The sequence below is a fragment of the Clostridium sp. ATCC 25772 genome (genome assembly GCF_001573875.1).
GTDB lineage: Bacteria > Bacillota > Clostridia > Clostridiales > Clostridiaceae > Clostridium_J > Clostridium_J senegalense.
In genome coordinates this window covers 1-52505 of sequence record NZ_LFRG01000026.1, presented here as the reverse complement: position 1 = coordinate 52505, position 52505 = coordinate 1, and the positions used below count along the sequence as shown (strand labels likewise).

The 52505-nt window shown below is 27.2% G+C and carries 36 protein-coding genes, 1 riboswitch and 1 other annotated feature; of the genes, 2 read left to right on the top strand and 34 right to left on the bottom strand.

All coding sequences use genetic code 11. The features are described 5' to 3' along the window. Nucleotides 1–558, bottom strand: a 558-nt coding sequence (locus AZI32_RS10820) for a transposase (protein WP_206406636.1), incomplete at its 3' end; no start/stop codon positions are given. Between the two features lie 536 nt (nucleotides 559–1094). On the opposite strand from AZI32_RS10820, the gene AZI32_RS10815 reads away from it, so the two are divergent. Then, entirely contained in the window at nucleotides 1095–1784 is a 690-nt protein-coding gene (locus AZI32_RS10815) for a hypothetical protein (protein ID WP_061995854.1), read from the top strand. Between the two features lie 59 nt (nucleotides 1785–1843). Here the strand turns inward: AZI32_RS10815 and AZI32_RS10810 are convergent, their stop codons facing one another. From AZI32_RS10810 to AZI32_RS10685, 26 genes are all read right to left on the bottom strand, one after another. Then, the gene (locus tag AZI32_RS10810) at nucleotides 1844–2563 is read right to left on the bottom strand and encodes a hypothetical protein (RefSeq protein ID WP_061995853.1); all 720 of its coding nucleotides are present in this window, start codon (nucleotides 2561–2563) and stop codon (nucleotides 1844–1846) included. A 360-nt stretch (nucleotides 2564–2923) separates the two neighbouring features. Further along, nucleotides 2924–3892 carry a TIM barrel protein gene (locus AZI32_RS10805; protein ID WP_061995852.1) on the bottom strand — a complete coding sequence of 323 codons (969 nt, stop codon included), beginning with the start codon at nucleotides 3890–3892 and terminating at the stop codon, nucleotides 2924–2926. A gap of 164 nt (nucleotides 3893–4056) precedes the next feature. Then, entirely contained in the window at nucleotides 4057–5208 is a 1152-nt protein-coding gene (locus AZI32_RS10800) for an adenosylcobinamide amidohydrolase (RefSeq protein ID WP_061995851.1), read from the bottom strand. Nucleotides 5209–5239: 31 nt separating this feature from the next. Further along, nucleotides 5240–8992 (bottom strand): cobaltochelatase subunit CobN, encoded by a 3753-nt coding sequence (locus AZI32_RS10795; RefSeq protein WP_061995850.1) that lies wholly within the window; start codon nucleotides 8990–8992, stop codon nucleotides 5240–5242. Nucleotides 8993–9036: 44 nt separating this feature from the next. Beyond that, nucleotides 9037–12786, bottom strand: coding sequence for a magnesium chelatase subunit H (gene bchH, locus AZI32_RS10790; protein ID WP_061995849.1), 3750 nt, complete (start codon nucleotides 12784–12786; stop codon nucleotides 9037–9039). Between the two features lie 26 nt (nucleotides 12787–12812). After that, nucleotides 12813–13610, bottom strand: a complete 798-nt coding sequence (locus AZI32_RS10785; RefSeq protein ID WP_061995848.1) for an ABC transporter ATP-binding protein — start codon at nucleotides 13608–13610, stop codon at nucleotides 12813–12815. Between the two features lie 29 nt (nucleotides 13611–13639). Continuing rightward, a complete protein-coding gene (locus tag AZI32_RS10780) occupies nucleotides 13640–14653 on the bottom strand; it encodes an iron ABC transporter permease (protein ID WP_061995847.1) in 1014 nt (337 codons plus the stop codon). After that, nucleotides 14643–15692, bottom strand: coding sequence for an ABC transporter substrate-binding protein (locus tag AZI32_RS10775; RefSeq protein ID WP_061995846.1), 1050 nt, complete (start codon nucleotides 15690–15692; stop codon nucleotides 14643–14645). The genes AZI32_RS10780 and AZI32_RS10775 overlap by 11 nt, the downstream gene beginning before the upstream one ends. Nucleotides 15693–15730: 38 nt before the next feature. Further along, nucleotides 15731–17686, bottom strand: a complete 1956-nt coding sequence (locus AZI32_RS10770; RefSeq protein WP_061995845.1) for a magnesium chelatase subunit D family protein — start codon at nucleotides 17684–17686, stop codon at nucleotides 15731–15733. Between the two features lie 17 nt (nucleotides 17687–17703). Continuing rightward, nucleotides 17704–18744 carry an ATP-binding protein gene (locus AZI32_RS10765; RefSeq protein WP_061995844.1) on the bottom strand — a complete coding sequence of 347 codons (1041 nt, stop codon included), beginning with the start codon at nucleotides 18742–18744 and terminating at the stop codon, nucleotides 17704–17706. A gap of 31 nt (nucleotides 18745–18775) precedes the next feature. Beyond that, a complete protein-coding gene (locus AZI32_RS10760; protein WP_061995843.1) occupies nucleotides 18776–19510 on the bottom strand; it encodes an ABC transporter permease in 735 nt (244 codons plus the stop codon). After that, nucleotides 19510–20349 (bottom strand): ABC transporter ATP-binding protein, encoded by an 840-nt coding sequence (locus AZI32_RS10755; RefSeq protein WP_061995842.1) that lies wholly within the window; start codon nucleotides 20347–20349, stop codon nucleotides 19510–19512. The genes AZI32_RS10760 and AZI32_RS10755 overlap by 1 nt, the downstream gene beginning before the upstream one ends. Beyond that, nucleotides 20336–21382, bottom strand: coding sequence for a radical SAM protein (locus AZI32_RS10750; RefSeq protein ID WP_061995841.1), 1047 nt, complete (start codon nucleotides 21380–21382; stop codon nucleotides 20336–20338). Before AZI32_RS10750 ends, AZI32_RS10755 begins: the two co-directional genes overlap by 14 nt. Further along, nucleotides 21375–25127, bottom strand: a complete 3753-nt coding sequence (gene cobN / locus AZI32_RS10745; protein ID WP_061995840.1) for a cobaltochelatase subunit CobN — start codon at nucleotides 25125–25127, stop codon at nucleotides 21375–21377. Before cobN ends, AZI32_RS10750 begins: the two co-directional genes overlap by 8 nt. 46 nt (nucleotides 25128–25173) lie before the next feature. After that, complete coding sequence (locus AZI32_RS10740) at nucleotides 25174–26373, bottom strand: ABC transporter ATP-binding protein (RefSeq protein ID WP_242865296.1); 1200 nt, start codon at nucleotides 26371–26373, stop codon at nucleotides 25174–25176. Next, nucleotides 26370–27398, bottom strand: coding sequence for an iron ABC transporter permease (locus AZI32_RS10735; protein WP_061995839.1), 1029 nt, complete (start codon nucleotides 27396–27398; stop codon nucleotides 26370–26372). The genes AZI32_RS10740 and AZI32_RS10735 overlap by 4 nt, the downstream gene beginning before the upstream one ends. Before the next feature lie 29 nt (nucleotides 27399–27427). After that, nucleotides 27428–28876, bottom strand: coding sequence for an ABC transporter substrate-binding protein (locus AZI32_RS10730; protein WP_061995838.1), 1449 nt, complete (start codon nucleotides 28874–28876; stop codon nucleotides 27428–27430). A 134-nt stretch (nucleotides 28877–29010) separates the two neighbouring features. Then, a riboswitch (cobalamin riboswitch) is annotated at nucleotides 29011–29184 on the bottom strand. Nucleotides 29185–29426: 242 nt separating this feature from the next. Then, nucleotides 29427–29684 (bottom strand): hypothetical protein, encoded by a 258-nt coding sequence (locus tag AZI32_RS10725; RefSeq protein WP_061995837.1) that lies wholly within the window; start codon nucleotides 29682–29684, stop codon nucleotides 29427–29429. A 154-nt stretch (nucleotides 29685–29838) separates the two neighbouring features. Further along, on the bottom strand, nucleotides 29839–31032 hold the full coding sequence (locus tag AZI32_RS10720) for a pyridoxal phosphate-dependent aminotransferase (protein ID WP_061995836.1): 1194 nt from the start codon (nucleotides 31030–31032) through the stop codon (nucleotides 29839–29841). 342 nt (nucleotides 31033–31374) lie between these two features. Beyond that, on the bottom strand, nucleotides 31375–32667 hold the full coding sequence (locus tag AZI32_RS10715; RefSeq protein ID WP_061995835.1) for an NCS2 family permease: 1293 nt from the start codon (nucleotides 32665–32667) through the stop codon (nucleotides 31375–31377). 231 nt (nucleotides 32668–32898) lie between these two features. After that, nucleotides 32899–35766, bottom strand: a complete 2868-nt coding sequence (locus AZI32_RS10710; RefSeq protein ID WP_061995834.1) for an SNF2-related protein — start codon at nucleotides 35764–35766, stop codon at nucleotides 32899–32901. A gap of 1114 nt (nucleotides 35767–36880) precedes the next feature. Next, nucleotides 36881–39484 (bottom strand): ATP-dependent chaperone ClpB, encoded by a 2604-nt coding sequence (clpB, locus tag AZI32_RS10705; protein ID WP_061995833.1) that lies wholly within the window; start codon nucleotides 39482–39484, stop codon nucleotides 36881–36883. Nucleotides 39485–39949: 465 nt separating this feature from the next. Next, entirely contained in the window at nucleotides 39950–40255 is a 306-nt protein-coding gene (locus AZI32_RS10700) for a rhodanese-like domain-containing protein (protein ID WP_010295603.1), read from the bottom strand. Nucleotides 40256–40386: 131 nt separating this feature from the next. Continuing rightward, nucleotides 40387–41271 carry an NAD(P)/FAD-dependent oxidoreductase gene (locus AZI32_RS10695; protein WP_082761215.1) on the bottom strand — a complete coding sequence of 295 codons (885 nt, stop codon included), beginning with the start codon at nucleotides 41269–41271 and terminating at the stop codon, nucleotides 40387–40389. Between the two features lie 21 nt (nucleotides 41272–41292). After that, nucleotides 41293–41610 (bottom strand): thioredoxin, encoded by a 318-nt coding sequence (gene trxA, locus AZI32_RS10690; protein ID WP_061995831.1) that lies wholly within the window; start codon nucleotides 41608–41610, stop codon nucleotides 41293–41295. Between the two features lie 466 nt (nucleotides 41611–42076). Continuing rightward, nucleotides 42077–43414: an MATE family efflux transporter gene (locus AZI32_RS10685; protein ID WP_061995830.1), complete on the bottom strand. Its 1338-nt coding sequence runs from the start codon at nucleotides 43412–43414 to the stop codon at nucleotides 42077–42079. Between the two features lie 182 nt (nucleotides 43415–43596). Here AZI32_RS10685 and AZI32_RS18745 point away from each other — a divergent pair, with 182 nt between their 5' ends. Next, entirely contained in the window at nucleotides 43597–43752 is a 156-nt protein-coding gene (locus AZI32_RS18745; RefSeq protein ID WP_164474743.1) for a hypothetical protein, read from the top strand. Between the two features lie 57 nt (nucleotides 43753–43809). Here AZI32_RS18745 and AZI32_RS10680 read toward each other — a convergent pair whose 3' ends face one another. From AZI32_RS10680 to AZI32_RS10655, 7 genes are all read right to left on the bottom strand, one after another. Beyond that, entirely contained in the window at nucleotides 43810–45600 is a 1791-nt protein-coding gene (locus tag AZI32_RS10680) for a DNA mismatch repair protein MutS (protein WP_061995829.1), read from the bottom strand. 418 nt (nucleotides 45601–46018) lie between these two features. Then, nucleotides 46019–46168 (bottom strand): hypothetical protein, encoded by a 150-nt coding sequence (locus AZI32_RS18425; protein ID WP_157450891.1) that lies wholly within the window; start codon nucleotides 46166–46168, stop codon nucleotides 46019–46021. A gap of 51 nt (nucleotides 46169–46219) precedes the next feature. Then, the gene (locus tag AZI32_RS10675; protein WP_061995828.1) at nucleotides 46220–46447 is read right to left on the bottom strand and encodes a DUF1292 domain-containing protein; all 228 of its coding nucleotides are present in this window, start codon (nucleotides 46445–46447) and stop codon (nucleotides 46220–46222) included. Nucleotides 46448–46625: 178 nt separating this feature from the next. Continuing rightward, on the bottom strand, nucleotides 46626–47798 hold the full coding sequence (locus tag AZI32_RS10670; RefSeq protein ID WP_061995827.1) for an alanine--tRNA ligase-related protein: 1173 nt from the start codon (nucleotides 47796–47798) through the stop codon (nucleotides 46626–46628). Between the two features lie 174 nt (nucleotides 47799–47972). Continuing rightward, nucleotides 47973–49322 carry a replication-associated recombination protein A gene (locus tag AZI32_RS10665; protein ID WP_242865295.1) on the bottom strand — a complete coding sequence of 450 codons (1350 nt, stop codon included), beginning with the start codon at nucleotides 49320–49322 and terminating at the stop codon, nucleotides 47973–47975. A gap of 83 nt (nucleotides 49323–49405) precedes the next feature. After that, nucleotides 49406–50431, bottom strand: a complete 1026-nt coding sequence (locus AZI32_RS10660) for a GIY-YIG nuclease family protein (protein ID WP_082761214.1) — start codon at nucleotides 50429–50431, stop codon at nucleotides 49406–49408. Between the two features lie 157 nt (nucleotides 50432–50588). Then, entirely contained in the window at nucleotides 50589–51842 is a 1254-nt protein-coding gene (locus AZI32_RS10655) for a dicarboxylate/amino acid:cation symporter (RefSeq protein WP_061995825.1), read from the bottom strand. 267 nt (nucleotides 51843–52109) lie between these two features. Continuing rightward, nucleotides 52110–52353, bottom strand: a binding site (T-box leader). Between the last annotated feature and the right edge of the window lie 152 nt (nucleotides 52354–52505).

Genomic DNA, 52505 nt, shown 5'->3' with positions numbered 1-52505 from the left:
TTCAATATTCATAGTATCATTAAATAATTTTACATAGTCTTTTACAGCAAAATATTTAAATTTGTTTAGTATGCTTAATATAAATTCGCTATCCACTACTTTAAATTCATCCATACCTCCTGTATAGGATTTTATACTTGAAAATCTATAAGTTTCTGGAGTATTTCTATAACCTATAATGTCTTTTGGATTTCTATGAATATATAGTGATGCTGCTATTAGATATCCATCACCTTCTATTATGGTACTTTCAAATCTTTCTTTGTATAATGTTCCATTTGATCTTTTTTTCTTATTATAATAAAATGTATATCTCTCTTTTATACTTTTCATAATAACTGAGATATCACCACCATATGAATCCACTATAAGATGAACATGCGTATCCATTAAACAGTAAGCATATATCTTAAATTTATATTTTTCCATGCTTTTTGATACTTTGTCCATAAACATTTCTTTATCATAATTATCTTCAAACAAAGGTTTTGCTTTGCATCCTCTTATTCTTACATGATATATTGCATTTTCTGCTTTGACTCTTGCCTGTCTAGCCAAAATAAAATCCCTCCTAAAATGATTGTCTTTATATAAAGCTTTGACAGTATATAAATAATTAATCATTTCATCCTATGTGTTCCTATAATAAAACATTGCCATTATTAATTTAAAATTAAACTTTTTTCAAAAACCTATTAAGTTTATGCTTTTACCACTCGTAAAAGTAAAGGTAACCCTTTTTATATTCATGAATTAAAATTATCTATTTAAAAACTTTAATACCCAAAGAGTGATATAAACTTGTACGTGTCTAAATTAAATACTACATTATGAATAAAAATATTTTTAAGTTGTTAAATAAATTTAATTTGAATTTTACATCCCCATAGTACTACAGTTAAATATTGATTTTGTTTCATTTCTTTTGTTTTCAACATTTTTCATCAATGAACTTTTCTAAAATTTATACTTTTTCATATTTTCAATATAAGCATTAAAAATATTTCAAATATTTCTTTACTTTTTATGTTTTATATGTTAATATTTACACGTTGTTACATTTTACAACATTATTCTTAAGGGGGATTTATTTAATGAAAAAATTTAAAAGCTTAATTTTAGCTAGTGCTGCAATTGCACTATTTACTTTTACTGGATGTTCTTCTAATGGAGAAGCTACAAAAAATGAGGACGCTGTTAAAACTGTAGCACCTATGGAAGCCAGCTTCGATGTTCAAGATTATGATGGAACAAAATTTACTGCATCAATACCAGCTAATTGGAAAGTAGATGAAACTATAGCGGCTCCTCTTGTTGCATTTTTAAATGTTGATGAGGCATCTGACGCTTTTACGCCTAATTGTAACATTAACATCTTAGATGTTCCTAAAGGCGCTCTTGATAATACTGATATGGATGAATACATCAAAACTATAAAAGAGGGATTTGAATCTCAACCAAAATCTGGCTTTACTGTAACTAATTCAGAAGTTATAGACCTTCCAACTGGAAAAGGTGCTTTAATAGAGTTAGATTGCAATGTTTCAGCAGAATCATTTGAAGCTCTAGAAGCTAGTGGCATGGTAGATAAAAGCTTATTAGAAAAATTTAAAACTAATGGCAGCTTAGATGAGTTAAACGAAGCACTTAGTAGCAAACAAATTCAAATTCATATACCACAAGGTGACAAAATAGCTATAATGGCATATTCTTTCAATACAGACAGTACTGCAAATAATAAAGAGTTAAGTACATACATAGCTCATCATATAAAAGTAAAATAATACAGAAAAACAAAAGAGTTTATTGATTTTATTCAATAGACTCTTTTATTATCATGAACTCATATTTTTTTCTTTTTAATTAAATATATTATTATCATGAAAATAACTAACACCCCTATAGATAATGAAACATACACATTAGGAGTCTCTTTTATAAGTAACTCTATGTTTTCCTTTTCTATACCATCTTCACTACTATTTGCATTTATAAATGTTACATCTCGTGAAGAATCATATACTAATCTTCCATTACAATATAATTTATTTTTATCTATTTTGAATTCTGTTTGATTTCCATTGCTATTTACAAAAATTTTTATGGCAATAGCATCTTGTTTTAAACTATAATCTCCTTTTATTGAAAGTACATTTAAATTTTTATAATTATCTGAATCAACATGATATAAACCATTTACAACTTCAAAGTTTTCATTTTGTTTTTTATTAACAGATGCTAAAACATAATCTCCATTTCTTATTTTACTCTCTTCTAATTTATTTTCGCAAAATAAATTATAAACTTTTACATTCTCGATTTTTACTTCTCCTCTTAATGGTATTTGTTGTACTTTTGCTGAACTCATATCTTTAGAACTACTTATTTGATTCTTTACCTTAACAGTTATAGTATCATCTTCCATTTTAGTTACTTGTCCAATAATAATTCCTTGCTGATTATTATGCATTAAATTATATATTTCATCAGAAGCAAAAACTTTTGAATTATAAAAAAATACTATAATAATACTACAAAGAATTAAATTAATTTTTTTTATCATAATACACCTCACACTCACCGTAATTCTTATAAATTTTAAATTTAAATTTAAAATTACGCTTATTATTACCCAGGAAATTCCATATGTTATATTAAAAATTTTACTTTGATTTTTTTCTTATTAATAAATAATTCAATTATAAATAAAAAATTCCTTTTTATTACATAATTTAATTTTGCATAACAAATAAACTATATAACTAGTTATAATCCTAGGTATATAGTTTTATAAATTTAACCTATTAATTTATGCATAAAGTTTTTGTAAATAACTAACTGAATAACTATTTAAAGTTATAATTATCATTTTTCGTAACAGTAAATTCCTTAAATAATTTCAAATACCAACTATGAGCATATATTATTCTAAAACTTTATTTTGAATTTTTATATAATTATCTAATTCATCTAAAGATCTAGTTATAAACTCATATGTTAGATATTTTAAATTCAACTTATCTATTACATCTTTTATATCTTTGCAATTAAAAGGTTTATGTTGATCTATTTTTATTATATGATTATGTATTTCTTTAAACATTTCATCTATAGTAAACTCCACATTATTAGAAGCCTTTTTTATTTTTTCCTTTACATAACTACCACTTTCTGAATAATTAAGGTGCATTCCTTTTATAAACTCTCTGGATTTTTTAAGATTATTTAATACTTCCTTTATGTAACTTATAGACTGATCCATATTCTTTATATTTTTATTAGTATTTAATAAATGACCCGTATCTAACAATATTCCTTTTTTATTATATTTTATACTTTCAATAAAATTATAAGTTAATTCATCGTCTAAAAGTGTAAGGCCTGGCCACCATAAATTTTCAAACAAAACTTCTATATTAGTATTTAACCCTTTAAAAATTTCATTTACAAGTTCAGCAGTAGCATCTAAAACCTCTTTATCATTATATTTAAATTTATAATTATAGCTTGATTTTAGCTCTACATGTGATACATGAAACACAACATATTTAGCTCCTATTTCATCTGCTATCTCTATTTCTTTTTTATATTTTTCAACTAGTATATCTTTATTTAGTCCACCATAGTACATCTTAATTGTATCTTCATCTTTAAATTGCTCTTTTAAGCTATCCATATTCCCTTTCCAAAAATCAATCCATATAGGATAATAAGATAAATGTACTCCATTTATTAATCTTTTAGGTATAACGTTATCATCCCACTTATTAACGCCCAAAAGTTCAATTCCTTCTAGCTTATTATTTTCCAAGAATTTTTCTATTTTTTTAAAGTCCCCATCATGTCTTGCTAAATCATATTTATAAGTGGACATACTCATTGATTTTATCATTTTTCACCCCCAAATTTAATCTTATTTAATATTTGTTATTTTATAAAATTTTTCACACTAATAATTTTAAACTACATTTATGTAAATGTGTATTAATATTTAAATAAAAATGGCTTACATATTAATAAAAGCCATTCTTATTTACTTTTTAACTTTTATGATATTTATATAAATATATTTTTATTATCTTCTCCACAAATAATGGCTATAATAAGTACAAATTTATCTATAAGATTTAATATTATTGTCTCTTTACAGTCATTATCATTTATTTTTATATCACCGTGACCAATTAACGGATTATCTATATTATAAAGTCCACATATTCTTTCTAATATAAATCTACATTCTTTCACAACTTCATTTTCTGATAAGAGTTCCCAATCTAACTGATCTATAAGATGTGCATATACAGAAGTTAATGTCACCAAATCATTTTCTCTTTCTATTGTATGAATGTTATGAATGAACCCATGTTTTAAAAGTGGATTTTCTATTTTTTTATGTAAAGAAATTTTCTCATACTTTTCCCAAATGACCTCTTCATTTATATTAAATCTTTTCATACGTTGTAAAAAACTATGTTGGCTCTCACCACTTAATCCAGTTTGTTTATATAAAGCTTCTTTTACTGCATTTTTAACTGACTTGCCTATTAACTCACCAAGTTTAAAATGTTTTCCTGCATTAGTAAGTTTATTTTCTAAATTAGAATTACAAATAATAATTGTACCATCAGTTCCCGAACCAGTTGCAAGTCCTCTTGAATAATTGCTACCTGCCATTAATTCTTGTATTGCTGCAGTTTTAGCCTCTGTACAAGTTACCATAGCTCTTGTAAGTGCTCCTTCAGTTAATTCTTTATTTATAACTAAAATTATATTTATAGTTCCAAGTTTTATCATTTCTGATTTATTATTTTTTTCGTGATAATAGGCAGGATCCCCAACCCTTCCACCATTTACTTCAATACCTCCAGTTACTATAGCAGTAACAATTAAATCCTCAAAATTCTCAGTTTTTATAGATACATTTTCCATTGATGCTGCTGTAGAAATTCCTGTTGTGTATTGTGAATCCAAACCTAGTTCCTGTGCAATAACTCCCATATGCTCCTCATATGTTGGAGCCTTCATTTTACAAGCTATTCCTGCACCTGGATTTCCATCATTATTAAATACATATTTTAAATTTTCTTTATATCCACCATTTAATGGTCCTGTGCTTAATACCTTTCTTTCATCTTTTAAAACAACAACTATACTTTTTTTATATTTATGTACTTCATCACCTGTTGCTAATTTAAATATCATCATAAAAATTCCTCCACTTATCTATTGTTTCTAATTATATAAAAATTTTATTAATATCTTTTAAATTATTACTCCAGCTTTCAATATCATCACTATTTAAAATTTCGATTTCTCCACCTTGAATTTCCCCTTTAGAGTTTTCTGATAGTTCTTCCATATCACCTTCTATTTTAATATAGCTTTTTCTTAGTTTATCTAAAGTTTCTTTATCTGCATTCCATTTTTTTCTCTCATAAAGTTCTAAAAATCGTCGTCCTATTTCTTCTAATGCAAATTTATTATTTTCATTAAACCATTTAATCATCTTTTCATCATTAATATATAAATCCACCAATTTATCAATATCTTTATCATCAATATTTTGCGAAAGACACTGCCAATCAAACACACTTTGAATTCTTCTCATAAATTCTGCTGCGCCTATATACCCATCCTTCTTTACATTTTCTTTCCATAAAGGATTAAAGAACGTTTCATTCATAGTTTTTTTAATCTCTTCACTTAACGTAGATATTTTAATATTATCCTTATTTTCTGATTTTCCATAATACTGTCTCACTTCTTTTTTATTAAGAAGTTTTTTAACTACATTAAATCCTCCTTGTACAGAAGCTGCAAATCCACACGATAAGAGATCATATCTCTTTGAAATAGTAGTATCATAAGAAATATCTGATTCTTTAATATTTTCAACAAATTCATTTTGTGCCATGCACCCATTCAACTTTTCACCATAAGCATGAGAAGAAAAATATACAAATATATTTCCTATATCTTTTTCATTTTTCCATGCACTAGCCTTTAAGGCAAGATCAACTCTAGCACCATAAGTTCCAGGTTTATCTCCAAATACTCTTATAGTTGATCGTCTTTTTATATCGCAATTTTCATTTAATGCTTTAAGTGCATTTGCAATCTGAAAAGTATTTTTTTTAACAAAATTATTCTCAAAACTTTCATTAAGTGATGATGCAATAATTACACCTTTATCTATAAGATTTACTGCATCAGGATAAGAATCTCTAAGTACTCCAGAAATTCTTACCGTTACATCAATTCTTGGTCGCTTAAGGCTTTCTAATGATATAGGTTTTAAATCAACTACTTTTCCATTTTCATTCCATACTGGAGTTATACCCATCAAATATAAAATCTGTGATAATTGTTCTCCTTTTGTCATAGATATATCTGTAGATATCATATTCATAGCTACTTTTTCAGGCAGTTTACCTTCATCCTCAATATATTTTTCTATAAGCTTGTCCGCTAATTGGCATCCTATTTTATATGATTCCCTTGTAGGAACTTTCTCGCAATCCATCAAATAAAAATTTCTTCCTGTAGGAAGTATATTTTTCAAATCTTCCCAAGGCATTCCAGAAAGTCCAGGCTCTACAAACTTTCCATCTAAAGCTAAAACTAAATTTCCAATCTCATGTTCTATTAATTGTAATTTGTCATAAACCTCAATAATTTCATGTCTTAAATCATTTAATATATTTTTTTCAATATAATTATACTTTGAGGCTAAATCATTATTATTAGTAATACATTTAAATATCAATTCCATCATTGTTACATTATAAATGTATTCATTTTTACATAAGTCCTTAATTGCTTTAGCATTCTTACTATTATTACTAATATATTCATTAATAAAAGATACACTTTCTTTTAAATTTGCTACTTTCCCTAAAACATGAAGTTTTTGTAATTTACTATTACTTATTGACTGCATTAAATAATCTTTTAATTTATTTAATCCATGAATAAATATATATTCTGAAGTTAAAATTTCCTTCGCACCTTCTATTTTATCTATTTCTATTAATAATTTTTCTTCTAACAATTCCTTCTGATTATTATTAACAAATTCCGCTTCTATATACTCTCCTATTAAGTTTATTATTTTAAAACTTTCAATATCTCCACCAATACAAGAAGGAAGATAATCAATTATAACTGCATTATTTCTTCTTTTTGCTATGGTACCTTCTGTTCCTAAGCCTGCATTATATACATATATATTAGGACTTGTACCAAGAACAACATCTGGATAGCATTTATTAGATAATGCATTAGTTTTCCCAGGTAAATATTCAAGACTTCCACCAGTCCCTACATGAATTATGGCATTTGCTTTCATTATTTTTTCAACATACTTATAAGTTGCTATATATTGATGTGGTGGTGGACATTTAGGATCATGAAGTATTTTGCAGACTTCTCCTGTGCACTTAGCACCATAACATCCTCTTTTAGGTTGTACCATAACCGTTACATTCTTAAATTTAATTCCAGTTATAATTAGCTTTTCTTTAAAAACCATACCTTGACCTGGAGGTTTTCCCCATGTATCTTCAATTTCTTTTATAACATTTCCATCTAAATCATTGTAAAATTCAAAATATCCACAACTATTTTTTAAAGGCATTTCATATATTACTCCACCAGCTTCTATAATATCTTCTACAGAAGTCCACCTAAAATCTTGATAGGCCTTTCTCTCCATTATCATTTTATGAAGCATTTCTCCGTTTTCAGGTATGTCTTCAATATAATATCCATTTTTCTTAAGTTCTTTTAATATATTTACAACAGTTTGAAAAACATCTAAACCTGCACCTAATCCAATAGTTGCTTCAACACCAGAGCATGGAGCATTATGAATAAATAATGCAATTTTTTTTTGCTTATTTTCAGTATGTCTTAATTCAATCCATTTTAAAACTCTACTTGTAAATCTATCTATTCTTTCCTTAATAGGCTCATTTACTCCTTTTTTATTTCTACATCCTATAATAATCGGCTCTGTCATTCCCATCATTTCAGGACTAGTAAAAGCCCAAGGAATCTCCATTGAAACACCGCCTATATTTTCTCTCCAAGTTTCTTCATCTTGAAAATTACTTATGATAGGCCTAAAAGTAGGTATATTCATATGTTTAAAATTTTCAACAGCATTATTAAATATGTTTTTATTTTCGCCATTTCCTAAAGTAGCAACCATTTGAAGATTTACTAGCCCATCTATTATTAAATTACCATCAATAGAAAAATAATTTTTAATAATACTACTAAAATTCTTCATTTCACTTTTATTTTCTGTAGAAGCATAACTAAATACCGTTATAACTTTAAACCCTAATTCCTCAAAAGATTTTATTAATGCATTTTCTACTTTAGTATTATTATTATTCCAATTATGCCTATGAGTTAAAATCCCTATCCACTTGTAATCAGCTATATTTCCTTTTTTTACATACCATTTTGCATAATCTTTAAATGATTTAAATATTTTTTCTGTATCCTTATGAAAAATACCATCAAAAGGTACTTGCTCTGGCTCGGCAATGAATTTCTTGCAATATTGCTTTTCACTTAAAGAGAGATTTAAAAAATTATATGCTATATAATAAAGAGCATTAATAAAATTTTTTATCCCTCCATAAGTAAAATAAGTAACAATTTTAATTGCATTATTTAAATCTATGTTAAAAAAATTTTCTTCTATGATTTCTGCTCCAATAGGTATTAAAGGAACTTCTTCTATTTCTTTTTTAAATTTAGTGAAATATTGATTTATTTTTTCATCTGCAGTTATATTACTTAACATTACAGCACTTGCATTATTTTTAATAAAATTAATGGTTTCATCTGTTTCATCATTAGCTATTTTATTTTTATTCCAAAATATTATATCTATAAATTCTATATTTTCAGATGCCTTTTTAAATTGATTTTTTATAAATTCTCCACCTATTACTACAATGGTTCTTTTGTTCACATTAACTCCCCTCCTAAAGTATCCTTTGTATTTTCTTTAAATAATTATTCTTGCATATTTTCTATATTACCTTCTAACTCTAAATATACATCTCTTAATTTTTCCATTTGACCTGTACTTACTTTCCAATATCCTCTTTTTTCATACTCCATCATCCATTCAACTATAGTCATATACGCATATGGATTGTTTTTTTCTAATCTTTTTCTTAAATTTTCATCTTCAACATATCTGTCGTATAAATCATTATATATCCATTGCTCTACACTGTTAGTAGTTGCTGCCAAACCTAGTATATTTTCAAACCTATCAGCTATCTTTTGAGCACCATGATATTTATGCTCTAACATACCATCAATCCACTTAGGATTTAAAACCCTAGTTCTTATTCCTCTATTTATAGATTTATCCACAGTTTCAGTCTCTACATTTTCTCCTGTTGTATCACTTATATACATAGCTGGCATTGATTTTTTAACCATATTAATAGCTTTAGAAAGTCCTCCAAAAAATTCATAATAATGATCTAAATCTGTTATTTCATATTCATGGTTACTTCTAAGTTGAGACACTACATCTACAGATTTTAAGTTGTTTTTATATAAATCTTTTATTTCTTTTCCTCTAAAATTTTTACTATAAACATATCTTAAACTATCTATAAAATTTTCTCCTATATCATCTTCATCTTCCCAGGCCTTTGTTTCTACTAATTTAGTTACACCTGTACCATACTGTGCCTCTTTAGGTCCAAATATTCTAGATATAGAAAGTTCTTTTGCATTTTCTTCATCTAATCCATTTTTCCTTAAATTTTCATATATAATCTTTGAGTTCTTTTTAAAATAATTTTCTTCAACGATTTCATCTAAACTAGATATTCTCTCAAATATATCATTTAAATCTTTCATTAAATTAGGAAACATATCTCTAAAAAATCCACACATATTTATAGTTACATCAATCCTTGGTCTTTTTAAATCTTCAATTGGTATTATTTCATAAGAATGTTCAAAAGAATTACTAGTTTTCACAGGTTTAACTCCTAGGTAATATAGTATTTGACCTATAGTTTCTCCACCTGTTCTAGACGTTTCAAGCCCCCAAAGTATTACTGCTGTACTTAATGGGTATTTTTTATTTTCTTTATAATATAGTTCTATAGTTTTTTTTGCTATAATAGCTCCTCTTTTATAAGCGGTTTCTGTAGGTACCAGTGTTGAATCAAATTGATATAAATTATATCCTGATGGCAATATTTCAGGATTTCTAATTATATCTCCAGCTAAATTCGCATTTAAATATTTTCCTTTTAATCCTCTAAGTAGTCCATGTATTTCAAAATTACTTTTAATATTTAAGCTAATTACAGCTCCATATTCTATAGATTTAGTTATATCTTTTATAGTAGATTTTTTTAATTTTTTATTACATTTATTTAAAAAATTTAAATTTCCACATTTTTTATAAGTATCTAAAAGCCATTGCACTTCTTTATCTAATTTAATTAAAACTTCCGTAGAATTTTCATTTAATAAACTATCATAATCTAACCCTTTATTTTCACAGAAGATTCTTCTTAAAGATTTTATATTTTCTCTATCATATCTAAGAATAAATTTAATATAATTAACTAATTCTTCTTGGTTATATCCTTCTCCAAATATATGCAATCCTTTAGGTATTAAGGAACGATTCATTCTATAAAGTTCTTTTTCTAATTCGTCTAGAGTTTGAAATTTCATATTAGCAACTTTTGCTTTTCCTTTAATACTTTTTAGCACTTCACTACATCTTTTCGGATCTAATTGCTTACACTGATGATATTCTTCAATATCCTTTTGAATAGACAAATATTTTTCATAAAGATTTCCCTCTATAAAAGATGGTGGGCTATAACTTATAATAACAGCATTACTTCTTCTTTTAGCTATCATAGCTTCTGCTGGATTCCCTATGTAATATAAATATAAATGAGGTATATCATAAATCATCATATCTGAAAAACAATCTTTTGACATACCACATTCTTTTCCCTTTAAGAATTCTATAGTTCCATGAGTTCCAACGTGTACAATTACATCTGCCTTAAATTCTTCTTTAATCCATTTATAAAATGCTATATATTGATGATGTGGAAAATATGATTTGTCATGATAAACCTTATCTATATTTTCATGAATTCCTCTAGATGGTTGAAGTCCTATAAAAACATTTTTATTTATTATTCCTGGTATTAGAAAATCCTCTTCTGCAGTCATAACATTTCCAGGCGTTTCACCCCAAGTTTTAATCATATCTTCATAAAGCTTTATTTTTTTAATATCTTTTTTATATTTCTTAGAATTATACTTTATTATTTTATTAATATTTTCTTCTGATATCCATTTTCCGGAATTAACTATTTTACCTGAAAACCGCTCTATTAAATTTTCACTTTTTAAGCTTTCTGTGTCATAACCTTCATTTTTTAATATGTTTAATATATTTTCTACGGATTTAAAAGTATCTAAAAAAGCTCCTCCAAATAAATTATCTTCACCAGGAGGATAATTGTAACATATTAAAGCAACTTTCTTATTGTTATTAGGTTTTTCTCTAAGTTTAAGCCAACCTTTTATTCTACTTATAAGTTTTTCTAATCTATCTTCTATTATTGTTAGTTCGTTTAACTCTATGTTAAATTCTTCATTTTTTTCATTACATTTCATTGCACCAATAGGATAAGTCTCAACAGCTCCATCTAATTCAGGAAGCATTATTGATATTAAAAACTCAGTTGAACTTATTCCTTGATTGCTTTCTATCCATTCATCTACTGTTCTTTTAGTCATAAAAAAAGGATGTAATAACGGGGCTTCTATACTGTTTAAAACATCTAAAGCTTTTTTAGCATCTCCTCCCATTGGCCCTGCACCTAATCTAAAGTTCATAAAATTTAATATTAAATCTACCTTTTTACCACAAGCATCTTCTAGCATATTTTTTAGTTTATTCATATCTAAGTTCAAAATACTAGAAAATGCTATAGGTACAACATTAGCAAATTCTCTTATTCTTCTTGCAACTTCTTCAATACAATGAGATGTTTTACAAGGATAACTATGACCATAAAAAATCAAAGCAACTGTAGGAAATTCTTTTTTAAAACCATATTTCTTTACATATTCATTATAATTCTGGAAAAATTCCATAGTTTCTATATTACATATACTTATATTTTCTCTTTTCAATGGTTCTATTGGTTTTTGTAATTCCTTATGGTTTCCATAATCTCTTAATAATAAAAGTATTAAGTTTTTCATATCCTCAAAAGTAGCATTATTCCAATATGTTTTTATATTTATATAGTTTTTCATATGATTTAACTTTCCAAAGGGCATAATTTTTCCCATGGTTTTTGTTATATCTATCATTTTTTCTATGGATTTTTCATCTATATTTTTGCTGCTTTCTTTATTCTTATTCATCTGAATATTTTTTGAAGTTAAACTTCCAAGTTTCAAATATTCTCTACCTTGTCTACCTATAACAATTACTTCACCCTTTGCTTTTTTTAGTGAATCACACACAGCCACAACATTTTTTTCATAACTTCCCATCAAATCTATTATTGTTACATCAGAGTCTTCTATATCTACTATCATAGTTTGTAAATTTTCTTTTTTCATAGGCTTAGACACATAATATAATTTTAAATTTAATATATTATTATAATTCTTATTAATATACTTAGAGACACTTATAAGTTCTTTAAATACACTTGTAGAAACAGAAACAATAGTAACCTTCAAAATCTACGCCCCCTTCGCTAAACTATTTATATATTTAATTTACTAAAAACTTCTTTAGGATATATAATTGGCTTTTTTGTGTCTTTATCTTCATTTATATACGCTTTTAACCTAAATACTTCTTTAAGCATATTATCATTTATAATCTTAGACGGACTTCCTTTTTCGTATAAATATCCATTTTTAATAACAATAAGCTCATGTGAATATTTACATGCTTGATTTATATCATGAAGTACCATAACTATGGTTATTTTTTCTTTTTCATTTAAACTTTTAATAAGATCTAAAAGTTCAAGCTGATAACTTATATCTAAGTAAGTAGTAGGTTCATCTAAAATAAGAATTGATGGTTTTTGAGCTATAGCCATTGCAATCCATGCCCTTTGCCTTTCACCACCTGATAAAGTAATGACTTTTCTATTTTTCATTTCATTAAGTCCTGTCCTACTTATTGCCCAATTTATTATTTCTTCATCTTCTTTTGTAAATCCTGAAAAAAATTTTTTATGTGCATACCTACCATAAGATACCAATTCCTTTATAGAAACATCATCTGGACACACATTGTTTTGTGAAAGCGTTGCCATAATTCTTGCTAAATTTTTATTTTTAAATTTATACACATCTTTTCCATTTAATAAAATCTTACCTTCATTTGGTTTTAAATTTCTACTTATAGTCTTGAGAAGAGTAGTTTTCCCACATCCATTAGGGCCTATTATAGATACTATTTTTCCACTTTCTATATTAAAATTTATCCCTTTTAATACTTCTTTTTCTCCATAACTAACTTTCAAATTTTCTACCCTTAAAACATTCACAATATCACCTTATTAATATTTTTTAATTTTTATCTTTGTCTTCTTAATAAATATAAGAAAAACGGTGCTCCTAAAAGAGCCATTATTATTCCCACTGGTATTTCTATTGGTGCAAAAATAGTTCTTCCTAAAGTATCACAAAACACAACTATAGCCGCTCCTAAAAATGCTGATCCAGGAATTAAATACTTATAGTTGCTTCCTAATATGAGTCTTACTGTATGGGGAATTACAAGCCCTACAAAAGATAGAAGCCCTACAACAGACACAGCACTAGCTGCAAGCATTGCTGCTATAACAACAAGTTCAAATCTTACAAATTCCACATTAATTCCCAATCCTCGTGCTGCATCATCACCTAAAACTAGTATGTTCAATCTTTCTGCCATTAAAAATGCAAGTATTATACCTACTATTGTATAAGGTAAGATCATATACACTTGAGGCCAACTTTTTGCAGACAATCCACCATTCATAAACATTATAGCTCCATGAACTCTTTCACTAAAAAACACCATAAGTGCAGATATACCTGCTCCTAATACTGCTGATACTGCTACCCCAGCCAATACTACCCTCATTGGCTGTATACCATTTTTCCATGCCAGTATATACACCATAATTGCTGCTATCATTGCTCCTAAAAATGCTACTGGTGGAACTAAATATTGATACTGTGGGAAAAGTATTAATATAATTATACCTGTAAGTCCAGCTCCAGAAGATATACCTATTATCCCTGGATCTGCTAGTGGGTTTCTCATTACGCCTTGTAATATAGCTCCAGAAATAGATAAATTAATTCCTACTAATATTCCTACAATAGTTCTTGGAATTCTAACATTCCATATTACAAGCCACTGTGGGTCTAAATTATTAGGACATTTTAGTATACCTATTATACTTTTTATAGATATATCCATAGAACCATATATGTTTCCTACTACAAATGCAGCTATACTTAGTCCCAAAAAAATCATTATCATAAATACTTTATAAAAATTACTATTGTTTTCTTTAATAGTTTTTAAACTATTTTTCATTTAACTCACCATAAATTTCTGGGTATACTCCTTTAGCCATAAATTCTATTCCATCTACAAAATTTTCTCCTGCATTATATAAAAAATATTTTTGTGGTAAATATACTATTTTATTTTCTTTAACTGCTTTTAAATTTTTCCATACAGGATCACTTCCTAGTTGCTTTTCTATTACTTCTTTAGCCATTTCATCAGATTTCACCATACTAGTTACTAAAATAACATCTGGATCTTCCTTCACTATTTCTTCAATACTAAATGGAATAGCTTCATCTCCCATTTTCTCTGGTTTTTTTCCTGATGCTATATTATTTAATTTTAATATTTCTGCAACATTTCCAGCTATACTATTTTCAAGTTTTACTGATATATCATTAGATGTAGCATATAATATAACTATTTTTTTAGACTGTTTTGGAAGTTTTTTTACTATTTTATTTTTTTCTTTATTCATATTATCTATAATTGCTTCTGCCTTATCTTCATTTCCAACTATTCTTCCCATTATTTTTAAATTTTCTAATACTTCATCATAAGTTTTCATTTGTAAAACCAAAACTGGTATATTACTTTCTTTTAGTGTAGGCACTAGCTTATTTTGTATTCCAAACTGAGCAATTACTAAATCTGGTTTAAGTGAAATTAGTTTTTCCACATCTGGATTATAAACCTTACCTATTGTTGGAAGATTTTCAGCTTCCTTTGGTGCAGGACTTCCTTTAGATAAGTTAGGAGTACAAATAGATTCTCCTCCTACTGCATATAAACTTCCTAAGAAAGTTGATGATGCTGCTGCTAATTTTTTAGGTTTTTCTTGTAATGTAACTTCATTTCCCATCATATCCTTTATAACAATAGGGTATCCTTTACCTTCAGATATAGTAACATTACCTTTTGACCCTATATCCTTATCCTTTACATCTTGTGACATAGTTGATTTAGTCTTATTTTCCATCTTATTATCATTTTTATTGACACCACATCCAGTTAGACCAATGGATAACACCATTATTAGCGCTAGTATTTGTACCTTTTTCATCCCCTCATTTTCCCCCTTTTATACCTTTAACTCTTATTTTAAACACATTCCCTTATAGCACCTGCTATTCCTCCTGCTTCTAAATCTTCTATCTTATAATATTCTGCATCCATAGCCTGTGCAATTTCTTTAGCCAAACCTAACTTTATAAAATCCTGCTCTGTGTCTATAACTATAGTTTGTATTCCTTCCTTAGAAATTATATTTGCCATATTTATAGCCTCTTTAAAAGGATCTCCTTCGTTTTTTGAAGAATTTGCCCTTCCATCAGATACAAGGACCATAACTGGAACCATATCAGGATCTTTCTTTTTATGTGCTTTTAAAATTTCATATCCTTTAGAAAGCCCTGATGCTAATGGAGTTTTTCCTCCTGTAGGTAATGTTTTAAGACTTTTTTCTGCAAGTTCTACACTTCTAGTAATTCCTAGTAAAACCTCAGCCTCTTTTTTTCTAAAAGCTATCATACCTACTTTGTCCCTCTTTTGATATGCATCTGTAAGAAGAGAAACTATAGCACCTTTAACTGCAGTCATTCTCTTTTTTGCTCCCATAGAACCGCTAGCATCAACAATAAACATTATAGTGCTTCCTGTTCGTTTTTCTCTTACCTTTTCTCTAAAATCATTTTTATTTATAGCAACAGCAAGTCCATGTTTTTCTCTTACTTTCTGATATGGTGCTGCTGCTCTAAGAGTAGCGTCAAAAGCTATATCTTTTGACTTTTCCTTTGGAAGTGTATATCTTATGTATCTTCCCTGAACTAAGTCTGTTTTTGTTCTACTTCTTTTCCCACTACCTCTACGTTTTTTTCTATCCATAGTATGAATATTTAAAGATTTTGCTGTAAATATTCTTCCAATATCGTCTACAACATCATTTTCACTGCTATTTTCCTTATCTTTCTTTTCTTCATTTTCTAAACTTTCTTTATCATTACTTGTATCTTTATCACTATTATCTTCTTCCTTTTCGTTAAAATCCTGTGATTCAGCATCATTCTCAGTCTCTGTCTCCTCTTTACTATCCCCTTGATTATTCTCATCTTCATTTTTTTCTAAATTATCATCATCCACGTCTTGGCTTTCATCATCCATTTCTTGGTCTTCATCATAATTTTCCTGTGGCTCATCTTTAGGTGGAGTGTCTCTCATCCTATGTGGAAGAGCTAATTTAGCCGCCTCTTTAATATCATTAACAGTTATATTTTTTCTATTTTCATAAGCTGCAATAGCTTTTGCAGTTTCTATAATTACAAGTTCTGCTCTATGTCCAGAACAATTTGCCTTTTCAGAAAATTCTACCGCAAGCTTCATTACATTTTCTGAAATCTCAACTTTTTTCAAGCATTCTTTTCCTTTTAAAATTTTAAGTAAAATTTTCTTAGATTCATCTTTCCATTCATTTATATATTCAATTGGATTTTCTTCATATCTTAATCTTCTTCTAATTATCTCTTTTCTTTCTATTACATTGTTACTACCCTTAACATCTAAATATAATCCAAACCTATCTAAAAATTGAGATCTTAAGTTTCCTTCCTCAGGATTCATAGTTCCAACTAAAACAAATTCCGACTTGTGTCTATAAGATATTCCTTCTCTTTCAACAGTATTTATACCTAATGAAGATACTTCTAAAAGACAATTAACTATATGTTCACTTAAAAGATTAACTTCATCTATATATAAAATATTTTTATGTGCTTTTTTTAATATTCCTGGCTGAAAATTTCTTTCACCTTTAGTTATAGCTTCTTCTATGTCAATGGTTCCAACTAACCTATCCTCTGTTATATTTAATGGTAAATTAACAACTTTCATACCTTGCATAAGTTGAGCCAGCCCTCTTACAACCGTTGACTTTGCTGTACCTTTTTCTCCACTTATTAAAACCCCACCTATAGATGGATTTATTATATTTAAAATAAGAGCCTTTTTAACTTCATCTTGTCCGATAACTGCCGCAAAAGGATATACGCTATTTTCTATCATCTAAAAGCACTCCTTCCTTAAGCTATTGCTATTTCGTTAATTATTTCTTCAATCTTAGAAAAATTCATAACTCCTTCTTCAAATGGTTTTTTTCTCATTCTATGTGGAAGGGTTAACTTTGCTGATTCAATCATATCTTCACTAGTTACATTCTTTCTTCCATTTAATGCAGCTATAGTCATTGCTGTTTTTATCATACTTATATCTGCCCTATGACCATCTACATCCATTTCTATACTTATAGTTGCTGCCATTTGTAATATTTTTTCATCAAAAGTAACTTCTTTTAATATATCCTTTGCTTTTACAATTTTATCTCTTAATTTTTTTTGCTCTTCCTCATAACTTAATATAAAACTTTCCTTATTGTTTTCATATTCTAATCTTCTTTTAATTACTTGAACTCTTTTTTCGCTATCCCTCTCACCTATTACATCAACTACCATACCAAATCTATCTAGAAGTTGCGGTCTTAAATCTCCTTCTTCTGGATTCATAGTACCTACAAGAATAAATTTAGCTGGATGTGAAAAAGACACACCTTCTCTTTCTATTGTGTTTACCCCCATAGCTGCTGAATCAAGTAAAACATCTACTACATGATCATCAAGAAGGTTTACTTCATCTACATAAAGAATATTTCTATTAGCATTAGCCAAAATTCCTGGCTCAAATTTCTTTTCTCCATTTTTAATTGCATATTCAATATCTAAAGTTCCTACAACTCTATCTTCTGTAGCACTAACTGGTAAATCTACCACCCTCATCTTCTCTTTTTTTTCTTTTAAAACTTCATTCTTCTCTATTTTTTTACCACATTCTATACAAATATTACTTTTATTTTTAGGATCACATCCAAAAATACATCCTTCAACCTGTGACTTTTCTGGTAAAAGCTCTGCTAAAGCACGAACTGCTGTTGATTTAGCAGTACCTTTTTCTCCTCTTATCAAAACACCTCCAAGAGATGGGTTTATAACATTAAGTATTAATGCTTTTTTCATGCTATCTTGACCAACAATTGCTGTAAATGGATAAATTTCTTTTGTATTTTTCATTTTATAAGACTCCCTTCAAATATAAGCATTGTTATTCTGCTCTTTTACATTTTCTTATTCCTATTAAAAATATAAATATAAAATATAAAATTAAAATAATAGGATGTATAATCATATTCGTTAAATTGTCATTACTACTTCTTAATCCCAAACTAGTATGAGTTAGTGGCAATAACCATATAATATTCTTTATTGTTAATGGCATTTTATCTAATGAAAAAAATGTTCCACATAAAAATGACATTGGTGTAATAACAAAGCTTGAAAACTTTGACATATCGCTATGTGAATTTATAAATACCCCTACTGTAAATCCTATTGCTGCGAAAACTAAACAATTAAGAATAATTATTAAAATAAAATAAAGATTTATTGTTATTCCTGCTTTAAAAATTATAGATAAAACTATTATTAATAATGCTGAATACATTCCCATTAATGCTCCAGCTACTATTTTCCCTAACGCATAATATGCTATAGAAATAGGTGCTATCATAAAAGTTTCAAAGGTTTTATAAAATATTCTTGATATATTAACTGAATTTGCTGTGTTATTATAACTTGATGTCATTGTAGTTAAAGCAATAATTCCTGGAATTACAAAATTAATATAAGCTTTACCTTCTACAGTTACACCTCCACCAAGTCCCCATCCAAAAGCTATTAAATACAAAATAGGTGAAACCATTGATGCCAAAGTTATAGTCCAAAATTTACGTTTAAATAGTATATATTCTTGCCATAAAATGCTTGTAAATGTTGACATTATGCTTCCACCCTTCTATTAGTTAATTTAATAAATACATCTTCTAAATTTGATGATCTAATATTTACATTTCCTTCTAATTTAGATGCAAATAAAGTAGCTTCTTCCCTTGTTTCAAAAAATTCTTCTTTAGTTTCTCCATTTTTAAAATACTCAACAGTAAATTTACCAACCTTTTCTATTAACTTTTGTGGAGAATCTAGTTCCATTAGACTTCCACCATCTATAAGCCCTACTCTATCGCACAAAATCTCAGCTTCTTCAATATAGTGAGTTGTTAATAATACTGTTAGTCCTTCATCTTTTAACCTTTTAAGCAAATCCCACATTTTTCTCCTTGCATTTGCATCAAGTCCTACTGTTGGTTCATCTAAAAGAAGTAAGTCAGGATTATGCATAAGTGCTATTGCTATCATAAGTTTTCTTTTCATTCCACCAGAATATCCTTTAACAATTTCATTAGCCCTTTTAGTAAGTTCTGTAAATTCTAAAAGTTCCTCTATTCTTTTTCTTCTTATATGTTTAGGCATTTTATAAAGTCTTCCATGAAGCTCAAGATTTTCCCAAGCTGTCATTTCAACTTCTAAATTATTTCCTTGCGGTACTACACCTATTTTCTTTTTAACTTCTTGCAAATTTCTATTCATATTTTCATTATTTATAATAATATCTCCTGACGTAGGTGGAGTCAGTGTACTTATCATTCTAATGCTTGTGCTCTTTCCAGCGCCATTAGGCCCTAAAAGCCCAAAGAATTCACCTTTACTAATTTGCAAATTCAACTTATTTACTGCCATTACATTATTATATTTCTTTGTAAGCTCTTTAATAATTAGCATTCTTATACTCCTCTCCACCCTGTTTAATTTCTTTTTCTACAATCTTAAAAGAGGTTTTTCTTAAAATACAATCCTCAATGTTTATTTCACTACTTTTACCATTTATAATATTCCTTGCTGGACATGCTCCTACACAAATTTTTTCATATTTGCATATTTTACAACTTTCAGATTTATTATTAGTTATTCTAATCTCTCTTTGTGAAGATAAATTAGATATATTCCCCATATAATATTTCTCATTTTTACTAAGAGAACCGCAAGGATATAAGCTTCCATCAGGATGTACCACCATAGACCCTCCATAGACTGCATGGCAATAATCTGTGCATATATTGTTTTCTGTAATTCTTTTTCTTGCATCCTCTATTTCTCTTATAATTATTTTTCTTCCAGTTAATTTATATAATTCAATACTCCTATTGTAGGCCTCTTTTAAATGCTTTTCTATTTGAGATGGAGTTGCCTTTTTTACTTCACCATTAGAAGCTCTTCCAGTTTTTCTTAATAAATCAAGGCCTATACCTCCAACATTTCCTAAATATAAAGCTAAATCTACAAGCTTATGTAAATGTTGAATACTTTCATTAGTTACGACACAATTTAGATTTACCATTATACCTTCCTGTGCTAAGATTCTTATTCCATTTATAACATCCTTTGTTTTCCCTCTTAATTTTTCATTAATTCCTATAGGTCCATCTAAACTTACACCAAGGGATATATCCATTTTCTTAATTTCCTTAGCAACTTCACTATTTATCAAAGCTCCATTAGTTTGCATTTGAATTTTAATTTCTGGATTATTAACTTTTAAATAATTATATATATCTTTAACAAGATTAAAGTTTAAAAGTGGTTCACCTCCTGCTAGTTGGAGTTTAAATTTAGACTTTGGCATTTCTAATGCTTTTCTTGCTGTTTCAAAGGTCATATATTCATTTTTCTCTCCTGCATTTGCATAACAGTATTTACATCTCAAATTGCAATCATTAGTTAACCATAGCACTAAAAATTTCACATTTTTAAACATAATCTTCTATATCTCCTTCTATGTCCATGTATATCTGTCTTAATTTTTCTACACTCTCCTTATTTGCATTCCACATGCCTCTTTGATTAGCTTCTAACAATCTTTCAGACATACTGTGTATAGCCCATGAATTCACACTTTTTATCCACTCTCTTTTTTCATCATCAAAAAGATAAGTTTCACTTATTTTTTCATACATCCAATCTTCAACAACATCGGCAGTTGCATCCCATCCAAATACGAAATCTACCATACCTGAAATTTCCTGAGCACCTTTATATCCATGCGGCTTAAGTCCCTCAAACCATTTTGGATTTAAAATTCTACATCGCATGATTCTCGCTGTTTCTTCTTTAACTTCTTTGACTTTAGCTCTAGATGGATCACTAGTATCTCCACAATAAGATTTAGGCATTTTCCCTGAAAAAGTTCTTACTGCTGCAATAAGACCTCCATGATAATTATAAAAATCATCACTATCAAGCATATCTATTTCTTGTGAAGATTCATTTTTAACAGTTACTTGTGCTAAAGACAATCTTTTTGCAAATACATCTTTAAGTTTATCTCCATGAATTTTACGCCCATAAGCATGTCCACCCCATAATGCATATACATTTCCAAGGTCACTAACATCATTCCAATTCTTACTATTAATTAATGTGTCTACACCAGCACCGTATGTCCCTGGAGGACATCCAAATATTCTTAAACTTGCTTGTTGTTGTGCTTTTTCCACTTCAATACCACTTTTAATTAAATTATTAATTTCACTTAATATGTTTTTTCTTATATAGTTTGTATCATCACTTTCATCTAGGCTTGATGCAAGATTAACGGCATCCTCAACTAATTCAATAATATTAGGAAAAGTATCTCTAAAAAGACCAGATATTCTTAAAGTAACGTCAATTCTTGGTCTTTTTAATTCTTGTAATGGTATAACTTCAAGTCCTATTACTTTATCTGTATCTCCTAACCATTTAGGCTTTATTCCCATTAAATAAAGAGCCTGAGATATATCATCTCCGCAAGTTTTCATCGTTTCTCCAGAATATACAATCATTACAACTGTTTCAGGATATTTTCCTTCATCATTTAAATATTTGCTTATTAAATTATCACCAAGTTGTTTACCTACTTTCCATGATGCTCTAGTAGGAACCGAAGTAGGATCTATAGAATAAAAATTTCTTCCTGTTGGTAATATATCTACTCTTCCTCTAGTTGGACTTCCTGAACCACCAGGTGGCACAAATTCTCCATTTACTGCATTTATAAAATATTTAATTTCATCTGTTGTACCATTCAATTTATCTTTAACAACAGTACATGCATACTCTAATGTTTTTCTTAAATCATTTAAATTGCTTGTTTCTACTTTAAAATATTTCTTTAATATATCTTCAATAGTTTTAATTTCATAATTTGATTTATGAATTTTATTTATTATGTCCCTACTTATCTCTTCCATTTCATCTAATAACATTAAATTTGTTTTCCCTGCATTATTGATATCATATGGATTATCTTTTAAATATTCATAATCTAATTCACAAGCAATACAGACACCTTCAATTAATGATAAAATATTGCTATTAGATATTCTTAAAAGTGCAGAAACTAAATTTTCAAACCTTTCTTCTTCCGGAACTTTACCAAAAATATGTAAGCCATCTTTTATTAAGGAGTTTTTGATTTCTTCAATCCAACCATGAAAACGTTCCATAAATAAATTAAAATCATTTTTTATTTCTTCTTTACTCATATTTAAATCTATATGATAATTATTTTTTACAACTAAATTTACTATCTCATCTTCTATATGTTTTACTTTTGTATTATCTCCTTGTTTTGCATGATAGTACTGCTTTATTAAATCATCAACGTTTTCCATTTCACCATAAGTTCCACTTTGCATAAGTGAAGGAATAAGGTGATCTAAAATAACTCCATTTCCTCTTCTTTTTACCTGAATTCCTTCACCTACAACATTTATGCTATAAGGATAAATATGAGGCATATCATCAATTGCAATATCTGTGTAACAATCTTTCGAAAGTCCAACTTCTTTTCCAGGAAGCCATTCTAATGTACCATGTGTTCCAATATGCGCAATTACATCAGCTTTAAATACATTTTTTACCCACTTGTAAAAAGCTATATATTGGTGAGGTGGAACAATATCTGTACTATGATAAACTTCATCTGCCTTTTCTTCATATCCCCTTGGTGGTTGAAGTCCTATAAATATATTTCCGTTAATAATACCTGGTATTGGGAGTTTATCATTAAATACCATAAATTCCCCAGGTGGAGTATCCCAATCATGTGTCATTTTATTCTGAACCTTTTCGGAAAGATTAGAAAACCATTTTCTATATAAATTACCCTCTATTATATCTACACTCTTTTCTATAGCCTTTTCTGGTGATAGCCATCTCATATCATTACTTACAGCATCAATAATTCTATTTATTATTTCATCACCATTTTCAAAATCATACTCTGTATATACACCCTCACTTTTTAATTTTTCTACTATATTAAATACAGTAGCAGGAGTATCTAATCCAAAAGCACAACCAATCATATCATTTCTTGGTGGCATATTATGAAAAATTATTGCTACTTTCTTATTTTTATTTTCCATAACTCTAAGCTTTGCCCAATTTAAAGCTAACCTACAGACTTTATTAATTCTTTCTTTGATTGGCTTAAATACTAATTTTTCTCCTATTTCATCTTTTACTTTTTCGCAATAAGATGTAGTTACAGTAATTATTTGTCCATCAAACTCTGGATAATAAACACTTCCTGTAAGAGACATCATGTCAACACCTTGCAATGAATTTTCCCAATTTTCAAAACTTTGATAAGTGTTTAATCCTTGAAATACTGGGACTTTTATATTTTCAAATATACTTTTATCCACTACAGTTGTACCATCTCCAGGGTTACTTAATATACTTTGAGAATATCCTATAGTATTTATAATTGCATCAACTTGGGATTTACCATCTTTCATCAATATATTATCAACAACCCATTGAAATCCCTTACATCCGATAGATGGATTAGGGGCACTAGATGTATATATTGCTAATGGTTGACCTTGTAGATTTTCTATCTCTTTTATAAATCTATCAATATGTTCTACATTATTTTCATGCATATATTTGCTATAAAATAAAATAGCAATAATCGGCTTTTCATTATTTCTTAAACCTTCTATATATTCTTCATAGTTTTCTATATTTTTTCCTGGATAATATATACCTTCCCATTTAGGATATTTAGGTGAATTAACTTTATAATTTTTTTCACCTAAATTTTTAGCTAAATGTAGTATCATATTTTCTAAATTTTCAGTATCTCCTATTAAAAAATAGTTTAATATACCTATATATTCCTCTTTAGAAATTAATGATTTTTTAAATAATTCATTGTTTTCATCATCTAGACCTGAATGAATAAAAAATTTCTTTTTTCCTTGATACTTGTCCATTATTTTATTTAAGCTTTTAAAGTAACTTATCCCACCATGTGCCGTGATAAAAATTATATCTGAACATTGAATTTCTCTCATGCACTTATTAAATTCTTCTGGATTTTCATCTATTGTATAAGTGTCCATAAGCTCTATAGAAAACTCATCATTATATTTTTCTTGAAGTGACATATTTACTTCTTTTAATTTGTATGATGAATCCATTGGAGACATTATAAATAAAAGTCTAAACATTATAATTCTACACCCCCCTGAAATATACACTATTTCATTTGTTAAATTATTTTTTAGTTACCATATAACACTCGTTTAAAAGCTCTAATATACTATTTACATTTTTAATATTTTTATAACAATCACTAAATAGTCTCATAGTCTCATATTCATTTCTTAAAGATAAAACTATCTTTTTTCTTCTTATAGCTTCCCTAATAATTTCAGTATTTAATTTATTTATACCCTGAAGACTTGCCCCAGAATCTATAACTATATTTACATCATTTAATGCATTATTAGCATAGATTACATCCTTCTCTTTAATTTTTTCATAGGGTTTAGCACTATAAATCTCTAATCCCATAGTCCTTGCTACTTCATAATCAATATCATTTTCATAAAGTATTCCTGTTGAAATTCCTATATATCGTTTAGTAAGAGCCCTATATATGTGCGAAGCCTTACCACATCCACCAAGTATAAATACTTCAGGTTTACATTTATTTTTAAGTTCTACCGATCCTAATAAATTATTATAATTATTTTCCATACCATATAAATTGTTTATTACTTTTTCATCTACTACATCTTCTGGAGTTCCATATGCCAACATAGAATTATCTTTTATTAAAACTACTTTATCGCAACTTTTAATAGCAATGTCTATCTCATGTAAACAAACTACAACTGCTATATTTTTTTTCTTGCTAAGCTCTTTTAAAATATCCATAAGTTCTAATCTATGTCTTATATCTAAATGAGTTGTTGGTTCATCTAATATAATAATTTCTGGTTCTTGAACTAGTGCTCTTGCTACTAAAACTTTTTGTTTTTCTCCATCACTTAATTCATTAAAATATCTTTCTTTTAAATGTTCTGCATTTACAACTGATAAAGCTTCCAATATTTTTTCATTATCGTTTTCATTAAGTCGTCCAAAAAAACCAGTATGAGGATACCTTCCCGTGGATACGATTTCATATACAGTAGTTAACTCTCCTGAAAATTTATTTGTTAAAACTAATGCTAATTTTTTAGCAAGTTCCTTTTTATCAATTTTATCTATATTTTCATTTTTTAAATAAACTTCCCCATCAATAGTTTTTAAAAGCGTTGAAAGAGTTCTTAATACTGTAGTTTTTCCAGCTCCATTTGCACCTAAAAAACAAAGTATTTCACCTTTATTCACTTGTATCTCAACATTATTAACTACAACTTTTTTATCATAACCAACAGATAAATTCTTAGTTTCTAACATCATCATATAGTACTCCTCCTTTTAAGTATAAGGAAAATAACTATTGGTGCTCCAATAAAAGAAGTTATAGCACTTATTGGTAGTTCAATTGGTGCAAAAATAGTTCTAGCAATCAAGTCACAAATAGATGTTACTATACCTCCTAATATTATTGTTCCTGGTACAAGTACTTTATTATCTGTTGTTTTAAATATAAGTCTTGAAATTTGAGGAACTGCTAAACCAATAAATGCAACTGGACCTGAAAATGCAGTTACAACTGAAGCTAAAATGCTTGAAATTGCTACAATAGCTATACGAAATTTTTTAATCTTCACACCCATACTTTTAGCATAATCTTCACCTAATAAAAATGCGTTTAAAGGCTTTATAATAATCATACTTAATAGTATAGCTGGAATTCCTATAATCATTAAAGCCCTAACTTGTTCCCATGTAAATCCTGAAAAGCTGCCCATTCTCCAAATTGTAAATCCCTGAAGTTTTTCCTTATCTGCAAAAGCTGTTAATACACTTGTAACTCCACTGCACAGATATCCAAACATCATACCTATTACTAATAGCGTAACTACGCTTTTTACTTTTCCTGCAAAAATAATTACTATACACATAACTATTAATGAACCTATAAAGGCTGCTGCTACTAACATAAAAGGAGAAATGCTTTCAAACCCAAAACTCAAACCTCCCAGCATAATAATCCCAACAGCAAGAGAAGCTCCTGATGATACTCCTAAAACATAAGGCTCAACTATAGGATTTTTAAAAAATATTTGAAGTAATAATCCTGAACAAGCTAATGCTGACCCTCCTATTACTGTAGCTAATGCCCTTGGAAATCTAATATTCCAAACTATATCATAAAAAGGGTCCTCTATGATATCTTTATTAAATAAAATATTACCTACATTGAAAGCGCCTATTTTTACAGACCCAAAACAAATACAAAAAATTAACGTGAAAAATAGTGCTAATATTAATACAGAAAAAATAATTGTGTATTTAACTCTAGATTTTTTTATAAATTCCATCTTTCTCTCCAATGTTAATTTTTAATTCTTTATTCTTTATAATTTACATAATGTTTTATATCTTCACCTATAGAACCTGGATGGAATATTTCCATTAAATCTATAATAAGTTCATCTGTTTTATCTATTGATTGATAGTAATCTGGAGCAAAACACCAAACTTTTTTATTTTTAACTACATCAAGTTTCTCAAGGATAGGAGCTTGTTCAATAACATTTTTTAATTTTGGTGTATAGTTTGTAGTAGAAGAATACATAAATATATCTGCATCATTAGCCTTTGCATATAACTCCTCTATGCTTATGTTCCCACTTCCTATTCCATCATCTTTAAACATATATTCTCCGCCAGCCATCTCTATCATTTTTGCAACATATGAATCACCTTTAGGTATATATACTTTTCCTTTACTTATTGTTGCCCATACAATTTTAGGCTTATCTTTTCCCTCTATATTTTTACTTGCAGCCTTAACTTTTTCTATAGCTTCATTAAATTGCTTTTCTGATTCTTCCTCTTTATCATAGAATGCACTCATTAATTTAGCCCATTCCATTCTTCCGTAAGGATTTTCTTCTAAATATTCATTATCAACTACATAATTTATATTCAGTTCCTTTAGCTTTTCAATAAGTTTTTGTTGTCCTGATGGTCCAGTATACACCACTGCCAAATCCGGTTTCATCATAGATATTTTTTCATAATCTGGTGAATCTCCTCTTCCAACAAACTCTATATCGCCCTTTTCCATTCCATTTTTTATCTCATCTATACTCCAATTTTTAGCTTCTGTAGTTACAGCTTTAACACTATTAAGAGCACCTATTGATCTTAATAAGCATGCTTGAGTTGTAGAACCTAATAAAACATTATCTATTGGAGTATTAATTACTATTTCATCTTTATATTCTTTTGGAACTTCTTTTCCTTGTGGAACTAAAATCAAAGTTCTCTTTTCTCCATCAGTTATTTTTTTAATGCCACCTTTCAAATACTTAACACTAAAAGCCTTTGTATACTCTAATGGCATTTCTGTTTTTATGTTTAATTCTTTATTTTCTTTATTATATGTAAATCTAGCATCTACAGCTTCATTCAGAAAATCCATTATAACGTATACATCATCATTTTCTTTTTTTATTTTATCCTTTAGATTTATAACTGTAGAATTTATTTTTGCTTCATCATTTTCTAAATTTATAGTTATAATATCTTCTTTATTTTTAACTGTTACTGTATTTTTTTCTAATAAAAACTCTCCTTTCAAATAATTAGTAGTATCTTTTAAAGATACATATACTTTTTCATCTTCTAACTTTGTTTTAACTTTACTTTCACTTTTTTGATTATCCACAACTACATTAGATGTTGTAGATGTTGAATTTAAACTAGAACACCCAGCAAATCCTACACTTATTACTGTACATAATGTAATACTTAATATTGTCTTTGTAATTTTTTTGTTTAATCTTAACATTTTTTTCCCCCTAAAAACTTATTTATATAATTTAAAATAAAAAAACCTCTGAAAAACAGAGGTTTTATATCGAATAAAAATAAACATTAAAATAATATTTATTATCTTTCATACACCCAATTTCCCTCCGAAATCTATGACATAATATATTAGGCAGGTCTCCTGACTCACGGCTTAACCTTAATCATCCTTCCCAGTATTACCCAGTGGATTTGACTTCGTATCCGTATACAGTAGCGGGGGCTGTAGTGGATTTTAACCACTTTCCCTATTATACCTATAAAGGTACCCAACATACACACTATTTAATTTTCTATTTCAAACACTTTCATTATATTCTTAAATTTTACATTTTTCAAGCTATTTTTTATCTTTTTCTTAAATATACCATGTTTTCAGTGAAAAATTTTAATTATTTTACAATTTTTTAATTTAATAGATTATAAATTTAATCTTATTCATTATTTTATTTTTTATTTTATTTTTTATAATAACAAAATCATATTCTGGAACAACACCTTCTAAATTTGGATTTTTAACAGTTTGTATGTTATCTGCATAATCTGGAGAAATATCTTGTACTATAAAATGTACTTCTAAAATCTATATAAATAATTGATGGAACATCTTGTTTTAATTTCTCTAAGTTTTCAAATTCAACAACTACTATCGCAAGACTATTATTAATTGCATATCCACAAGCATAAGAAACTTTATTTATTTCTTTTGTAAAATCTCCTCTATACTCTATTAAAAAATGATATGCATTCTCATCATAATATAAATTACACTTATTTAAGCCTGCCATGATTATCTCCCTACCACCTTTATTACATATACTATTATTTATATTTTCTATTTAACACTTTAATACTTTACATTAAAAATATTCGCATTCCACTTAATTAAACATATAAAAAAGCCTTCCTATAAATTTAAATTAGGAAAGCTTTTTTCATATATTACTTATTTAATTTTAAATATTCATTTAATCCTTCTTTTAATATTCTTGCTGCATCTTCTAATGTTTCTTTTTCTAATACATAAGCAAGCCTTATTTCATCTTTTCCAAGCCCTTCTGTTCCATAGAAACCTTCTGCTGGACAAGGCATTACTGTTTTTCCTTCCATTTCAAAGTCCTTTAATAACCATTTTACAAAGTCATCGGCGCTTTCAACTGGTAGTTTAGCCATTATATAGAATGCTCCTGTTGGTTTTTTACATACTACTCCAGGAACTTTTATAAGTTCGTTATATAAAACATCTCTTCTTTCTCTATATTCTTCATTAACTTCTTTTAAGTAAGAAGATGGAGTTTTATAAAGCTCAACCGCCCCTATTTGCTCTAATGTTGGAACTGATAACCTTGCTTGACATAATTTTAAAAGTTCTGTCATAACAGCTTTATTCTTAGATGCTATAGAACCTATTCTTGCCCCACATGCACTATATCTTTTAGAAACACTATCAACTATTATAACTCTATCTTCTGCTGCTTTTATATTTCCAAAGCTAGTGTACTCTCCTTCATATACAAACTCTCTATAAACCTCATCTGCTATTACCCATAAATCTTTTTCTTTTGCTATTTCAGCTATCATTTGAATTTCTTCTTTAGTGTAAACAACTCCTGTTGGATTTCCAGGGTTTGATAAAAGTATAGCAGAAGTATTTTCATCTATTTTAGCTAATATTTCTTCTTTTTTAGGTAGGTGAAAACCATTTTCTGCATAAGTTGTAACTGGTCTTATAGTAACACCAACTGCATTTGCAAAACTGCTATAATTTGAATAAAATGGCTCTGGAACTATTATATTGTCACCTTCATCACATATTGTTAACATAGCAAATAACAATGCTTCACTACCACCGTTTACTATTAATATTTCATCTTTATTAAATTTGATATTATATCCTTCGTAATATTTTTGTATAACTTCTATTAATTCTGGTAATCCCTCTGATAATGCATATTCTAAAACTTCTTCTTTATGATTTCTTATAGCATCTACAAATCCTTGTGGAGTTTTAATATCAGGTTGTCCTATATTTAAATGATATACTTTTTTACCACTTTTCTTAGCTTCTGCTGAATAAGTTAAAAGTTCCATTATTGTTGATGCTTCAACATTTCCTATTCTTTTTGATATTTTCATTTGTTATTCCTCCTATATTCATATACAATTTAAAATTAATATATTTTTTTATATTTTTATATAGTTTTATATTTTATACCTTGTTTAAAATTTGAGACAATTTAAAATTCGATATGTTTAATATTTCAAACAAAATTTTAATGTATGTAAAGGTATAACTTTATTTAATTCTATCATATTTGTTTTAATATGTCATTTGAAATAGAAATGCTACGAATTGAGTTTATTTTTAAAATCTTTGGATATTTCTTTTTAATTAATTATATTAATTAAAGTAAAAATAACCAGTTAAAAGATAAGGGCTTAATTTATCTTTTACTGGCTATTTTTATATTATATGTATTATATCAAAAACTTTAACAGAAATATTATTCCTATTATAACTGTTGTTATACTTATGTCTTTATGTTTTCCTGAACACAATTTTAATAATATGTATGATATTACACCAAAAACTATACCATCTGATATTGAGTATGAAAATGGCATCATTATAATTGTTAAAAATGCCGGTATAGCTTCAGTATAGTCATCTAAATCTATTTCTTTTATAGGTTCTATCATAAATAATCCTACTAATACTAGTGCAGAAGCTGTTACAGCTGGTGTTATTACAGCGAATATTGGGGAGAAAAACAATGCTAGGAAAAACATTACTGCTGTAGAAACTGCTGTTAATCCTGTTCTTCCACCTTCAGCAACCCCTGATGCACTTTCAACAAAGGTACTAACTGTACTAGTCCCTAAACAAGCACCTAATGTTGTTCCTACTGCATCTGCAAAAAGTGCCTTTTTAATATTGGGAACTTTTCCATTTTCATCTAACATTTTAGCTTTTGTTGCTACTCCAACTAAAGTTCCTATTGTATCAAACATATCCATAAATAATAATGTAAATAATACAATAACCATATCTAAAGAAATTATGTTATGCCATTCAAAAGCAAACATTGAAGATGAAATTGATGGTGGCATACTTACAATATTAGATGGCATATGAGTAATTCCCATCGGTATACCAATTACTGCTGTAAGAAGCATTCCTATAAATAATGCCCCTTTTATATTTCTAGTTAATAATATTGATGTTAGTATTACACCTATTATTGCTAAAAGTCCTTGACCTGAAATAATATTTCCAAGTGCAACTATTGTTCCACCACCGTCTGGATGAACTACTATTCCAGCGCCTTCAAGTCCTATTAATGCTATTAATAGACCTATACCTACTGATATTCCTTTTTTAATATTTTCTGGTATTGAATCCACAATTGCTTCACGAACATTAAATAACGTCAAAAATATAAATATTAATCCTTCTAAAAATACTGCCGTTAATGCAAATTGATAAGAATATCCCATGCCTTTAACTATTGTAAAAGCAAAGAATGCATTTAATCCCATTCCTGGAGCTTGTGCAAAAGGCAATTTTGCATAAAGTCCCATTATAAGTGTTGCTATTACTGCTGACAATGCAGTTGCTGTAAATACTGCTCCAGAATCCATACCTGCTACTGACAGAATAGATGGGTTAACTATTAAAATATACGCCATCGTCATAAATGTAGTCATTCCCGCTACTATCTCTGTTTTAACATTAGTATTGTTCTCTTTAAGCTTAAAATACTTTTCCATATCTATCACTCACTTTATCTTTTTTTTGAACACGCTTATTATAATAGCATAATTCTTTTTAAGTGAAAAGAGTTTTTACGAATATTTTTTTATTTTTTTATGAAATAATCTGCTTTTATACGTTCCTTATTTTTATTTTTTCTATAAATTTATGCATTTTTTATTTTCAAAATGAAAACTACAGTGATTTTAAAATAAATCTCAACTGTAGTTTCCCATATTTATAAATTATTATGAAAATAATTGTTCTATTTCCCTTTGTGATAAGCTGGAGATAAAACTACCCTCAGAATTTTTATCTTTTAGAACATTATCTATAATATTTCGTTTTAAACTGTGAAGTTTTATTATTCGTTCTTCAATTGTTCCCTTAGTTATCAATTTATATACCTTAACTGTTTTATCTTGTCCTATTCTATGTGCTCTATCTGTTGCCTGACTCTCTACAGCTGGATTCCACCATGGATCAAAGTGTATTACCACATCTGCAGAAGTTAGATTTAATCCATATCCACCAGCCTTTAACGATATTAAAAAGACACTTTGTTCTCCTTCATTAAACTTTTCTACAAGAGAAAGTCTATCTTTAACTTTTGTTTTTCCTGTTAAAATTAATGTATCTATTTCCTCACTGTCAAGTTCATTTTTAATATTTTCTAAAATGGTTACAAATTGGGAGAATATTAAAATTTTACTTCCATTACTTATTGCCTCTCTTACAATACTTTTTAACATTTCCATTTTCCCATTTGGCCCATTATATTCATCTAAAACTACTCTTGGGTCACAACATACTTGTCTTAGCCTTGTAAGCAATGAAAATATGTGTATTTGACTTTTATTTATTCCCTTATCTTCAATTTCATTTTGAACTAAATTTCTAGCATTTTTCAAACATACATCATAAGCTCTTTTTTGTTTAATAGGCATATCTATTATAATTTGTTGTTCAATCTTTTCAGGAAGTTCTAAAAGTACATCTTTTTTCATTCTTCTTAATATAAAAGGTCTTATAATTTGATTTAGGGTATCTAATGCAGCCTCATCTCCAAATTTTTCTATTGGATATTGAAAAGCTCTATAAAATTTTGATTTCGATAACAAGTACCCTGGCATTATATAGTCAAAAATAGACCAAAGTTCTAAAAGGGAATTCTCTATAGGCGTACCTGTTAAAGCAAATCTAGCCTTTGCATCTATTAACTTTACAGCTTTTGAATTTAATGTATTTGAGTTTTTAATTTGTTGTCCTTCATCAATAAAAGAATATTGAAACTCTATGTTATTATAATAATCAATATCTTTTGCTAAGGTACTATATGATGTTATTACCACATCATATTCATTTATTGTTTCAAACAGTGGTCTTCTTTCCTTAGCTACTCCATAAATAACACAAGTTTTTAAATTAGGCGCAAATTTTAATATTTCATTTTCCCAGTTATAAATTAACGATGTAGGCGCTACAACTATAGATGGATATTTTTTATCACTATCTTTGGAATTTTCTACATAGTCAAGTATTAAACATATTGCTTGAAGAGTTTTTCCAAGTCCCATTTCATCAGCAAGTATTCCCCCTAAATTTCTTAACGCCAAAGTTTTAAGCCATTTAAATCCTATAATTTGATAATTGCGAATAACTCCTTGCAGATTTTTAGGCAGTTTAAACTCATCTTCTACACTTTCTATTTTATATATAAATTCTTTTAACTTTTCTTTCTTTTCTATATAAAGTTTGTTATTAGCCTCATTTTCTGCTATATCATTAGCTGTTTTTCTCCATTTTTGGGTATGAAAATTTCCACTTCCGCCTTTTACAAAGACAGAAGCAATTCTTGATACAACAAATCTTCCATTTTTAGACTTACTACTTGAAAAATTTCTTGACCCTATTCCCTCATAAATTTTAAACAATTTTTTATTATTTAAATATATATAGGAACCATTCTTCATCGTTACTATTTTCTCTTCATTTTCTATGGCATTAAAAATATTATTAACATCCTCAAAAGTTATCTCTTCAATACCTAAGCTAAACTCTATATATTCATTATAAACCTCCATAGTAGGTTCATAATCATTTTCTTTATATACTTTTTTACATTTAAAATCCTCGCTTTTATGAATTGTGCCCAATTCTTTCAATTTCTCTTTTCCATGCAATATGAAATCTATTATATCTTTTGTATTATCTAAAACAAATCCTATTTTTCTCATATCAAAGTTATATTTTTTTAATACATCGTTTACTTTTTTCTCTTTATCTAAATCTCTTGAAGATACTTTTTGGGACTGCATAAATTTATCTTCACTGCAAATATCAATTACAATATCTCCATAAGTAAACATAGGATTCACCGTGATTTCATTTGTATTACTTTCTATATAGAAGTCCACTTTTAAAGGCTGAATTTTTTTATTTAAATTAGGCCTTTCTATATAAAAATAATTACTAACCTCTTTTAATTTAAAAGAAATCAACCCTATTGTTTTTTCTAAATCCTTATTCTTAAAGGTCAGTGTAGAAGATCCTAATGTATTAAAATTCTTATAAAAAGTGCTATATCTAAAAGATTGCATTGTTTCTGGTTTATAAATATTATTACCCAATAAAAAATATTCAAAATTATTTGTACTATAATCAGGAATCTCACTAATTTGAGTTAACTTCACTTTATCTTCATCTTCATCAACAAATAATTTAAATTTTAAATCTAAATTTCGATTTAATATTTTTCTATTTAGGTATTTTTTACCATTTGTAATTAAGTCAAATTTGCAATTTTCAAGGAATTTTAAAACCTCAACTTCTTCATCACTATTTAAAACAATAATGTCACTTTCTAAATAATTCCCTTTCAATAAAATTTTTAGAAAATTATTATGCTGTTCATAAAAATTTTTATAAGATATTTTAAAACTATTATTAACTTTAATTATTTTATCATCTTTTATATTTCCAAAAATTTCTTTAAACTTATAATTTTCACCTACTTCATTTTTTCTTACAACATTAAACCTTAATAAGGTATTTTTAACTTCCTTATTAAGGTTTAATTCTAATTTCATATCTAAATTAATAAAATCATCAATCATTTTCATCACCAATCATTAAACGTAATTTATATAACTCTTTAAATTTACTTACAATTTCTCATAAATCACCTTTTTATTTATCCTAAGTTATTATAAGGTTTCAAGTTTACTTTTAAAATTACTCATACCGAAACTTAAATACTGTTAAGAGTTAGTTATTCTCATAAATATTTCAAATAACAATATTTTAGACTTATAAATAATTCTAATTTCCAGTTTGTTTTTCTATAGGGTTCCAAGTTGACTTTTAAAATTATCCATTCCAAAACTTGGATACCCAAAATAGTGAGACATGCTCTGAATCACTTGGAACTCAACACTATATTTTGTATAAAAATATTTTAAAGTTATTAAATAAATTTAAATTTGAGCTTGTTTCCCTATATAGGGTTCCAAGTTGACTTTTAAAATTACTTATTCCAAAACTTGGATACCCAAAATAGTGAGACATGCTCGGAAACACTTAGAATTCAACAATACATTTTGTATAAAAATATTTTAAAGCTATTGAATAAATTTAAATGCGAGCTTGTTTCCCTATAGAATTATATAAAACTTTATAAAATTATAATATATAATAAAACCTAAAACTGTTCAAATAGAAATTTTAGGTTTTCTTTTAATATAATATAATACTATATTATTATAGATTTATTTTTATGACTATTTTAAGTTTATTTTAATAACTTAAAATTGTATTTATAATAAAATATCTATATATAATCTTATAAGCTTAATTAAACTTCTTTATAAAAACATGTTAAACTTTAAATTTTACCTAATAAAATAGTATTTATTTTTATATATGAGGTTTTTAAATACTATTTTACCGTAATTTTTTACTTTTTTCAATAGTTCATTATTTTTTATTTTAGATTATATATATAATTCTGCCCAATACCTTTTTTTAAATTCAATATATACTAAAAAAGCTTATACTAAAAAGGCTATACTTAATATAAAACTTCAACGCTATATCTATTCAAAATTCTAAACAACTAAAAAGTGATACAAGCTTGTAATATCCTAAATTCAAAACTACATTTTACATAAAAATATTCTTAGTTATTGAATGAATTTAATTTCAAGCTTATATCACTATAGAATAGCTCTTTTAATTTTTAACTGTTATTTCTAAAACTTCATCTTTACCATCAACAAGAACTACAGAACCATCATAAATTTCTCCCGCAATTATCATTTTAGCTATTTTAGTCTCTAACACATTTCCAATGTATCTTTTTAATGGTCTTGCACCATAAACTGGGTCATAACCTTCCTTTACTAATATATCCTTTGCATCATCAGTTACTTTTAAGGTTATATTTCTATCACTTAATCTCCTTCTTACATCTTTTAAAAATATATCTATTATCTTTTTAATACCTTCTCCACTTAAAGGTTTAAACATTATAATATCATCTAATCTATTTAAGAATTCTGGCTTAAATCTTAACTTCATCTCATTCATTACAGCATTTCTTGCATCTTCACTTATTCCACTTTCATCTTGATTTTCTAACAAATAACTACTTCCTAAATTAGACGTCATAATGATAATTGTATTTTTAAAATCTACAGTTTTACCCTTATTATCTGTAAGCCTTCCATCATCTAATATTTGTAAAAATATATTAAATACGTCTTCATGGGCTTTTTCAATTTCATCAAATAATATTACTGAATATGGACTTCTTCTAACTGCTTCTGTTAATTGTCCTCCTTCTTCATAACCCACATATCCTGGAGGTGGTCCTATGAGTCTTGAAACTGAGTATTTCTCCATATATTCTGACATATCTATTCTTACAATATTTTCTTCACTATCAAACAAGTTTCTTGCAAGAGTTTTAGCAAGTTCTGTTTTACCAACACCAGTAGGCCCCAAGAATATAAATGAACCAATAGGTCTATTAGGATCTTTAAGCCCTGCTCTAGCTCTAAGTACTGCATTAGATACTGCATTTGTTGCCTCTTCTTGGCCTACTACTCTTTTTTGCAGCTCTTTTTCTAATCTTAAAAGTTTTTGTCTTTCACCTTCAACTAATCTTGTAACTGGAATACCAGTCCATTTTGAAACAATTTCAGATATTTCACTTTCCGTTACTTCTTCTTTTAAAAGAGCACCTTCATAATTTTTTTTCATTTCTTCTTCTTTGTCTTTTACTTGTCTTTCAAGTTCTGGAATTGTTCCATATTTAAGCTCTGCAACAGTATTTAAATCATATTCTCTTTCAGCCTTTTCTAAATCTCCACGAACTTTGTCAAGTTGAGATTTTAAATTTCTTATTTCTAAAATATGGCCTTTTTCCTTTTCATATTTGGCTGTCATTTCATCATTTTTTTCTTTTAATTCGGCAAGTTCTTTTTCTAGATTTTTAAGCCTTTTTTGTGAAGCCTCATCATTTTCTTTAGTTAATGCTTCTCTTTCTGTCTCAAGCATTAATTTTTTTCTTCTTATAATATCAAGTTCTGTTGGAAGAGAGTCTATTTCACTTCTTATCATAGCGCCAGCTTCATCTATTAAATCAATTGCTTTATCTGGAAGATATCTATCTTGAATATACCTATCTGAAAATTTCGCTGCAGCTACTATAGCTGAATCATGTATTCTTATTCCATGATGTATTTCGAACCTTTCTTTTAGCCCTCTTAAAATAGAAACTGTATCTTCTACTGTTGGCTCTTCTATTATAACTGTTTGGAATCTTCTTTCTAATGCTTTATCTTTTTCTATATATTGTCTATATTCATCAAAAGTTGTAGCCCCAATACAGTGAAGTTCCCCTCTTGCAAGTAATGGTTTAATTAAGTTACCTGCATCCATTGCTCCATCTGTTTTTCCAGCACCTACAATTGTATGAATTTCATCTATAAATAATATTATTTTTCCCTCTGAACTTTGAACTTCTTTTAATACTGCTTTTAATCTTTCTTCAAATTCGCCTCTATATTTAGCCCCTGCAATTAATGCACCCATGTCTAATGAGAAAATAATTCTATCTTTTAATCCTTCTGGAACATCTCCTCTTACTATTCTTTCTGCCAAACCTTCAACAATAGCAGTTTTACCAACACCAGGTTCTCCTATCAATACAGGATTATTTTTTGTTCTTCTTGAAAGTATTCTTATTGTTCTTCTAATTTCTTCATCACGTCCAATTACGGGATCTAGTTTGTGTTTTTTAGCAAGTTCAATAAGATTTGTTCCGTACTTTTTAAGTGCATCATATGTTCCTTCTGGATCTTGAGTATCAACTCTTTGATTACCTCTTACATCTGATAAAACTTTTAAAAATTCATTTTTATTTATATTAAATCTGTCTAATATTTTTCCAACTGCACCTTTTTTGTCAACTTCCATAATAGCAATCATTACATGTTCCACACTAATATATGAATCTTTAAATTCCGTTGCAATTTCATCTGCCTTAACTAAAACTTCATTTATTCTTCTTGTAGCTACTACACCTGAATTTTGAGCTCCTTCACCTAACACTTTAGGCATTCTATCCAATTCAGTATGCAAATCATTTCTAAGTACATTTATATTAACTGACATCTTTTCAAAAATATTAGGAATTAATCCATCTTCTTGATTTACAAGAGCTGCAAATAAATGTATTACATCCACTTGTTGATGATTATACTTTACGGCCTCACTATATGCATCATTTAAACTTTGTTGTACTCTTACAGTCATTTTATCTACATTCATATATTTTTATGTTGCAATAGATTTTATTAAAATTTATTGCAACATTTCACCTCCTCTTAATTTTCTAATTATTCTATTTAACAAAACACTTTAAAGTGAGTTTATATTTTAAGCGCATTCCATATTAGTTTTTCATTATATGTAAAAGTTATACATATAATAAACTTTTAGATAACTAAAATCTTGTTTATATTTAATATATTCATATTATCACCTTACCTTGTGTTCATATTTATTATAGTTCTAAAATTATTTTAACTTACTTTGTTATTATTATTATAAATTAACTTTTAAAATTATAATAAATAATTTAATTTCAATATATTTATAATAATATAAAAGTCAAAGAAAGTCAAAGTCTATTTTTCCTTTATTTTTACGTAAAATAAAGCACAATAAGACATCTATTTAAAATATCTTATTGTACTTTTCATATTTAACTTATAAATTTATAAATTGATTTTTTTATCTTACTAAATAATTTTGTAACGGGCTAATTCCACCAGTTAAATTATATATATATCTAAATCCATTTCTACTTAAAAATGAACTTGCTGTAAAACTTCTTGAACCAGAACTACAGTAAATAACAATGTTTTCATTTTTATATGGTTCTAATAAATCAATTTTTTCATTTAGCTCATCTATTGGTATAGATATTGCATTAGGTATATGACCATACTCAAATTCAGAATAAGATCTTACATCCAAAAATATAGCATCTCTATTGTTCAAAAAATTTATTGCTTCATATTTACTTATATTTTTCATAAACTCACCCCTTAGCAAGCTTTTAAATTATCTCTATAATATAATATACTAAGTTATCTATAATTGCTCTATTCAAATAAAAAAAAACTACTTTAAAATAAGATTAATATCTATTTTAAAGTAGTTTTTCACTATTTATTTTTATTACTAATCGCCTTTTCATATAAATAACTTACAGCATTTAATGAAGCAATTTGACCTTCTCCAGCTGATTTTATATAACCGTAAGGTTTTCCAATACAATCGCCAGCTGCAAAAGCTCCTTTTATATTTGTTTCCAGGTTTCTATTTACTTCTATATGACCGTCTGCAGATTTAAGTCCTGGCATTAACACATCTGGTGCTACACTATCTCTTAATATAAATAATCCTGATACTGTTAATTCTTTATCTTCAAATATTATCTTTTCAAAAGAATTTTCACCTTCAATAGATTTAATTTTACTGTGAATAACTTCTACATTATCACCTAAACTAAATTGGCCTTTAAACATTGGAACAAAGTATACTTTAGATGCCACTCCTTTTAAATAATCAACTTCTTCTAAAGAAGCTTGATTGTAACCAACAACAGCTACTTCTTTTCCTTTATATAATGGACCATCACAGGTTGCACAATAGCTTACACCTTTTCCTACAAGCTTTTCTTCTCCTTGTAGTAATTTTCCATAGTTTACTCCTGTTGCTAATATAACTGCATCTACTTTGTAAGATTTATCATTACAAACTACCGCAAAGAAGCTTCCCATTGAATACACGTTTGTTACTTTTTCATATGTTATTTTTATACCTATATCATCTATATGCTTCTTAAAATTGTTAGTAAGTTCTTTTCCACTTATACCTGGAAATCCAAGATAATTATCTATTTTTGGAGCTAGTTCTAACTTATTACTAAGATTCTCTTGACCAAAAATTACAAAGCTTTTATTTCTTATTTTTAAATTTAATGCAGCACTAATTCCTGCAGGACCACTTCCTATAATAGCTACATCATACTGTTTCATCTGTTCCATCTTAAATCATGCCTTTCTTTATTACATATGTTTGTTTAAAAATTCAACTAACATTTCTTTAGGTGCAAATCCACTAAATTTATCTACTAAGTCACCATCTTTAAATAATAACATAGTTGGAACCGCTGATATTTTATATGCAGATGCTTTTTCAACATTTGTATCTATATCTACTTTTCCTATAGTTAAATTATTATTCATCTCTCCTGCTAGTTCTTCTAAAACAGGTCCAAGCATTTTACATGGTCCACACCATGGTGCCCAGAAATCTACTAAAACTAAACCTTTTGAATTTAGAACCTCTTCATTAAAACTACTATCTGTTATATGTTTTATCATTTTTACCACTCCTTATAAATAGAATTTAATATTAGGTTATGCAAATGCACAATTGCTATACCTGTGCTTTTTAAAAATTTTAATAGCATTTGTATCCTTACATTAATATATTAAATTACAATAATTTTTATTAACAAATATCCCTTATCTTTTAATCTTATTTTATCATAAAGCATTTATATATTCAAATATTAAAATATATTTTTTAATATTTTATACAAAAGAAATTAATTATACTTTTAACTACTTAATTTATATAGAACTATAGGATTCCAAGTTGACTCTTAAATTTATTCATTCCAAAACTTGGATATCCAAAATAATGAGACATGTTCTGAATCAGTTAGAATTCAACACTGCATCTTGCATAAAAACATTTAAAGTTATTGAATAAATTCAAATGCGAGCTTGTTTCCCTATACAATAACCTAACTTAGAATCCTATATATTTTAAAATATGTACTTTCTATGAGTTTTTAATTATATCCTTTTTTTGCCACATACCTTTTCTATAATACCAAAAAGTTACAAACCATCCTACAATCCAGCCTACTGGTATTCCTACCCATATTCCATTTACACCTAAATATTTAGAAAATATATAGGATGCTGGAATTCTTACAGCCCATAATGAAATTATAGAACTTATTAATGAAAACATCGAATCCCCTGCTCCTCTTATAGCGCTGGTAAGCATAAAAGATGTAGATATTGCTATAAAGAATGGTCCAACAGTCATTAAATATCTTGAACCAATATCTACAACTTCCTTATCTGTATTAAAAAGCCCTATAAGTTCTTTGTTAAACATTAAAAATATTACTAAAACAACTATTGATAATGAAGCTGCCATAAATAAAGATGATTTTACTCCCTTTTTTATTCTATCTAACTTTCCTGCTCCCATATTTTGAGCAACAAAAGTAGAAACTGCTGCACCTAAATTCATTACTGGTATAGATATAAAAGTTTCAACCTTAGTCCCTGCCCCAAAAGCTGCCATAGCAGATGTTCCATAACCATTTACTAATGATTGAAGCGCTATATTGCCAAAAGAAAATAACATTTGTTGAATAGCACTAGGAATTCCAAGTCTTAATCCTTTTTTAAATATATCCTTATCATATTTTAATCCTTTAAATCTTATTTTTAAAACTTCATGCTTTTTATTAAGATAAATTATACTAAATATAAAAGAAATTCCTTGAGCTATTATAGTTGCCAATGCAACACCATTTACACCCATATTAAAATTTAATATAAAAACTATATCTAAAACTATATTTAAAATTGTAGATATTATAAGAAATATTAAAGGGTTAGTAGAATCACCAAGTCCTCTTAATATAGCACTTACAGAATTATATCCTGCTGAAAAAATAGTCCCTGAAAAAATAATTATAAGATATTCTTTTGACTGATTCATTATAACATCTGGAGTATTCATAATTTTTAATATAGGTTCACTAAAAATTATACCTATTATAGTAATAATAATTGATGTTATAAATATAAAAATATATGTTGTATCAATTGTACGTTTTATTTTTTTCATATTTTTAGAACCATAATATTGAGATACTAAAATTGAAAACCCAAGAGTAACTCCCATAAGTAACGATGTTAATAAAAACATAATTGGATTTGCCCCTGAAACAGCAGCCATTGCATCCTTACCAATAAAACGCCCAACAATTATACTATCTGCTGTATTGTATAATTGTTGAAACAAACTTCCTATAAGCATTGGTAATGCAAAAGTAAAAATCTGTTTTCCTTCATGTCCTTCTGTTAAATCCTTCATATTTCCCCCTTAAATTATAGTTACTACACAGTTATATTTCTATAACTATATTGACTATTGTATCAAAATTTTATTTTATATTCTATATTTTAAAAATAAATTTTTTCTTATATAAAACGCAGAATATTCTTTTAGTTTATTCACATACTAATTATGAATTTAATGATGAAAGGATGACAATTATGAAGACTAAAAATAGAAAAGAATATTCTGAAGAAAACTATTTGAAAAATGGAAACAAAACTCAAAATCAATTTGCCAAAAATAGTTTTAATACTACAATAGAAGAACCAGGAACTAACGAAAGTGGTATTATAGCTAAGAAAAAAGGTTTTTAAACCAATAAAAATAATCGCCTACATTTTGTTGGCGATTATTTTTTATAATGTATAATTTTACTCTTCTAATATATTTATTCCTACCATCTTCATTAAATATTTTGCATTTGTAGAGGTGGATCTTCCATTTTTTAATTTATAATCAAAAAGAATTTTATTTTCATTATAATTCTCTGCAAAATGAAAATTTTTTATCCTATTGTTAGTTTCAAGAGCACAAAGTTCTAAATCATGGGTAGTTATTAATCCAATTGCTCCTAACTTATTTAAATTTGCTAATACATTTTTAGCTCCTGTAATTCTATCTACAGAGTTAGTTCCTCTAAAAATTTCATCTATTAGAAATATCATTTTGCTATTTTTATTAGAATAATCAATTATTTGTTTTATCCTTATAAGTTCTGCATAAAATGTAGATACACCATTTTTCAAATCATCACTAATTCTCATAGATGTATATATTTGAACTTTAGATGCAACCATCTCTTTCGCACACACTGGGGCTCCGTTATAAGCAAGAACAAGATTAATTCCTATTGTTCTTAAAAAAGTTGTCTTTCCTGACATATTAGATCCCGTTATTACAAATATCTCATCATCCATACTAAAGTCATTACAAACCCTAATAGAAGAATTTATAAGTGGGTGTCCCAAGTTCACAGCTTTTACTTTTAAAGATTTATCATTTATTTCACACATTGTAACATTGTCATTTATATGCATAAGCACAGAAAAACTTATTAAACTTTCTAATTCGCCTATTAAACTTAGCCACATTTCTATATTGCTTCCATATTTTTTATTCCAACTTTCAAGCGCAAATATACATTGATAATCCCAAAGAAATATTCCATTTAGGGGCAACATGAAAAAAGTATTAAATCTAAGATTTATCTTGTTCATAATTTTATTTAAATCTTTCATTCCCTTTAAAGATTCATTTCCAGTTTCAAAAAGTTTTTCTTTTAAATCTTTAAGCAATTCACTTTTAAATTCTTCATTTTCTATAAGTTTTAACAAATTATAGTATCCATCAAACCCACTTTTAAATTTAGATACTTCATAAAAACTTTGATTTATTTTGTTTAATCCCATTGCCCAAATTAAAAGTTGAATTGCTATTATAAGAAACGCTAGTTTAAAACCTAAAGCACCTTTAAATAATATTAGCGCTAAAGATATTGGAACTGTTATAATTGGAAGTATATATAGTATTTTTTTTATAAACCCTTTATTGGTAATTTCCTTTTTTTCACTTCCATATTTAAATAAAAATCTTGGATTTTGTAGTTTTTCTCTATCTCTATATGCAGAGTTTTCTATGCTTTGGCAAAACTCTAACTTAGAAGATAACTCTTTTATTGCATCCTGTCTTTTCTTTATAATTTCCGTATCAAAATCAGGATTTAACAATGATTTAGATAACCTCTCTCTACCTATAAAAGTATTAGTAGTATTTATAAGCTGAAATAAGGATTTATCTCCAACAATATCTAAATCAAAAGAATATGGATGCTTTCTATCTATAAATTCTTCACCACAATCTTTGAAATTTACCCATTTTCCATTAGTTCTATCAATATAATCTTTATTTATTCCTATCATACCTTTAGCATATTGTAATTTATCACTAATATTTCTATGATAAACCACAAGTATTATAAAAGCTACATAACTTATAGCAAAACATATTCTATATATTGGAATTAAACCTAACTTCCATATAGCATAAGTAAAAAAAGCAGCTAATATAAACACTATAAGTCTTAATGCTCCTAAGATATTATAAGTTTTAGTAAAGCTTTTAGCTTCTTTTTCATAGTGTTTTAATCTCTCTTCAAAAACCATTTGACTTCTCCTTCATGTATATTTTAAATTTAATTTCATCTTAATAATATGATTATAATCTAGAGATTTAACTTATACCATTATTACTTGAGAATTTTTAAGATTAAATTTCTATAAGATGTTTATCTTGTTATTTAATACCAAAAATTAAATTATAAGTTAAATGTAGAAAGTTCATCTCTATATAATAAAGTTTAAATAGAAATTTATTTATATATTAACATATTATACCTCATAATTTGTTTTTTATCATAATAAAAATCTAAATTATAAAAACTACTGTTTTCTAGGTTTATACTACTGCTAAAAAATCTTTTCACCTTTCAATTCTACTCCAATTATATTTGTAATAAACTAAATATACAAAAAGACTATTTCAAAATAATTTTATATTTTGAAATAGTCCTTTTAATTAATTTTAACGTCTATTATTTATTTGATAGTTTTGTGTTCCAGGGTTTTCTTGATGATTGGGAAAAGTATTTTTATCTGGAAGGTGTCCAGAATTTTCAAATTTTTCTTTATAATATTTTTCATTTTCATCTTTTATTTCTTTTGAAGTTTTCACAGGATTCACCTTCTTCCTAATTATTTTTAACAGGAATAGTATTTTTTATTTCTAAGCAGTTTTATTATAAGCTTTAAGTACTTTATTAAATTCATCCCCTCTACTTATTGAAGTATATTGTATTTCATTATTTAATCGTGTAACTCTGTATGCATATGCTTCATTAGCATTTTTAGGACCTGCAATTATATACTCCTTATCATCTAATTTCAGCTTATCTATAAGCTCCATTTCAACTTCATTACCATGAGAGTCATTAATTTTAAAAATTTCTGCCATGTTAAATACCTCCTAAATTAAGTTTTACAAAATATTTTTTATTACATATTTAAGATGTGCAAATTCAATAAAATATATAACAAGTTTTAATTGCACTTATAGGAAATATAGGGATACAGTTAATAAAAAAATTTTATTAAACAAAAAACACCAGCTATAATGCTGGCATTTAGTTTTCTTATTGTATTTTTTCTAAAAGGAAGTTATAGAATTCTAGAGCTTTTTCATTGCTTTCAAATACACCTTGAGCTCTTTTTTTATTTCCTCCACCTTTTCCATCAAAAGATTTTATATTTTCTTTAAACATTTTGCCACACTCTATAGCAAAATCTCCATTATAAGTTAAAACCACTTGTTTATCTGTCTCAGATAAAGCTAAAATGATACATTCTTTATTTTTATTTATTTCCTTTATATATAGCTCTATGTCCTGTAATGTTTCATCTTTAAAAGTTATATTTATTAATTTTTTATCGCCTAAATTTCTTAATATCTCTTTAGTTTCTAAAAATACTATTTTTTCTTTTAAGTCCTTAACTTCTTTATTTAAAGATTTTATAGTAGTTTGATTTTCTCTTGTTATTGGAATTACTTGATCTAGTTTACAACCTAGCATTTGATAAACTGTAGAAAGAATTTCGTGTTTTTTATTATAATCTTTGTTAACTCTTTCTCCACATTTAAAATAAACCCTAGTTTTTCCTTTATAATTTTCCCATTTTAATATTTTTATAGTTTCAACTTGACAAGTATTTTCTACATGTGTTCCGCAACATCCACTAAAATCAAAATTTCCAATTTGGACAACTCTAATATTTTTCTCAACATTAACTTTTTTCCTTAATGTAATTTCTTGAGTTTTTAAATCATCTACCACATATGTTTTTACTGGTAAATCCATTGATATAACACTATCTGCTATATCTTCTACCTTAGAAACCATATCTTTAGTTAAATTTTTAATATCAATATCTATACTTACATATTCTTCACCTAAATGAAAACTATCATTATTAGCTCCATAAAGATATTTAAACACTCCTGACAATATATGTTCACCAGTATGTTGCTGCATGTAATCAAATCTTCTATTAAAATCTATAATTCCTCTAACTTTATCCTTATTAATTTTTTCTTCCATAACATGATATATTAAATCATCTTTTTCATACACGTATATAACATTTAATCCATCTATTGTTCCTATGTCACAAGGCTGTCCTCCACCTTCTGGATAAAAAGCTGTTCTCTGTAAAACAACATGATATTTTCCATCAATTTCTTCTATTTTTTCTACTTTAGAATCAAATTCTTTTAGATATAGATTATCATAATATAATTTTATAGTCATAAATAAACCTCTCTGCAATATTAATTGTTTTAAACATTTTAATAATTATCAATAAAAATTTCAACAGTTTTTGAAAAGTTTTCTCCAAAAAAATGTTAATTTTTCATTAATATATTAATTTATATAATAATTCTTTACATTACGAACTATTATATACTATTTTTATAAATTAATCTAATATCTTAATTTTTCCAATCTTAACTTAATTTTACCTTCATATCCTAAATCACTAGGATTGTAATATTGTTTCTCTTTTATTTTATGTGGTAAATACTGTTGTTTTACATAATGATTTTTATAATCGTGTGGATATAAATATTTTTCTTTATCACTATACAGCCTTTCAGCTCCACTGTAACCCTTTTCTCTTAAATGATTAGGAACTTCTCCTATATCTTCTTTTTCAATATCTTTAAGTGCCATATTTATAGCATTGTAAGAAGCATTGCTTTTAGGAGCAGAAGCTACATAAGTTACTGCTTGTGCTAAAAGTATTCTAGCCTCTGGCATACCAATTTCCTTTATTCCATCTAAGCAAGCTTTTGCAATAAGCAGAGCATATGGGTCTGCATTTCCTACATCTTCGCTAGCAGCTATTAAGATTCTTCTTGCTATAAACTCTATATCTTCTCCTGCATAAAGCATTCTTGCCAAATAGTGTATGGCTGCATCTGGATCCGATCCCCGCATACTTTTTATAAAAGCAGAAACAACATCATAATGATTATCACTATTTTTGTCATAATTTATATGTTTCCTTTGTATACATTCTTCTATAGTTTTTAGATCTATATCAATTATTCCATTACTATTTTTATTTGTAGTAAGTACTGCAAGTTCAAGGGCATTTAACGCTCTTCTACCATCTCCATTTGAACACTCTACTAAAAAATTAAGGGCATCATCTTGAAGGTTTATATTTATATTACCAAATCCCTTTTCTTTATTATTAAGTGCTCCTTTTACCATCTTTTCTATGTGTTTTTTATTTAAAGGATCTAATTTAAATATCATAGCTCTTGAAAGTAGTGCCTTATTAACTTCAAAAAAAGGATTTTCCGTTGTAGCACCAACTAAAATTATTCGTCCTTTCTCCACATGTGGAAGAAGTGCATCCTGTTGATTTTTATTAAATCTGTGTATCTCATCTATAAATACTATAGTTTTTTTCCCTTCCATATTTAAGCTGTTTTCAGCCTTATCTATGGTTTCTCTTAGCTCTTTCAAATTGCTTGTAACTGCATTTAATGATTTAAATTTACTTTTTGTAGTTTTGGCTATTATTCTTGCCAAACTAGTCTTTCCTATACCTGGTGGGCCATATAATATTAGTGAAGAAAGTCTATCTGCATTTATAGCTCTATATAAAAGTTTGTCTTTAGCTAATATATGTTCTTGTCCTATATACTCATCTAAAGTTTCTGGCTTTAATCTTTCAGCTAAAGGTGAATTGTCTTTAATTTCTATATTATCTTCATTTTGTGAATTGTTACTATCAAATAAACTGATATTTTCAAAATTCATCTTATTTATTCTAATCCTTTCTATAATGTTATAGGGCTAAACTTATTAATGAGTTCTAAAATCTAAAACTAAAAAATTAAAATTTAGAACCTTATAAATTCATTTAAAAATAAATCTATATGTGATTTATCTGTTACCTCTAAAAAATTAACTTTATTATTGTTTAAATACCGATTGATTATAAGAGTACTATCAATACTGCTTTTGCTATTTTTATAAGAATTTTTCTCAAAAGTATTAAAAATACTTTTTATTGTTCTTTCTAACGTTTTTATATCTAAATTTTCTTTATCATATTTTTCACAGTAGAATATTTTATTATATATACAAAATACTTTAAATGTATTTTTATTTAAATTTTCTACCATAAGTATATTTTTATTCTTTATTTTAACAGAGTTTAATAGTGCTTCTCTGATAAAATTTAAACTTTTAATATCTTCTCTAAAATTAATTGCATTTTCAAAATCCAAAGTCAAAGAGGCATTTTTCATTTCATTTTGAAATATATCTAAAAGTTTTGTATTTAATAAACTTAAGTATTCTATTGCTATATTCAAGTTATTATAATATGTTTCTTTTATGTTAGGATTTATACAAACACCTAAACAGTTTTTTAAATTATAATTTAGACAGCTGGATTTCAATATTCTATTACAAGTTCTTAACTTTAATATTTTACTTATACTAAAACATACTTTTTCTACCACACTTAAACTTGTAAAAGGGCCAAAATAAAGATTATATTCACTTATAGGCTCATAACTAACCAAAATCCTTGGATAATCTTCTTCTAAGGTAATTTCAATATATGGATACCTCTCAGTATTCTTTAATAGTCTATTATAAGTTGGTTTATACCTATCTATAAGCTCTTTTTCTAAAAGTAATGCTTCAATTTCAGTATCTAAATATATATATTCAAAATCTGCTATATTTTTAATAAGCTTTTCCACTTTACTTGTACGATTTTTAATATTACTAAAATAACTTGATACTCTGTTTTTTAAATTTTTAGATTTCCCTACATATATAATTATATCAAATTTATCCTTCATAAGATAAACTCCGGGGTACTCTTTTAAACTCTTAGCCTTCGTTTTAAGCATTTTTGAAATCCTTTCATCTTATCTTTAGTACTATTATACACAAGTAAACTATAAAATAAAAATATATAATTAATAAAATGAACGTTCCTATCACTCAAAAATAGAGGTACTTTTTCAGCACCTCTACTTCTTGTTGTTTACAATTTAAATAATTTTTCTATTCTTCTGAAACTAATAATGCTACTACAGATGATCCCGTTACATTTGTCATTGTTCTTATCATATCTATTATAGCATCCACACCTATAACCATAGCTAGTCCCTCTATCGGTAACCCTAAAGAGGCAAGAACTACTGTTGTTGACATAGTTGCTGCTCCTGGAACTCCTGCTATACCTATAGAACTTATAACTGTTGTTACTACCAATAATCCATAATGGGTCATTGTTAAATCTATTCCAAATACATTTGCTACAAATATAGCAACAATTGCTGGATATATTCCACCACAACCATTCATACCTATAGTAGATCCAAGAGGTGCTACAAAACTTGCAACTTCTTCTGGAATGTTCGCTCTTTCAACTAGACTTTTAATAGTAACAGGTAATGCTCCATAACTACTTTGAGTAGTAAAAGCTACTATTTGTGCTGGAGATATTGCTTTAAAAAAGTGTATAGGATTTTTCTTTTTTATAGCTAATATTAATCCGCTATAAACTACCCCTATTTGTATTATGCAGGCTACATATACCGCTACAATCATTGTCCCTAATGGCAGTAATGTTGAAATACCATTTTCCGCTGATAATTTTGCCATTAATGCAAATACTCCATATGGTGTGAAATTCAATATAATTCTAGTTACTCTTACTAAGATTACATTTAAGGATGTAATAAAATCTTTAAATGGTTTTATTTTTTCTGGATATATATTTCCCTCAATAACCATTGCTATTGCTATAAAAAGTGAAAATATAATAACAGGTATTATTTTCCCTTCTGCCATTGATTGTATAGGATTGGTTGGTAGCATGTCCATTAAAACAGTGTTAAAATTAGGTATTTCTCTTGCTTTAAATCCTTCTGCTACTATATAGTTCATACCACTTCCTACATTAAAAACTTTACCTATAATAATACCTACCATGGTAGCAATAGCTGTTGTTAACAATAAGAAAAATATTGTTTTTATTCCTAAGGATTTTAACTTTTCTCCATCTTTCAAATTAGTTATACTTCCAATTAAAGAAACTATAACTAGAGGTATTACAAGCATCTTAATAAAAGATATGTATATAGTCCCTACATACTGAACATAAGATATTTTCTCTTTAAATATAATCCCTGCAACTACACCTAAGCCTAAACCTACTAAAATTCTTAAAGAAAAATTTATTTCCTTAAATTTTAACCAATATAAAAAAATCATAACTACTACTAGGATAAATGCTGATATAAACAAATCCATATTTCTTCCTCCATTTTCTATTTTTAATTAACTGTAAAACTTATAATGAAACAAGATTGCAAATTAGAGTTTTGTGTAGATACATAAATTCTAGTAAACTTATTCTAGAACTTCTTTATCTATAAATCTGTTTTTTATCAATGTTTTCCTTGGCCAAGTAATAATTGATATTAGTGTTATTAATACAAATAATGAAATGTTATGCATTTTTAATATGTTTAACTTTTAAAAATCTTGAAAATAAAAAAAACTCCTGCCTCTGATATTCTCAGAGGCAGAAGATATAATTCCGCGATTCCACTCTAATTAAGCACATAGTATGCTCATCTCATTTTAGGTACATATATAATACCCTATCTCTATAACGGGAGAACCCGTAAAAACCTACTGTAAATTTCGGCATTTCCACTCCTAGGGGCACTTGGGCCAATTTTTTTATAAACTCTCTCAGCAAATGAGTTTTTCTCTGTAGTAAATACATTAACTTACTTTCCCTATTCAACGTGTTATATTTAATCTTGTTGAAGTTTATTATACTTACAAAAAATATATGTGTCAATATATTTTTTATATTTTTATTACCTAATTCTGATTGATTTTTGATAATGTCTTATTATAACGTATGTGATTATGTCCTCAAATTTTAAAATATAGTATAATAAA

What these genes read in the sequence shown, in the direction of transcription:
- trxA (WP_061995831.1), bottom strand. Translation starts at nt 41,610, where the DNA reads ATGATAAAACATATAACAGATAGTAGTTTTAATGAAGAGGTTCTAAAT.
- AZI32_RS10715 (WP_061995835.1), bottom strand. Translation starts at nt 32,667, where the DNA reads ATGGAAAAGTATTTTAAGCTTAAAGAGAACAATACTAATGTTAAAACA.
- AZI32_RS10750 (WP_061995841.1), bottom strand. Translation starts at nt 21,382, where the DNA reads ATGTTTAAAAATGTGAAATTTTTAGTGCTATGGTTAACTAATGATTGC.
- AZI32_RS10805 (WP_061995852.1), bottom strand. Translation starts at nt 3,892, where the DNA reads ATGATAAAATCAATGAGTATGTCCACTTATAAATATGATTTAGCAAGA.
- clpB (WP_061995833.1), bottom strand. Translation starts at nt 39,484, where the DNA reads ATGAATGTAGATAAAATGACTGTAAGAGTACAACAAAGTTTAAATGAT.
- AZI32_RS10655 (WP_061995825.1), bottom strand. Translation starts at nt 51,842, where the DNA reads ATGGATTTGTTTATATCAGCATTTATCCTAGTAGTAGTTATGATTTTT.
- AZI32_RS10700 (WP_010295603.1), bottom strand. Translation starts at nt 40,255, where the DNA reads ATGAAAAATATAAGTAAATATGAAGCAATAAATTTTTTGAACAATAGA.
- AZI32_RS18745 (WP_164474743.1), top strand. Translation starts at nt 43,597, where the DNA reads ATGAAGACTAAAAATAGAAAAGAATATTCTGAAGAAAACTATTTGAAA.
- AZI32_RS10770 (WP_061995845.1), bottom strand. Translation starts at nt 17,686, where the DNA reads ATGATAGAAAATAGCGTATATCCTTTTGCGGCAGTTATCGGACAAGAT.
- AZI32_RS10670 (WP_061995827.1), bottom strand. Translation starts at nt 47,798, where the DNA reads ATGACTATAAAATTATATTATGATAATCTATATCTAAAAGAATTTGAT.
- AZI32_RS10755 (WP_061995842.1), bottom strand. Translation starts at nt 20,349, where the DNA reads ATGCTAATTATTAAAGAGCTTACAAAGAAATATAATAATGTAATGGCA.
- AZI32_RS10810 (WP_061995853.1), bottom strand. Translation starts at nt 2,563, where the DNA reads ATGATAAAAAAAATTAATTTAATTCTTTGTAGTATTATTATAGTATTT.
- AZI32_RS10725 (WP_061995837.1), bottom strand. Translation starts at nt 29,684, where the DNA reads ATGGCAGGCTTAAATAAGTGTAATTTATATTATGATGAGAATGCATAT.
- AZI32_RS10695 (WP_082761215.1), bottom strand. Translation starts at nt 41,271, where the DNA reads ATGGAACAGATGAAACAGTATGATGTAGCTATTATAGGAAGTGGTCCT.
- AZI32_RS10710 (WP_061995834.1), bottom strand. Translation starts at nt 35,766, where the DNA reads ATGATTGATGATTTTATTAATTTAGATATGAAATTAGAATTAAACCTT.
- AZI32_RS10685 (WP_061995830.1), bottom strand. Translation starts at nt 43,414, where the DNA reads ATGAAGGATTTAACAGAAGGACATGAAGGAAAACAGATTTTTACTTTT.
- cobN (WP_061995840.1), bottom strand. Translation starts at nt 25,127, where the DNA reads ATGTTTAGACTTTTATTTATAATGTCTCCAATGGATTCATCATACAAA.
- AZI32_RS10765 (WP_061995844.1), bottom strand. Translation starts at nt 18,744, where the DNA reads ATGAAAAATACAAAAGAAATTTATCCATTTACAGCAATTGTTGGTCAA.
- AZI32_RS10680 (WP_061995829.1), bottom strand. Translation starts at nt 45,600, where the DNA reads ATGGTTTTTGAAGAGAGATTAAAACACTATGAAAAAGAAGCTAAAAGC.
- AZI32_RS10735 (WP_061995839.1), bottom strand. Translation starts at nt 27,398, where the DNA reads ATGGAATTTATAAAAAAATCTAGAGTTAAATACACAATTATTTTTTCT.
- AZI32_RS10730 (WP_061995838.1), bottom strand. Translation starts at nt 28,876, where the DNA reads ATGTTAAGATTAAACAAAAAAATTACAAAGACAATATTAAGTATTACA.
- AZI32_RS10675 (WP_061995828.1), bottom strand. Translation starts at nt 46,447, where the DNA reads ATGGCAGAAATTTTTAAAATTAATGACTCTCATGGTAATGAAGTTGAA.
- AZI32_RS10720 (WP_061995836.1), bottom strand. Translation starts at nt 31,032, where the DNA reads ATGAAAATATCAAAAAGAATAGGAAATGTTGAAGCATCAACAATAATG.
- AZI32_RS10660 (WP_082761214.1), bottom strand. Translation starts at nt 50,431, where the DNA reads ATGCTTAAAACGAAGGCTAAGAGTTTAAAAGAGTACCCCGGAGTTTAT.
- AZI32_RS10665 (WP_242865295.1), bottom strand. Translation starts at nt 49,322, where the DNA reads ATGAATTTTGAAAATATCAGTTTATTTGATAGTAACAATTCACAAAAT.
- AZI32_RS10815 (WP_061995854.1), top strand. Translation starts at nt 1,095, where the DNA reads ATGAAAAAATTTAAAAGCTTAATTTTAGCTAGTGCTGCAATTGCACTA.
- AZI32_RS10800 (WP_061995851.1), bottom strand. Translation starts at nt 5,208, where the DNA reads ATGATGATATTTAAATTAGCAACAGGTGATGAAGTACATAAATATAAA.
- AZI32_RS10740 (WP_242865296.1), bottom strand. Translation starts at nt 26,373, where the DNA reads ATGATGATGTTAGAAACTAAGAATTTATCTGTTGGTTATGATAAAAAA.
- AZI32_RS10760 (WP_061995843.1), bottom strand. Translation starts at nt 19,510, where the DNA reads ATGTCAACATTTACAAGCATTTTATGGCAAGAATATATACTATTTAAA.
- AZI32_RS10780 (WP_061995847.1), bottom strand. Translation starts at nt 14,653, where the DNA reads ATGAAAAATAGTTTAAAAACTATTAAAGAAAACAATAGTAATTTTTAT.
- AZI32_RS10775 (WP_061995846.1), bottom strand. Translation starts at nt 15,692, where the DNA reads ATGAAAAAGGTACAAATACTAGCGCTAATAATGGTGTTATCCATTGGT.